Below are 42,648 nucleotides of genomic sequence, written 5' to 3'. Positions count from 1 at the left end.
TATATTGGGAGTTTTGACACGCCCTCCACGCAGCCTTAGTTTCAGCAGTCTCTGCTGCACCTTTTTATATACCCACGCTGCCTTGATACATCCATTTTTGTTATTCGCACCGACCGACGCAGACATCCGCACCGACCGACGCAGATGTCCGCATCGACCGGCGCAGATGTCCGTATCGACCGACGCAGATGTCCGCATCGACCGACGCGGATGCTCGTATCGACCGACGCGGATGATAAAAATAGAGATTTAAAACAAAAGAGGTAACTGTTTGATACATCAAACAATTACCTCTTTGTGGAGCTGGTGGGATTCGAACCCACGTCCAAACAGGGAAACCATACGCTTTCTACATGCTTATTCTGGCCTTCGGTTTTCGTGACGCGACAAGACCCAGACCACCAATCGCGCCCTTATCCTCTAAAACTTCACCCGTGCGGCGAGGCACACACTGGCTATTTCCGATTTACCTGCACCGCTTGACCCTCAGATTCGGAACAACATCCTTGGAGCGATGTCTCGTTCCGCCAAACCTTGTGGCGGAATAAAGCTAATCTACTATACTTCGATTAAGCAGCGAGAGCGTAGTTGTTTTCGCCAATTAAATTTTTGATCACTCTGATTAAGGAGGTAGCCATCGAGACTCCGCATGCTTACGTACCATTTCATCCCGCTGTCAAATCCAGTCAACCCCGAGATGTTATACTTAACTTTGCAAAGTTAGTACAAATGCACGAAACTGCAAAATAAAACTGTAATATTTTGCATGTGTGTGGACAATGTGTGGACAACTTTTTATCGCGGTTCTATTTATATACTGTAGACTGCAGAATGTAAGTTTTATACTGCAGAATGTAAATCTTGCTCGTCTTTTTACATCTTCATTACCCTTCTCTTATTACCACTGTCACGCCGCGTGCAGCCTGCGCTCCCATTACCAGCGCCTGCTCTATGTCGGCAGTCTTTGATGGTCCAGAGATGAATGTGCCGAGTCCGGTTTCTGGCATGCAGATGCGGTCGTATGCCTCGTGCATGTTGTTCACGATGCCGCTCTTAGGGAGGACGATGACCAGATATTCGCTGATGAAGCATACTGCTTTCTCCTTCATGTCCTGCGGAATCCAGACGCAACCATTCTCCGCCACTCCAATCTGTCCGTACACCACTCCTACGTCGGTGCCGTTAAGGTCTTGCGCCTCTGCCACGGTGTCGGGATTGATGGTGGCGATGGTGAGTTCTGCTATGTTAGAGGCGATGGTCTTTGCCTCTGGATAGGCGTTTCTTACGATGTCGTCGAGCTTTTCGTTCGGCTTAGCCATCACCACTTTGCTGCCCACCGACATGCTCATATCCACAAACTGCTTTATCGTGTCGTCGTACGATATGCCGTCTATCGGTGTGTCGGGCATCGGATACTGTTCGTGTGTGTTGCGTCGCAACTTCTCCAATAGTTCGTCTTTGTATGTCATTGTTCTTTCTGTTCGTTTTGGTTCAGTTTTCCTTTCTTCCACATTGTCTGGAACGACTCATTCGCAAATTTCGGCATTGCGTGTCCCACGCCCCACGGATTGAGTGAGCGTATGTGCGTAAGGCTGTCAGGTATGAGGTTGGCAAGAGGAGCCAGACGCAAGGCTGAAGAATAGAGTAGGGGATGATTGAAGAGCTCTTCCATTCCCTTTGACATGCACTTCTTCATCGTGTTCGCCTTGTGCAGCGAGTCGAGCTTCTGTCTCCACATATAGACCTGCGAACCGGGGTTCACCTTAGCCGGGCATACGTTGTCGCATGAGAGGCAGAGCGTGCAAGCACTGACGTTGTCGCTGTAGCGTGACGCATCGTGCAGCATACCAAGGTTGATGCCGATAGGTCCGGGGATGAAGTAGGTGTATGAGTAGCCACCAGAGCGGCGGTATACGGGGCAGGTGTTCATGCAGGCTCCGCAGCGAATGCACTTCAGCGTTTCCCAATGCTCGTCGTTGGCAAGGATGTCGCTTCGTCCGTTGTCCACGAGGATGACGTGCATCTCCGCTCCCGGTCTTGCCTGACGGAAGTGTGAGGTGTATGCCGTTGTGGGCTGTCCGGTAGCAGAGCGGCAGAGCAGTCGCTGGAATACGGCGAGCGACTTGTAGTCGGGCACAATCTTCTCTATTCCCATTGCCACGAGATGTAGCTTGGGCATTGATGTCGACATGTCGGCGTTGCCCTCGTTGGTGCAAACCACGATATCGCCGGTCTTTGCCACACCGAAATTGCATCCTGTCATTCCTGCTCCTGCTTCCATAAACTGGTTGCGCAGATGCTTGCGTGCGCATTGCGTAAGGTATGTCGGGTCGTAATTGCCTTTCTCCGTGCTGATGCCTTTCTCCTCGAACATCTGTCCCACTTCTTCTCGCTTTAGGTGTATGGCAGGCATTACGATGTGGCTCGGTTTCTGATGTAGCAGTTGCAGGATGCGTTCGCCAAGATCGGTCTCCACGACGTCGATGCCGTGATTCTCAAGGAATGGGTTCATGGCACACTCCTCGGTAAGCATCGACTTGCTTTTCACCATCTTCTTTACGCCATGACTTTGCAGTATGTCGAGCACGATGTTGTTAAAGTCGTTGGCATCTTTAGCCCAATGCACAATGACGCCACGGCTCTCCAGTTGCGTGCTGAACTCCTCCAGATAGTCAGCCAAGTGCGTTACGGTGTGCTGCTTTATCTGGCTGGCATGTTCGCGCAGCTCCTCCCATTCTGACAACCCTGACGCCATGTTGTCGCGTTTTTGTCTTAGCGACCAGAAGGTGGCGTCGTGCCATGTGGTCTTTGCTCTGTTGTCGTTGAAGCGTCGTGCCGCTTCTGAATGTATTGTGCTCATAGTCCTGCTGCTAATATTTCTACCACGTGTATGAACTTTATAGGCTTGTTCTCCTTCTTTGCAATGCCCTGCATATGCATAAGGCATGACGAGTCGGGACCGGTGATGTATTCCGCTCCCGTAGCCATGTGACGTTCTATCTTGTCCTCTCCCATGCGTTTCGACACGTCCGGCTCTTCTACGGAGAACATACCTCCGAATCCGCAGCACTCGTCTTTTCTCTCCGGCTCACGGATGGTGATGCCGTCCACGAGTTTAAGCAAGTCGATAATCTTGTTGAACTGCGGCACTTGTCTTTCTGAGGGCGACGACAGTCCCAGTTCGCGTACGCCGTGACACGAGTTATGTACGCTGACTATGTGCGGGAAGTGAGCCTTGAGGCTTGTTGGTTTTACGACGTCGTGTAGAAACTCTACCACGTCCATTGTCTTCTTTGACGTGAGACATTCGTGATTGCCCTTGGCAAGTCGTGGATGATAAAACTTGACAAAAGCCGCGCACGATGCCGATGGTGCAACCACGTAGTCGAACTCCTTGAAGAGGTCGTCGAAGTGTCGTGAGATGTCCGTAGCCATCTTCTCAAAGCCGGCGTTTGCCATAGGTTGTCCGCAGCAAGTCTGCTTGAGAGGGTAGGTGACGTCGAGTCCGAGGCTTGTCAGGAGCTTGTACGTGGCCACTCCCACTTCCGGATACAATGCATCGACGTAACATGGAATAAACAATCCTATCTTCATAATGTCTTTAAAACCCTATTAGCGTGTAAAAAGTGTTCTTCTTTTTTGTTGTTTTTATTCGTTGGCAAAAGTAATAATAAAAAATGAAAATGTTTATCCGTTATTATTTATTAAAAGTTAATTTTACGGTGTAACGACAGATCGGCTATTTAAAGTGAATTAGAAGAATTGGAATCATAATATCATCATCCCGTCCTGTAACACCCCGGTACGTGAAAAACATATCTCTCAATAATGAAGAATATCACAACGATAGAATTTATCTATAAAAGTATAGTTAGTGTCTTTGATGTATCTATAATAAAAGCATTATCTTTGTACGCGAAATCGAAACACCAATTTAAAGAACAAGTAAGACAATATGGAAACGAGAAAAGAAATAGCGGCAGAAAAGAAACGTTGCGGTTCACATAATTGCACACAGGCTGTGCTTTGCACCTACCACGACTTCACCGGAATGGAAGAAGAAACCATTAAGAATGCGGGCAATGCCTTTGCGGCTGGTATGGGTAATATGGATGGAACTTGTGGCGCCCTCGTTGGAGCTGGCATCGTACTCGGACTTGCCACTAAGGACAAGGCAAAGTCAATCAAGGGCATGAGGCAAATTATGGATAAATTTAAGCAGCGCAATGGTGCCACACAATGCAAGCTGCTAAAAGGTGTGGGCACAGGAAAGGTGCTTCGCGAATGTCCACTTTGCGTGGCTGACGCATCTGAATTTCTGGAAGAAATACTGGAAAAGGAAGGCTGCTGGAAGTAAGCTGTAGAATCTATACGACATTCTTATATATCAAACCATTATACCCAACAACGACATGGCTAAGTATAAAGCAATTAACGAGCAGGACCGCTGCGTGGCATGTGGTCAATGGGAATACCGCTACTAAGCAATACGGTTGCATTGGAATGGCGTGCAGTTGGCACTACGTTGCAAACGTTATACAATTTCGTGGAATGAAAAAGCATTCTTGTTGATTTTTTTTCGTTTACACGGATATTATTCGTATATTTGCAACCTATTTTTAAAATCAAGATAACCTATTAAATGTCAAAAAGATTTCTAACACTCGCTGCAATGTTCATGCTTGCAGCCTCTGCTTTCGCCGTGCCGGCGAAGCGTGTGAAGCGTCAGGTGCAGCAGCCTGATGGCTCCGTGCTCACAGTGATGTTGCGCGGCGACGAGAATTTCCATTACACAAGTACAGAAGATGGTCAGCCGTTGGTGCAGCGTGCTGACGGTGCATATTGCTATGCTACGCTCGATAGCAACGGTAAGTTGACTGCGTCTGCGCAGGTGGCTCACGACGTTGAGAGTCGTGGTGCTGCAGAGTTGTCGTTCTTGAACTACTACACTGCCGAATCGCAGAAGGTGCGTTCGCTCGGTCTGGAGCGTGCTAAGCAGCGCAACGCTCGCCGCATGGCTCGCCTCGCTAATCGTGGCGTGGTTGATGCTTCGGGCAAGCCGGTGCGCAGAGTTATGGCTGGTGCTACTGGTGGCGAAGGTATCGGCGTCACGGGTAAGCGCAAGGGTCTTGTAATCCTCGTGAACTTTAAGGACAAGAAGATGCAGTCGAAGCACACTCAGGCTGAGTGGAACGACTATTTCAACAAGGTTGGCTATAATAAATACGGTAACAATGGCTCTGTTCACGACTATTTCTATGCGCAGAGCTATGGCAAGTTAGACCTTGAGTTCGACGTAATAGGTCCGGTTACAGTGTCGAAGAACATGGCATCATACGGTGCTAATGATGCTCAGGGCAACGATATTGACCCTGCAGGTATGATTAAGGAGGCTTGCGAATTGGCTTATGCTAAGGAGAAGATGGATATGTCGCAGTACGACTGGGATGGCGATGGTGCTGTCGACCAGGTGTACGTGATTTATGCTGGCTATGGTGAGGCTGCAGGTGGTGAAGCAAATACCATTTGGCCTCACGAGTGGGACATACAAGGTGGAGGTTACAGCCTTGTGCTTGGCGGTCAGCGCATCCGTACATACGCTTGCTCGTCGGAGCTGAATGGCGGCTATGGCACAGATATCAGCGGTATTGGCACCGCTTGTCACGAGTTCAGCCATTGTATGGGCATCCCCGACTTCTACGACACAGCAGGTGGCGGCTGCTTCGGTATGGATGCGTGGGACTTGATGGACTACGGTTCGTATGGCGGTGATGGTTATGAGCCTACTGGATATAACACTTACGAGAAGTGGGTGAGTGGTTGGATAGAGCCTACTATCCTCACCGAGCCTTGCTACATAAAGAATATGAAGCCGCTGAGCGATGCTCCTGAGGCGTGCGTTGTGTTCAACGAAGCGAACAAGAACGAATACTATATCTTCGAGAACCGCCAGCTGAAGGGCACCGACGTTGCTCTGCCTAACCACGGTATGCTTGTCATACACGTCGACTACGACCAGAAGGTGTGGTTTGACAATGAGGTGAACAACACGTCTAACCATCAACGCTTCACTGTTGTGCCTGCCGACAATAAACTTACATCGGAGACAGTAACCGGCGACACATACCCTGGCACGACAAAGTCGACTGAGCTGACCGACACCTCGAAGCCGGCTGCCACATTGTTCAACGCCAATAGCGACGGACGCAAGTTCCTCGGCAAGCCGGTGACAGAAATCACGGAGAAGGATGGTCTTATCTCGTTCACATTTATGGGCGGTGTTAATCTCGATGCACCACAGCCGAAGGTGATGAACATGACCGAGACATCGTTCACCGGCGGTTGGAACGCTGTAGATGGAGCCGAAAGCTACACTGTAGAACTGCGCGAGAAGAGCAATCTGCCTTCTGTAGATGAGGCTGTTAAACTGAGCGAAGACCTCAGCAAATGGGGCGAGAAACTTGCAGTAGAGGGCACAATCGATATTTCTGCCGACCTTGATAGCAAGATGCAGAATAAGGGTTGGACAGGAGATAAGGTGTTCGAGTGTCCGGGTTGTGCAAAGATTGGTACTGCGAAGAAGCAGGGCAACCTCACTTCACCTCTCATTACCGACAACTCTTCGGCAAGTGTAACCGTTCGTCTCTCTGCAAGCGCATACGGCAAGGATGCTACTGATGTTACAGTGTCGCTCCTCGATAACGATGATGCAACAATCGCTGAGCAGACAATAAAAATGGACGGCACAATGGCTACAATCGTACTCGATAATGCCGACATGAAAGACTACAAGGTAATGGTGCAGCCGAAGAAGCGTGGCTATATCTACTTTGTAGGTATCTATGACGGCAACTACTCGGCTGAGGACTTCCTGAGCATGAACGTCGCTCCGAAGACAGCAATGAAGGCGGCTGCACAGCGTTTCACGGGTATAAAGACTACTTCGTATAAGTTCGATAAGCTCACAGCCGGCATTACATATCAGTGGCGTGTGTGCGCCGTAGCCGGCGACGCAATGTCGAAATGGAGTGCTTGGCAGACTGCCGACCTCAGCACTTGGAGTGGCATCAACGGCGTGACGGAGAGTGCAGCACAGCTCGCTGCCGGCGACCTCGTAAAGGTTTACTCTTCTGTGGGCACAGCTCTCGGCACTATGACTTACGGCGACTTCTGCCGCATGGCGCTGCCTGCTGGTGTTTATGTAGTGAAGAGTGCAAAGACTACACTTAAGGTGACAAAGTAAGAAGCTTTATAGGGGGGCGTAATCGCCCCATAAAGTGGAATGTATAGTGATACAAAAAAGCCTGTTGGAGCAATGCTTCAACAGGCTTTTTTGTATCTTATTTGTATCTTATAAGGTTGTGTTACTAAAGAGACTATAATCTTTAGAACTCGCTATGCGATTTACTTAACGATGATTTCGTCGGTGAAGAGCCAACCGCCATCCTCTGTTGTGCTACCCTGCACACGGATGTAGCGTGTCTTTGCATTGCCCTTCCACGCAAGGTTGCGGAAGCCGAGCTGAATGTCGCGGTCTACTTCCGACTTCTTATTATACACCTCGGTGAAGTTCTGACCGTCCTCGCTGAACGAAATCTTGTACTCCGACGGGAAGAACACCCATGCACCGTAAGCCTGCATGAAGTCGGCAGCTACGGTAGAGATCTTCTGTACCTTGCCGAGGTCGATAGTAAGGTCGAGGCAGTAGCCCTTGTTGCCGAGGAAACCCTGCCACTTCTGGTCGCCGTATGTCCATCCACCGTGCTGTCCGTCGACGAGAGTCTTGTCGCCCTGCGCCTTGTACTTGTCCTCGTAGCGGTGGTTGAAGGTGATGTTGCAACCTATCGCCTTGTGCTTTGTGGTCTTGAACGACTCTGGACGTTCGCCGCGTTCCTTCTTCAAGTCGAAGGTGTTCACACCTTGCTTGTGCAGACGCTCGCACTCTACGATTGCACGCTTGCGGAACTCAGGATAATCCTTTTTCTTTGTACCGTTCCATCCAATCTCGGCGATGGCGAGCGCACGCGGATAGAGCATATACTCTACGTGCTCTGCTGTAGGCACGTATTCGGTCCAGAGGTTAGCCTGCACGCCAGTAATCTTGTTGCGTACTTCCTCGGGCAGTGTGCCACCAGGAACGTAGCTGTACACCTTTTCGAGTGGGAGAAAACCACCGATAGCCTCGGGCTGAGTGTCGGGAGCATCCTGATAGTAGTCGAGATACCAGTAGCCGCTGGGCGAGAGCACCACGTCGTAGCCATGGTCGATAGCCTCCTGCGCCTTTTCAAGACCGCGCCACACCATCACGGTGGTGTTCTTGGCGAGGTTGCCGGCTATCACCTCGTCCCAACCCACGAGCTGTCGACCGTGGTCGGTGAGGAACTTGCCAAAGTGAGCGATGAGGTGCGCCTGCAGACCATCCTTGTCTGTGCCGAGCTCCTTCATCTTCTGCTGGCAGAGCGGACAAGAAGGCCATGAAGCCTTGTCTGCCTCGTCGCCACCGACGTGGATGTATTTCGATGGGAAGATGTCCATCACCTCTTTCAGTACGTTCTCGAGGAAGTCGTATGTAGCCACGCTGCCCGGGCAGAAGTCCATCTGCTTGTAGGGTTCGTGCGTGCAAGAGAGCTCCGGGTAAGCGGTGAGTACCTCTGCCGAGTGGCCCGGCATCTCAATCTCGGGCACGATGGTGATGCCACGCTCCGCAGCGTACTTCACGAGGTCGCGCAGCTCGTCCTGAGTATAGTAGCCACCATATGCGCCCTCTTCGCCTTCATTCTTGTACTTGCATCCGAGTTTGCTCCACTCCTTCCATGTCTTTCCTTCGCGCCATGCAGCAATACTGGTAAGGCGAGGGTAGCGTTTTATCTCGATGCGCCAGCCTGCAGCGTCAGTGAGGTGGAGGTGGAGGCGGTTGAACTTATACTGTGCCATCACGTCAATCTGCTTCTTGAGGAAGGAGATTGGCTGGAAGTGGCGTGACACGTCGAGCATCAGCGAGCGCCACTTGAATGCGGGAGCATCATGAACGTCGCACGCCATGATGCCAGTCTTCTGCTTCAGCTGCTCTATGGTCTGCCAGGCGAAGCGGAAGCCGTCGGCAGAAGCGGCACTGATGAGCAGTGTGTCCTTAGTGATGTGGAGGTTGTAAGCCTCGGGCGACGTAGCGTTGGCGAGGCGTGTGAAGCGTACCACCTGCTGAGCGTTGTTGTCAGCCTTTGCTGACCACTGCTTCGAGTAGATGTTCTCTGCATCCGCGCCAACCTCGTTGATGAGTTTCACCTTTGTTGTTGCGGTGCTGAACGCGCCCTTGCCTGCATTGAACGACTGCGGCTTTGGTAGCAACGACTGTGCCGATGCAGCTTGAGCGGTAATCATGCAGCCGAAGAGTAGGGCTGCTAATGGTTTGTTTGTCATTTTATAGTTATCAGTTTTTAAATTAGTATCTTTAAGTGTTCTCCTGCGTGTTTCTTGCAAGAAACACGCAGGCTTATCTGTCTATGAAGTAGGCAGCGAACGCCAATGCTATCATTATAATAGCAATGGTGAACACCACGATGTATGCAACTTTTGCGTACAGCTTCTTTCTTTGTATAGCCTTTAGGCTTTGTTCACGAAAAGTGTCAATGCCATCTTTCTTATGGCTATGTCTATGCTTATACTTGTGTTCCTGCATAATGCGAGTATATGTTAACAGCTTGTGTCGTTTGATAAATCTGAATAGAGGAGAGTGATTTAGAACTTCACGTCGAGCTGAAGGTCGAACATGTTATAGTTCGACTTATTCAGGCTACGGTCGTTGACGCGAGCATATTCTGCTGCAATCATTACGTGCTTGCCAATCCAGTAGTTGGCACCAATCTCGTACTGAGTCTTCGATGTGTGCCAGTTGGCTTGCGGACGATAGAGATCGTAGCGCGCCTTTGCATAGAGTTTCTTGCTGATAACCGGCGCAATCATAAGTGCGTAGAAGCCGTCAGCCTTGTCGCCTGCAGCGTAGTTGATAGTGCAGTCGGTCTCCTTGCCAGAAGCGTTAGATGTCTTGAAGCCGTAGCCCTGACTGTGGATATACTCCGAACGCACGGTCCAATCGTGGGCTGCATATTCGGCGCTGATGGCATAGCGGTTCTTCTCAAGCGAGCGCACACCGTTCTTAGCTACAGCGTTTCCGTTAGCGTCTACCTCAGTCCATGTGCCCTTGCGAGCATACGAACCGGTCCATCCGAAGGCACCGATGCGCAGACCCTTCACTGGAGCCACCCATACGCCGCCGATGATGTCCTTGCGCTGGTCGACATCCTTCATGTTAGTGCCCTGACCATTGAACACGCCCACCTGATAGTGGAGGTAGTGGTGTCCGTCGTTAGCCTTGAGCAGGTCGCCCTGCAGCTGCACGCCGATGTCGCGTCCGTTGCTTGAGTGTTCGCCGTTGCGGTCGCTGAAGCCAGCGAGCTTAAGCACGTTCTGCGAGTAGCTCATAAAGCCCTGCGTAATGGGGTGCATGGGGTTCTCGAAGGTGAACGGGCGCTTGAACTGACCCGCCTTCACCTTGAACGCATCGTACTTTTGCCACTCGGCGAAGGCATCGACCATACGTGGTGCCACGGTGAGGTTAGAGGTGTTGCCGTTCACCTGCAGCTGCGCCTTCCAGTAGAAGTCCTTTGCTACGCGTCCTTCGAGTGCCATACGCACCATACGGATGTTGAACGAGTTGATGTCCTTTTCGCCTTTGTTGCTTTCCTTGTCGCTGTACTGATACTGCGACATGATGTAGCCGCTGAACTTGATGTCGCTAAGCACCTTCAGCTTCGCTTCTTTCTCTTGTGCTGACACACTGCCGAAAGCGAGAGCGGCGAGTGCGAGAGTTGCTAATGTTTTCATTATGAGTCTTGAATTTTGAGTTTTGAATTGTTCTTTTGGAAGAAAAACCTACAGCTTTTCTTCCAAAAGAACTACGTTCTCCACGTGCGGCGTATGCGGGAACATGTCCACCGGCTGCACCGCCATCACTTTGTACGCCACATCGAGCGCCTGGAGGTCGCGTGCCTGCGTAGACGGGTTGCAGCTTACGTAGACGATACGCTTCGGGTGGGCGCGCAGGATAGTGTCTATCACGTCCTGGTGCATACCGGCGCGTGGCGGGTCGGTGATGATAACGTCGGGGCGACCATGCTTCTGGATGAACTCGTCGTTGAGGATGTCCTTCATGTCGCCGGCGTAGAACTTGGTGTTGCTGATGTTGTTCACCTCAGAGTTCACCTTTGCGTCCTCGATAGCCTCAGGAACGTACTCGATGCCGATCACCTGGCGTGCCTGACGCGCCACGAAGTTGGCGATGGTGCCCGTACCGGTATAGAGGTCGTACACCAGTTCGTCGCCGGTGAGCTTGGCGAAGTTGCGTGCCACGGAGTAGAGGTGATAAGCCTGCTCCGTATTGGTCTGGTAGAAACTCTTCGGACCAACCTTGAAGCGCAGGTCCTCCATCGTTTCGAAGATGTGGTCGTTGCCCTTGAACACAGAGAGGTCGAGGTCGCCGAACGTGTCGTTGCACTTCTGGTTGTCGACGTACATGAGCGATGTTATCTCGGGGAACTTGTCGGCGATGTGCTGCAGCAACGCCTTGGCGCGCTGCTCGTCGCCCTCCTCGTCGTAGTGGAACTGTATGAGCACCATCCACTCGCCCGTGTTCGAGTTGCGTATCATGATGTCGCGCAGCAGTCCGTGCTGTTGTCTGAGGTCGAAGAAGGTCATGCCGGTAGAGAAGGCGTAGTCGCGAATGGCGTTGCGAATCTTGTTGTGCAGGTCGTCCATGAGCCAGCACTTCTCGATGGGGAGAATCTTGTCGAAGGCTCCGGTGATGTGGAAACCGATGCCGTTCATGTTGTCGAATTGCGTGCCTTCCGCAATCTGCTCGCGTGTGAGCCAGCGCTTGTTGCAGCATCCGAACTCCAGCTTGTTGCGGTATTCCTTGATGTGTACCGAGCCCATGATAGGCATGAACTCCGGCAGCTCTATCTTTCCGATGCGTGTGAGTTGGTCGAACACCTGCTGCTGCTTAGCCTTCAGCTGTTCCTCGTAGGGCAGGTTCTGCCATTTGCATCCGCCGCAGATGCCGAAATGCTCGCACATCGGCTCCGTGCGTACGTCGCTCTTCTTGATGAAGCGTATTACTTCCGCCTCGCAGTAGCTGTGTTTCTTCTTGCGTACCTGCAGGTCAACCACGTCGCCGGGCACGGCGAACGGCACGAAAACAACCATGTCGTTGACGTGTGCCAGTGATTTTCCTTCGGCAGCAACCGCCTCAATAGTTACGTTCTCGAGTATTGGTAGTGGTTTCTTCTTTCTTGACATTATTATATATGTATTATTTTAAAATGCAAAATTAGAAAAATAATTTGAAAGTTTCAAATTATATACAAAAATAAGAAACAAGAAGAGGGCGTCAAAACTAAAGAATTGACCCCCTCTCTTCAACTTTCAATTTAAAACAAAGTATTACTTAACGCCCAACTCTGCAAATCCCATTGCCTCGCCAGCTACGACCATGCGTTCAGCGCGCAGCTTCACGTAGCGTGTCTTTGTGGCGTTGAAGGTTACGGTCTGTAGTATCGGGTTGTTCTGAAGGTTAGAGAACTCGCCACTCTTCAGCACATGCTCGTTGCCGCCCTTGGCGTCGCAAGCCGCGATGGTGTAGGTGTGGATGAGTCCGCGTCTGCCCTCGCTCTGGTCGGGCAGATACTGCAATGCGGAAATCTCCTGCTCGCTACCGAGGTCGATGAGCACCTCGTTGCCGTTGCAGAACCAAACCGACTGCGGGTTGCGGTCTGTAGCCTTCTCCCATTCAGCCTTGTCGGCACCGAGGATAGCGAACGGCAGAGACTTGATAGCCTCGGCTGTGGGGTTCCATGTGAGCTGTGCGTCCTTGCCGCCGTAGTAGATGCCCACATTGTTGAGGCAGATAGGTCCGCGCGAGTCGATGATGCGCACGCGCACGCTCTTCGCCTCCACGGTGCGGAAGCGCAGCAGACGCTTGTATCCGATAGTTGTCGTCTCCTCGCCCTGCTCAACGCTGCGCCATGTCTTGCCGTCAAGATACTCCACGGCGAACTTCTTCACGCGCTGTCCAAGCGGTATGTACTCCTGCAGCATGATGCGGTTCATCAGCTGTGGCTTCTTGAAGTCGAACGTTATGGTAGCCGATGTAACGCCGTCGTTGGTAGCCCAATATGTATCCCACGAGTTGTCGGTCATAGCTTTGGCTGTGAACTCGCCACCGCGCTCGTTGCTCACCTTCGGAGTCATGCCAGCCACGAGGTTGTGTTGCAACTCGCGCTGAATCATCTTGTGGAAGTTGACGGCATTAGCCGAGTCGGTGGGGTGGATGAGTCCTTCGCGGTCGACGGGGAAGTTGAGCAGCAACGTAGCGTTGTGGCCCACCGAGCGATAGTAGAGGTCGGCAAGCTGTTCGGGCGATTTCACACGATCGTCCTCTTCAGGGTGATAGAACCAACCCGGACGAATAGACACGTCGCACTCGGCAGCCGTCCACTGGTCGCCGTCGGCGTGTCCGTACTGCAGTTCGGGGTAGTTGGGGTAGCCCGGGTAAACCGTATTCTTGCGCAGGAACGCCCAGTTGGTCTCGCCGGCAAATCCTTTCTCGTTGCCCACCCAGCGGCAGCCCGGACCACCGTCGCCGAACACCACGGCGTTCGGTTGGATGCTGTCGAGCATAGCGAAGATGTGCGGATAGTTATAGTAGTTCTTGCGGTCGATTGTGCGCGAGTCCTTCGCGCCGCCATAGTAGCCGTCGCCGCCGTTGGCTCCGTCGAACCACACCTCGAACACGTCGCCGTAGTTGGTGAGCAGGTCGTGGAGCTGAGCGTAGAAATAGGGCAGGTAGCTCGGTGTAGCATAGTCGGCACGCGAGCGATCCCACGGCGAAAGGTACACCGCGAACTTCAAGTCGTATTTCTTGCACGCCTCCGACAGTTCGCGCACGATGTTGCCCTTGCCGTTCTTGTACGGCGAGCGACTCACGTTGTAGTCGTTGCCCTCAAAGGGCCACAGGCAGAAGCCGTCGTGATGCTTCGCGGTGAGTATCACGCCCTTCATGCCGGCAGCCACGAGTGTCTTTGCCCACTGCTCGCAGTCGAGGCGTGTGGGGTTGAACGTAGCAGGGTCGGAGTCGCCGTAGCCCCATTCGCGGTCGTTGAATGTGTTCAGACCGAAGTGGATGAAAGCGTAGGTCTCCATGCGCTGCCAATCGATTTGCTTCTGCTCTGGGAGCGGAAGGATAGGAGCCGGAGCCTTCACTGTGCTCTGTGCCGACGCGGTGAGGCTGGCAAGAGCCATTACTGATGATATGATTAGCTTGTTCATTTTGCTGTTATGATGTTTTGAGGGGCTTATTGTTTATTACAAGGTGTATTTGCCTGCTGTTATTTTCTTTACACAGAGTTTCTTGAATACGATGTTATAGTAGTCGTCCGGCTCTGTCTCCGGGTGGCGGAATGCATCCTCCTCGTAGAGGAACAGAATCTTGCCGTCCTGCGCCTGCACCATTGTAGAGTAAGCCGAAGTGGTGGTGCTCACCTGGTATGCGCCCTCCCAATCCTTAGCTATCGCCTCAGGCGACGCATAGTCGGCTTTCGTGCGCAGTGCCTTGTAGAAGATAGCCACGTTGGAGCGACCCGGACCCGTGGGCACGCTCTGCAGCATCAAGTCGACCGCTTTGCCCTGCGCGTCCTTCGCCTTCACCACGAGGATTTCGCCGTTGCACGCGCTGTCGCCGTTCTTCACGCCGTTGTTGGCAGCCGACGAGAACGCCACTGTGCCCCAGGCACCAGTAGCCTTCTTCTTGTCAGCGTACTTATAGATGTTGAAGAAGCGTCCGTTCTGTGTGCGCGAGCTGATGAGCACATCGCCGTTCGGCAACTCTTCGAGCTTTGCCTCGTCGCCCTTTGGCGCAGTCTCGGCAGCGTTAGCACCAAGCAGGTGCCATGTCTTGCCGAAGTCGTCGCTGTAGAGCACGCGGTTGCCCTCGTGTGTGGTGAGTGCTGTGTACACACGATAGTGCGAGCCCACCTTGATGCGCGAGCTTTGGCAGATGCGTCCGCTTGTGAAGAATGCCGACTTCATGCCGTCCACCAGTCCGTACACGTGCTGCGTCACCTCCTCAGCCTTCCATGTCTTTCCCTCGTCCGACGATGTGTAGCGACCCATCATCTGCGGGTTTTCGCGTGTCGACTCCCAGTAGCCCACGCCGCCCGAGGCGCACATGAGCAGTATCTCGCCCGTCTCGCGGTCGCATACCACGGCAGCGTCGCCGTGAGCGCAGTCGAAACTGCTTGCAATGCGGTTGCCTCCGCGTGCCACCATCTGCTCCGTAGCGGTCCATGTCTTGCCACCGTCGGTGCTCTCCTTCATCACGATGTCGATATGGCGTCCGCCGCCGATGTCCTTGTTGTCGTAGCGGTGGTCGGTGAAGGCGATTATCTTGCCCGACTTGCACTGGATGATAGCTGGGATGCGATACTGTGCGTCGGCGTGCAGGAAGAGCTTCGTGCCGTCGGCAAGGCTCTTGCAGCATCCGTTAGCAGGCTTTCTTGCGCAGCATCCGCTGGTTGGCTGTTTGCCGCAAGTCATTTTACACTGTGCCGTAGCTGTTGTGCCGAGCGTCATGCCGGCAGCAAGAAATAGGGTAGGGAGTAAATGCTTCATTTCTTGATATTTTGGCTAATATAATTTATTTAGTAGATGTTAATTCTGCAAATTTACGGAATTTTCTTGACAAAAGACTCGTTGTCGCTACTTTTTTGATGCCCTATTATATATAATGTATATAAGTTTCGCACGTCCCATCGTCTACTCGTCTCTTGTCTACTCGTCTCCTATCAAGCCGATCGCGTCCGCCGTCCGATTAGATTGCGTCCGTCGTCCAATCGGATTGCGTCCGCTGTCCGATCAGGTTGCGTCCGCTGTCCGACGGTTATACCAGCACTGCTACATTGTACAAACGAGCTGAAAAAATGACGTAGCGTCAGCCGTTCGCTGATTGAAAGTGGCATTTTATAGTTGAAAGTGAAACTTTTTTGGTCTAATTGTTATTAGTTTCAATATTAAATCGTATATTTGTGGCAAAATTTCTAACTAAAAAAACACGTATTATGAAACACAACTACATGTTAGGCCTTGCGATGACGGGCTTGTTAAGCTTGCCGTCGTACGTACAAGTTAGTGCACATCAGTTCCCAACGTCTTTCAATGCAGCTAAAGCGTTTGCAGCTCCGGTATGGGCACCGAAGACTCCTTCGCTTGCTCCATCGGCTATTGACGACAAGTCGAAAGGCATCACGATGTATGCTGGCGAACGTATGGACCAAAGCAAGAAGCGTTCGTTCATCAAGTTTAAATCGAAGGATGTACACAACTTCCAGCAGATTCAGTACTATCAGTTTGAAGATAAAGTAGGCGAGCAGCTGTATGGTCTTACATGTGGAGCTTCAGATGGTAAGAACTACTATGGTTTCTTCGCATACGACTATACGTTCAGCCAGATGGTTAAGCACTTCTCCAAGATCGACTTGGAGACAGGCGATACAACACACATCCGCTCGTTCACTAAAGAAGAGCAGACTGCGTGGTACGGCAACGGCTATGGCGGTACGCTGCGCAACGCGCTTTACGACATGGCTTACGACCCGTCTTCTGACACATTCTTCGCTCTCGGCTACGGCTGGAACAAAGACGGCTCGGTAGGTCATTCCATTCTCTATACCGTTGATGTAGAGACCGGTCAGTATGAAAAGATACAGGATTTTGATAATGATATCCTCCACGAGTTCTGCTTCGACGCACACGGCAATATGTATGCCGTACGTCCGAAGTGGCTTGTGAAAACCGAGGATGGTAAACAGGTGGAATACAACGGCGGAACCGAGCTTGTGAAGTACGACAACAACTTTCAGGAGATTTCGGCAAAGGAGATAAAGGACGAAAGCAACAATGCTATCGTCATGGTACAGTTTGGTGCTGTGTCTATCGACAATAACACGGGTCTCGTATATTGGATTCCGGCATTGTCAAGCGGTGCTACACGCATCTACACCATTGATACGGACAAACTGACGAAGAAGGGTTGCTACACCGCAGTGCAGCACAGCAGCTTCATGCCGGGCAACTGGTTCACGGGTCTTTACGTGCCGTACCTCGAAGCCGACAAGTCGACAGCAGCCGGTCAGGTGAAGAACCTCAACGTGATGCCTGACGAGTCGGGCGCGCTCAGTGCTAAGTTTACATGGACCAACCCGTCGAAAGCATGGAACGGCTCCGCACTCAGCGAGTTTAAGGAAGTGCGCATCTATCGCAAGAAGGACGGCGTAGCCACAAGCGACCGCGTCACTTCGAAAGAACTGCTTTCGTCGAAAGTGTCAGAACTCGTAGCTACAGTGCCTGCTGACGGTAAGATGGGCGAGGCAATGGAGTACGTAGACAGCAAGGCGAAGCTCGGCTTGAACACATACTACGTTGTTCCGTCGCGCGTGGCTGGCGAACTCGGTGTGCCTGACAGCATTCGCTGCTACGTAGGTGGCGACGTGCCGGGCGCAGTAGGCGATGTGGCTATCGAGAAGACTGGCGAAGGCATCAAGCTCTCGTGGACAGCTCCGACAAGCGGATTGAACAACGGCTACTTCGTGGCTTCTGAGCTCAACTACAAGATTACGCGTATGCCGGATAAGAAGGTGGTAGCAGAGAACCTCACCGCTACTACGTTTGAGGATAAGGCATTAGGCGACTACTCTAAGTATTACTATCTCATCCAGGCGAATACAAAGATTGGCGCAGGTGCAGTGGTACAGACAGCCGGCGTTTTGGCAGGCAACGCATTGGTACCGCCACTCGATCTGAAGACTGACAGACCTGACAACGCAGCTGTTTGGCAGTCGGTTGGCGGATTCATGTTCGACTATAACGACTACAACCAGAGCCTTACAGCCTACGGTAACAGCAGCGAAACATCAGGAACACTGTTCTCACCGCCAATTCAGTTGAAGAAAGGCAAGACATACCGTATCGTAGCCGACTTCTACGAGCACGAGCAGAATAGCACATTCGACTTGAAGACCACTATGGGTACAAGCAACGAGAGCGTCAAGGACGCAACAGTGCTCACCGAAGACCTTGCAAGAGAGGGCGCAGGCTACGAGCGTGCATTGGTAGAGGATAAGTTCACCGCTCCGGCTGACGGCACATACTATTATGGCTTCTCGCTCACCACGAAGTACGGTCAGTACAACTCATTCCGATTCTATGGTCTCACACTCGAGGAAATCATGGAGAAAGACATGCAGGCGGTAGAGATGGGTGGCATTAAGGAAGCAGTAGCAGAACGCGAAAACACCTGCACCGTAACAGTGCGCAACTTAGGCACAACAGAGCAGAGCAACTATAAGATAAGAATCTACTGCGAAGACGAAGGCAAGAGTGTTCTCGTTGGTGAGACAGCTGATGTGCCAGCTATCAAGTCGGAAGCAACAAAGAAGGTAGAAGTGAAGTTCCGTCCGAAGAACGAAGGCATCTCTAAGTTCTACGCAGAGGTGGTACTCGACGGCGATCAGAACCTGAGTAATAACAGAACTCCTTCTATCGAGCTCCCAGTAATCGACAAGGAGAACGCAGTATGGAGCAAGGTGGTTACAAGCAAGAAGGACGAGAGCGTAGATACCCACGGACCAGTTGTCTACTTCTCTACATACGACCATACCGAGCACATCTACTATGCTAAGGAAATAAAGGGCGTGGCTGGAGATCAGATCATGCGTATCGGCTACTCGTACAGCGGTAATGACAACCTTAAGGACCGCACAGCCGAGAGCAAGGTACAGGTGTACATGGGCCACACCACAAAGAAGGGCTTCGAGTCGGCGACCGACGGCATGAGCAAGAACGATTTGACACTCGTCTACGACGGTACGATGGTGCTTGAGCCTGGTCAGGACAATATGCTCATATTCAATCTCGACACTCCGTTCGAGTACGACCCGACACAGAACCTCGTTATCGTTATCGACCGCGAAGGCGAAGTGCCAAGCGAGCAGATGTTCTGCGCACTCTTCGACGTGTTCAGCGCTAATCCTAACTCGGGCGTGAACCGTTCACTCTCGTTCTCTGAGTCGTTCTCATACACAGCCGGCAAGGCATCGTTGTGGGATTCGGCAGCACTGCTTTATCTCGCAGTGGAGAACCCGACTGGTATCACCTCTACTAAGGTGCTCGGCACACAGTTCAGCTACGACGGCGCAAGTGGAGTTCTCTCGGTAGACGATGCGGTTCGCAACGTCGCTGTCCACAGCGTAGACGGTATGCTCGTGAAGAGTGCTGACGTGAAGGGTGGACAACTCTACCTCGGTCTGGCTAAGGGCGTGTACGTAGTACGCATGACTACCGTGGACGGAAAGCAGAGCAATGTGAAGCTTTACGTTACGAAGTAAACTGATTATTTACAACTAAACATTCGACAATGAAATCATTCAGAAATTCTTTATTTCTGCTTGCACTGACAAGTCTACCCCTCACTGGGGCAGACTTGTTTGCGCAATCTGCAGACGATGCAATGCGACTCGGTTATTGTACAACAGAATACAGTAGCGGTCTTATTCTGCAAGACAAAGAAGGACCTGGTGTGTATCAGGCAGCAGTATATTTCACCTCCGACTTGCTCAACAAGTACGAGGGCGACAAGATTACAGCCGTTGAGTTCGCTATCAAGCCGAAACGTGGCTCCGAGGCAAAGGTGTTTGTATGCAATCACATTAATTATATGAGCACAACAACACTCGGTTCGGGCTCTACTACTGAGTACAGCGAGGGTTGGAACACCGTGAAACTCGATAAGCCGGTGACAATATATAAGGGCATGGACCTCTATGTGGGCTATCAGCTCATGCTCGAAGAGGGCGAGCCGTTCGACTGTCTGCTCTTCGACCAGAGCCCATACGCTGTGCCTAACAATAACCTCTATGGCTTCAATACAGGCGAGGACAACTGGTACGACAACACTTCGGGCATCAACAAGAACGTATGTGTACGCGCAGTTGTTGAGGGCAAGAAAGCACCCGACAACGACATCTCGTTCATAAAGATTGAACCACAGAACGGTAGCGACTACATGACGCAGAACGAACCGCGTTCGTACTACGCTTATGTGCAGAACAACGGCAAGACACCAATTACGTCGTTCACGCTGACAATGAACTCGAAGACTGCTTCGCAGACCATAAAGAGCGAGAAGACATTCGAGGGCTTGAACATCCAGAACAACGTGCCGCAGAAGCTTAAACTCGACGGCATCGCTATTCCAGCAGAGGGCAACGTAACCACCGAGTTCACTATCAGTAAGGTGAACGGCGAGAAAGACCCTTATCCTTCTGACAATACACTCAGCCGTCCAGGCTACTGCATCAAGGAAGGCTCTAAGGCTGTGGCACGCAAGGTGCTCTTTGAGGAATTTGTATCCGAGGCCTACGAAGGTATTCCGGCTGCCGACGAGATGTACGCATCGGTGTTCGACGAGCGCGATGACAAGGGCGACTTCGTATGGGTGAAGCACCACCGCAACTATAAGGGCGTGCAGGATCAGTTCGTGATTGACGAGGACGACGACTACGAGGAACTCTACGGCAAGGCAAAGAAACCATTCGTACCAGCTGTGTGCTTCGACCGTCTGCCTATCTCGGGCATGGAAGACCCAGGTCCTGCTTACTTCGTCGACTACGAGGAGCAGACAAACACCATCCTCAGTGCCGTGAAGCAGGAACCATCATTCGTTCAGCTTAACATTGACAACAAACTTGAGGGCAAGAAGCTCAACATCAAGGTGAGCGGACATGCAGGTGTTTGCGAGATGCCTATGCAGGACGAACTGCGACTCACCACATGGCTCGTTGAGGACAATATCAAGAGCACGGAGCAGGAAGGCGCCGAGGGCAGCAGCTATGTGCAGGACGGAGTGCTCCGCAAGGTGCTCAGCAGCTCGGCTTGGGGTGACGTGCTCGACATCACCAAGTACGACTTCGAGAAGACCTACTCTGTCGACCTGCAGGACGGTTGGAACGTCGACAATATGCGCGTCGTGACATTCGTAAGCAATTTCAACACCGATGCCTTGAAGCGTCGCGTGTACAACACACAGCAGCTTGCTTGCACCAAGACAACCGGCATCACCAAGACAACAGCAGAGGCTCAGCGTCCGTTCTTCGTCGTGGGTGGCGTGGTTGTTGCTAATCAGGGCTTCCGCGTGGTGGAGGTTTGCGACATCGCTGGTCGCAAGGTGTCAGCGCACAACCTCGGCGCAGGACTTTACATCGTGAAGGCTACCGACGGCGAGCGCGTGTACACACAGAAAGTTATCGTAAAACATTAATAACGCTAATTACGTATCATTATGAATAGAAAGCAATTAATAGCTATCGTTGCCCTGTTGGCAATGATGCTCTGCCTCCCGATAAAGGCAGCAAAGACCTATTGGGGATATTGCAACGGCGTTGACCCCGTAGCCTTCGGAACGAAGAATACGGGCAAGTGCGCAATCTATATTCCGGCAGATGTGGCGCAGGTGTACAAAGGCTTCACCGTTTCTGCTGTGAAGTACGGCTTGGCTGCGCAGGCTACCGATGTAGAGGTGTTCATCACGAAAGACCTTAACGCTGACCCTATCGTTACAAAGAAGGCAGCCGTGTCTAACGTTTATAAAGGTTGGAATGAAGTGGCACTGACCACTCCTTATGAGATTGACGGCGAAGGCTTCTACATCGGATATAGCTATTCTGGTGAGAATGTGTCGATGGGTGTCACCTCTACATTCTCCGAGAATGCCTGCTGGGCTGACCTCGGCGACGGCTGGAAGAACTACACCACCGAGATGGGTGAAACAGCTAAGGCACTTGCCATCCAGGCACGCATCACTGGCGACAACCTCCCGCTCGACCTTATGCTCTACACCGAACAGAAGGATATCGCAGTGCAGAAAGGTGAGCCTTGCAAGTTTGATTTCTCTGTGAAGAACCTTAGTGCTGTAGTGGTGCGCAACCTGCAGGTGGGCTATTCAATTGATGGTGGCGAGGAGACCGTTTGCGACTTCAAGACAACAATGGGTTCTAACATCGACAAGTCGTTCACAATCGAGCATGATGGTTTCAACGTTGTTGGCAATCACACTCTGAAGCTGCGTGTCGTAAGCATCAACGGTAAGGATGACGCTTACGCTCCGAATAGCGAACAGACTCTCGCTCTTAGCGTGAAGAACTCTGTGCCAGTGCAGCGTCTCGTAGTGGAAGAAGGTACCGGCACATGGTGTCAGTTTTGCCCGAAGGGCATCGTTGGCTTCCGCAAGGCTTCAGAGGCTTATCCCAACCACTTCATAGGCATCGCTATCCACAGAAGCGACAACTTGGTGACAAATACTTATGACGACTTAGTATTCGAAAGCCTCCCAAACAGCTACTTCAACCGCAATACCAAGTCTGTGATAGAACCATCCTTCGAGTCGATGGAGACAGCTGTGAAGAAGCTCATGGAGAAAACACCAGTCATGGGTGTCGACGCTAATGTTAAGTACACTGACTCCGGCAAGAAGAAAATCTCAGTTGAGGCTTTGACTACATTCCTCGGAGCACACAAAGGCATGAACTACCGTCTCTCGTTAGTACTCCTTGAGAGTGGCATCACAGGCTATACTCAGGTCAACGCTTTTGCTGGCGGTAAGCTCGGCGAGATGGGTGGCTTCGAGAAACTGCCAAATCCCGCAACCATTGACATGGATCACGTGGCACGCATGAACTACAGCTACAACGGCATAGAGGGTAGCATCCCTGCCGATGTGGAAGCCGACGAAACCACACGCTACACCACTACGCTCGACATGCCGTCAACCATCCAGAACCCTGACAACTGCGACCTCGTAGTCCTCGTTCTTGATGCCAACACCGGCAAAATAGAGAATGGTGTAAAGGTGGCTCTCGGTAAGCACACCACAGATATTTATGATGCGGAGCAGTTGCTCATCCCCGACTTCTCATTCCAGGGCGACCGCCTCAATGTCGATGGCTTCTCTGGTTCGGTGCGCATCTTCACACCCGGTGGCGTAGAAGTGGCTAACAGCAACCTCGCCCCCGGTATGTACATCGTGAAGGCTACAGCCGGCAACCAGACTGTAACACGTAAGCTTATCAAGCGATAAGTATTCTGTGTGCAACGAAATATCACAAGCTGCAAGACTGCTTGAAAAGGAAAGTCTTGAAAAGAAAGAGTAATTAGATAAGTAAGTTTATAAAGAAATAAGGCGTTTTGCAAAGCGGGTGCTGTGTCGGGGCGAGACACAACGTATGCAGTCTCGGCACAGCATCGGCTTCGCAGAACAAGTTCTTAATTTTCTCAACCAAAAACCTGAAAAATATGATGAACTTTACCAAGAAAGTATTTCTCGTTGGTGCGCTCGCAATGCTGACCGCATCAGCCGGTGCACAAATGAGAGACCGCTCTGCGGCTACTCTCCCGTCTACAACCGTAGCTTCGATGATGAAGGCACCGAAATCAGTTGAGAGAACACCACGTTTGGTGAGTGTAAAGAACGCACCAGCCGACTATGGCAAAGAGGTTGACATCCTTAAGGAGGACTTCTCCAAGATGACAACCGGCACACAGGACGAACCCGACTTCGATGCCACACTGAACGATTATGAAATGCACGACAACGCATGGCTCAATATGCTGCCCGACTTTACGCATACACCCGACTGGGGCTCGCACAACGCCTACCCGGCAGGCGGTGCCATCTACCTCGATGCTTATGTGAATGAAGCTGGAAATGACAGCTATAACGGACAGCTCAACACTCCGCTACTCAACGTCTCTGCCAACACCGGCATCTGCTTCCTGCAGTTCGACGCACGTGTGCCCAAGAGCAATGAAATCGTAGAATACGTCACTGTTGAGGCTGCCGAGACAAACAATATGTCGCCATCATGGCGCTTCCTTAGCAGCTGCAACCTGCCACAGCTCACCACCGAATGGAAGACATACACCATTCAGTTCTACGGTGGCGGCAAGACAACCATGTTCAACATCGTCAACTACTCCGCACCAGTGCTCATCGACAATGTTCGTGTCTTCCAGATTGAGCAGTACGTAGCTACACCGACACCTAACCCACACAAGAACTACGCTCGTGTTGATGACAATACAGCTAAGTTCGATCTCAGCTGGAGTGCCGTAGACGGAGCTGAAAGTTACGTACTGAACGTTTACGACAAGGACTCTAATGGCAAACCTCAGAACTATATCCAGAAGGATACAGAGGTTAAAGACAACAAATGCACCGTAGACAACGCTGTCACCGGTACCATCTACTACTACACAGTCAGCGCAAAGAAGGGTGACAAGGTATCTATGCCGTCTGACGAAATCGAAGTGAAGGGCATCGTAGAGCCAGTTGTCTCTGTTTCTACTCCTATCAACGAGGATAAGTATTCTGCTCAGTGGAAGAACGTAGGCGGAGCCGAACGCTACAACTACATCGCCTACTACAAGAACCAGGCTAAGGAGGACGGCGCAATGGTCATCTCTCACCTTAACCTCGTTGGCATGAAGTATAGCGACGATAAAGAGGTAGAAAACTCTGTTGACAACCCAACATCATACACTCTCGATCGTGGTGCCCTTGCCGATGAAGTAGGACAGGCAGGATGGACTGTTTCTCACTATGCTATCTATAAAGATGCCCTCACCATCGATGGCTTCTGGACTGTCGAGGCGAAGAGCGATGCCGGACTCATCTCCCCAGAACTCGACCTCTCTAAGGACGGAGGCAAATTCCGAGTTAACCTTAAGGCGTGTGGCGAATACCTTGAAGCCTACGAAGCACATCCAAAAGCAGCCGTAGCCCTCTTCAACTACGATGCAGAGAAGGCTGACTACGTGCAGAGCGAACTGATATACGCCGGAGGAGGCGAGATGACTGACAAGTGGCAACGCTACGACTGCAACTTCACCACAGGTACAGCACGCTCTATCGTTGGCATCTACGCCACATGGGCACCAGGCAACCTCTACCTCAGCGACCTGGCAATATATCAGGAATACAAGCAAGGCGAATATTTCCTCGACCCATTCCACTACCGCAACTGGCTCGTTCCTGGCACTGGCGAGACAACCACTATTGATGTCACCATTCCAGCGAAAGCCTACGAGCGCGATATTTACCATCAGGCACAATCTGTACGCGTGAAGGATGGTGGAGACCAGTACACGAGTGCTTCCTTCCTCCAGAGTCGTTGGTCAGACCTGCAGCACGTAGGCTTCTGCCCACTCACTAACGATGTGAACGCTGCTACGCTCGGCTCCTCAAGCGCAACAGTACACCTCCAGGGCGACAACATCGTGGTTAGCAACCCTGAGCGTGCAGCAGTGGCTCTTTACACAGTGGATGGTATGCTCGTAGCATCTGATGGTAGTTGCGCCGAAACCGTTACCTTCAGCGCAGCCGCACACGGCAAGTATATCGTGAAGGTGGGCAAGCAGACCATCAAGCTCGCATTCTAAGTGAGGGTATGGCATCTTTGCTGTGTCAAAGCTGCCTTAATATACAAACATCAAGAGGGTATGGTATTTTGCCATACCCTCTTATCAATTCTGTGTGTAAACAATAAACTATTATGAACCCACAACACCATTACGCAGGTCTTACCCCACAACAAGTAGCCCACAGCCGAGCCAAGCACGGCGTGAATGTGCTCACTCCTCCGCCCGCTACGCCGCTTTGGAAGCAGTTTTTGGAGAAATTCCGCGACCCACTCATCATTATTCTTCTTATCGCTGGCGTACTCTCAGTTGCCATTTCCATCTACGAGTACAATGGACTGCACCAAGGCGCAGAGGTGTTCTTCGAGCCGGTAGGCATTTTTGTGGCTATCTTCCTTGCCACAGGGCTCTCCTTCTATTTCGAGACACAAGCCGACAAGGAGTTTAGCGTGCTCAATCAGGTGAGCGACGATGAACCAGTGGAGGTAATTCGCTCTGGTAATCACACGCAGATTGCAAAGCGCGATGTGGTTGTGGGCGACGTGGTGCGTATCGGCATTGGTTGCGAGATACCTGCCGACGGCGACCTTTTACTGTGTACGCAACTCTCTGTAGATGAGTCGACGCTTACTGGCGAACCGCTCTGCCATAAAACCACCAATCCTGCACAGTTCGACTCCAAGGCTACATATCCAAGCAACCGCGTGCTGCGCGGCACTAAGGTGATGGAAGGCCATGCTCTGATGCAGGTTACGGCAGTCGGCGATGCCACCGAGAATGGTAAGGTGTACAAGGCTGCGCAGATAGACAATAGCGTGAAGACACCGCTCAACGAGCAGCTCGACTGGCTCGGCAAGTGGGTGAGCCGTCTTTCATGCAGCATAGGCATAGCTGTCGTCGTGGCGCGCATCGTGATGTATTTAGCGCAGTACGGCTTCTCCTTCGCCGATGTCGACCCACTCGCTTTCATAGCCTACATCCTGCAGACACTGATGATAGCCATGACACTCGTCGTCGTCTCTGTACCAGAAGGTCTGCCTATGGCAGTCACGCTGAGCCTCGCCTACAGTATGCGCCGAATGTTGAAGACCAACAACCTGGTCCGCCGTATGCACGCCTGCGAGACAATGGGTGCCACCACCGTTATCTGTACCGATAAAACAGGCACACTGACACAGAATCGCATGAGTGTAGAGAAGGCGTGCTTCTATCGTGGTGGCGAAGCTGACAAACCGATTATTGACGCTGACGAGATATTGCTTAATTCTTCCGACTTATCAAACGAAATTAAGGAAAATATAGCCCTCAACACCACAGCATCGCTCGACTTCTCCAATCCTACTTCTCCATCCGTATTAGGCAACCCCACCGAAGGCGCACTTCTCCTGTGGCTGCACAACAAAGGCATCGACTACGAAGCCCTGCGGGAGCAGGCGAGGGTGGTTGAGGAACTGCCGTTTACTACTGAGCGTAAGTTCATGGCTACCATCGTTGAGTCAGTCCTCATGCCCGGCAAACGGATGCTTTACGTCAAGGGTGCGCCCGAAATAGTCTATGCCCTCTGCGCATCCACAGCAGGCACACCGCCACAAGCAGAAGTCTACGCACAGCTCATGCAGTATCAGCAGCGTGCCATGCGCACCCTCGCCTTCGCCTGCAAAGACGTAACCGACACTCCTTCACTATCTCAACATCTCACCACGTCACCATCACAACATCTCACCACCTCTGCATCACAGCTCCGCTTCCTTGGTATAGCAGCAATCGCTGACCCCGTGCGCAAGGAAGTACCAGAGTCGATAAAGGAGTGTCTGAAGGCAGGAATAAACGTGAAGATAGTCACCGGCGACACAGCCGAGACGGCTAAGGAAATAGGTCGTCAGGTTGGGTTGTGGACAGACAAGGATACGGGTAAAAACATAATTAACGGACCTGAGTTTGCTGCGCTTACTGATGCGCAACTCGATGCTGTGGTAATGGACATAAAAATAATATCTCGTGCTCGCCCGATGGACAAAAGGCGGCTCGTCGAAGCCTTGCAGCGCAAGAACCAAGTGGTAGCAGTCACCGGCGACGGCACCAACGATGCACCTGCCCTCAAAGCAGCACACGTCGGACTCTCGATGGGCGACGGCACCTCTGTAGCAAAAGAAGCATCGGACATCACCATCATTGACAATTCCTTCCGAAGCATCTGCAAAGCTGTGATGTGGGGACGCTCGCTTTACCAAAATATACAACGCTTCCTACTCTTCCAACTCACGGTAAACGTCACAGCGTGTATGCTTGTGCTCTGCGGTGCGCTGATGGGCACGGAGACACCACTCACCGTCACCCAGATGCTTTGGATAAATCTCATAATGGACACATTCGCAGCAATGGCACTCGCATCGCTACCACCATCAGAGGCAGTGATGAGCGACCCACCACGCAACCGCAATGCATTTATCATAAACCGACCGATGCTTGCAGAAATAGTTGGGGTAGGGGGCTTCTTCTTTGCGCTGCTCATCACGTTGCTGTACATCTTCGAACACGCAGACATACAACAACTCACCGACCTCCTGCATCTACAGTTAGGAGCGCACACCCCCGTCACACCCTATGAGCTGACCCTGCTCTTCACCATCTTCGTGATGACCCACTTCTTCTACCTCTTCAATGCGCGCGCCTTCCAAACGCAGCGAAGCGCACTGCATCTGAAGGGTTGCAATGGCCTCGTCTTCATCAGCACGCTCATCTTCGTCACTCAAGTGTGTATGGTGGAGTTGCCAGGCGTTCAGCGTTTCTTCAATGTGGTTAGTCTGAAGCTCATTGACTGGGTAATAATTGTTATCGGCTCCTCGTTCGTGCTGTGGATTAGAGAGCTTTGGAGCTTGTTGCGAAGAACAAAATAAGGTGTCTTTTATGGGGCGCAGCGGTCGCCACTGCACCAACCTAAAAGTACTTGATCTTTGCCGTAGCGTTACAACAATGTTGCCGTAGCACTAAAACAATGTTGCCGTAGCGTGGTAATAATACGGGAGTAAAAAAAGAACTGACAATTCAAATTGCTTGTGCAATAGAATTGTCAGTTCTTCATTTTGAATGAATTCTCTATACTTGAAATCTCGCTTGAGAACTTCTTGTCAATCTTTATTCGTTGCTCTACCTGGTTGCAGCTATAGATGACCGTGGCGTGGTCGCGTCCACCCACCATTCTTCCGATGCGACTTGCAGAGAGCTTCGTGTACTTCTGTGCGAGGTAGATGGACACCTGGCGTGCCATCACGTATTCCTTCTTACGACTGCGACTGTTGACGTTTGCCGTCGTTACGTTGTAGTGCTGGCATACGCTCTCGATAATCTCGTCGATGGTGAGCGGTTCTTCGTTCACCTTCACCGAACGTTTGATGATGCGTTGCGCAAGCTGCATGTCGATGTCGCAATTGTAGACAACGCTATATGCCATAAGCGAGTTAATCACACCCTGCAGTTCGCGTACGGAGCCGTTAGCCGTAGAAGCAATAAACTCGATGACATCCTCCGGAATGTTCAGACCGTCGTGCTTTATCTGTCGGCGCAGAATGTCAGCGCAGAGCTGCACGTTTGGCTTCTCCATCTCTGCAATCAGTCCGCTTGAGAAGCGTGTGATGAGACGTTCGTTCATGCCTTTCAGTTCAACTGGTGGGCGGTCGCAGGCGAGGATAATTCGCTTTCCGTTGCGGAACAGGTGGTTGAAGATGTGGAAGAACGTGTTCTGTGTACCGGTCTTGCCTTCCCACTCCTGCACGTCGTCTACGATGAGTACATCTATCGTCTGGTAGAAGTTGATGAAGTCGTTGATAGTATTGCGGAGCACAGCATTAGTGTACTGCACCTCAAACAGACGTGCGCTGATGTAAAGCACTCGCTTTTCGGGATACATGCGCTTTGTCTCTACGCCCATAGCGTTGATAAGGTGAGTCTTTCCGCAACCAGAAGGTCCAAAAACAAAGAACGGATTGAAGCTGGTCATCTGCGGATGCTCCGAAATAGAGAGACCGATAGAGCGTGTCAGCTTGTTGCTGTTGCCCTCTATATAATTATTAAAGGTGAGGTGCGGGTTCAGCTGCGAGTCAATTTGCTGCACGGGTGAGGCATCAAGCATAGTAGGAGCCTGATTTACGCCTTCGCGCTGACGTGGCTTCAATGCTTCGTCGGTCGGCTCGTCGCTCTCGATGGTCTGTGTCTTTTTATTCTCGTTGTCTGTAACAATACGGTACGAAAGATTAATGCCTTGTCCAAAGTTGCGTGTAAGGACCTTGCGCAACAAGTCGACATAGTTCTCTTCAAGGTACTCGTACACGAAAGGACTCGGTACGCGTAGCAGCACCGTCTTTGTCTCCTCGTTGAAGGATTCAAAGACGATTCCCTTGAACCATGCGTTGAATTGTTGCTCTGATAAATTCTCGCGTATGAGCGCAAGACATTTGTCCCAAAGCACATTAGGACTTACATTCATTGGCTATGTAATATTGTTTTTAAAGCAGTCTTTCGACCATGTTGTTATAATTCCGTTTGCAAAGTTAGTTATAATTTTTGATGTGCGCAAATAAGTTTTTCTTAAATGCTTGTTCAATATATCATAACGTGTTAGTAATCTGCGAGTTAGCTTTTTCCCTTATTTAGAACCCTTTGAGTGTTGCTTGAAAGGGTTAATGTGTTGATATTCTGTGTGTTAAGTGTTTGTTGGCGGGGTGTATTATGTTTCGGTGAAACATTTTGCCAACAATTACTAAATACATCTGAAAAACAACGTTGTACGTGATGTTTGTGCGTGAAACACTTGACGTTGTTAATTTATATCAAATCTAAATACCACGCATCTCGCTTACTTGTTGTTTTTGTCTTTTCTTCCGAAGACAGAGAAGTGTACGTAGCGTTTCGGATGCTGCTTGAGATCGATCATCAGCGAGTCGGCGTGTGTCACAGTTGCATTAAGACGATTGTACAGTCCCGGGTCGTTAAGGAGCAAGCCTACAGTGCCGTCCTTGCTGTTGAGTTTTGCTGTCACGTCGTTCACGTTGCTCAGGGTCTGGTCAATCTGCTGCTTTGTAGAAGCGAGGTCGAGCGCAGCGAGGTTGTTGGTGAGCGTTGTGGTGTTATCAAGAACGATGTTTGCCTTGGCCATCATTGTTGGCACGTTCTTGTTGAGGGTGCGCATCAGTGTGTTCAGCTCGACTGTAGAGGTGGTGAGGTTTGACGTTATGGTCTGTACGTTGTGCAGCGATTGTGCCAAAGCAGGGTCGGCGAGCAGTGTGTTTAGGCTTCCGAGGATGCTGTCGAGCTTCGGCAGCATCTTTTCGATGGTCGGAACCATTGCTGCAACTTTGCCCATAGCACCATTTTGCATAACACCGCTGATGGTTTCTCCTGGCATAACGCGCTCACGAGGGTTTGTGGCGAGCAGAAGGTTCACCTTGACGTTGCCCATGAGGTCGCTTTCAATCTCTGCCGAGCTTCCCTTCGGTATGCGTATCTGGTTGTCAAGACCTACGACAACGCGTATCGGGTGCTCGTTAGAATAGTCGTAGATTACCGACTTTACAGTGCCTACCTTGTAGCCGTCGGCGTAGATGGGACTTGATGTTGAGAGCCCGCTAATATCGTCGAACTCTATGTAGTAGTCGTTAGTTGACGAGAACAGATTTAATCCCTTGAGGAAGTTCATACCGAAGAACAGTATTACTACTCCGGCTATTGCTACTAACGCAATTTTTACTTCTTTTGTGAGTGCTTTCATATTGTGGGTTGTTTTGTTTCTAATTATTGATATAATCGTGCAAGCGTAATTCCTGCAGCTACTAAATTAATCTATTTTGTGCTTCTGTTGTTCTTGAACTCGCGTATTCCGGCGTTTACATCTATCTTTTCGCCATTCTTGAAGGCTATGATGAATGCGCCGGGAAAGTCTGCTACCACTTCTTTGCGTCTTTGGTACACATTGTTGTAGTTGTTTGACGCACCGCAAGTATATTTGTACATGCCGTTTTCTTCATAGAAGTCGACATCTGTAATGCCTTTGAATACCTTGTTATTAGCTTTGAATTTGTTCCTGCTAACCAATATCTGTATCTTGAAGACAGGTTTATTGTCGTCTACGACCACGTTTTGTTGTGGTGTATTTTGGCGTTGAGGTGTTGTTTTGTTTTCGGGCTGTTTAGCCTCTGTCGTTGCGCTTTCTTGTGTTGGCGTTTCGACAGGCTTTGTTGTCTTAGGCTTCTCTGTGTTCTCTGTAGAAGTCTCTTGCAGCGGTTGCGACATCGTCTTGTATGGCACGGTGATGCCTCTGTCGTATTTGTTTTTGTATTCGGCAAAGGCGTTGTATATTGCACGCCCCATGATGTCGATGCTCTGTTTGTTATTGAGGAAACGTTCCTCGTCGGGTGTAGAGATGTATCCCAACTCAATGAGACATGCTGGCATAGAGGTGAGTCGCAGCACGGCAAGGTTCTGCTGATGTACGCCTTTATTCTGACGATTTGCACCACGGCAAACGTGCTTTTGCAGCATCTTTGCGAAGTCGATACTCTTCGATAGGTTTTTCTCTTGTATCAGCTCGAACACGATGTTGCTTTCCGGCGAGTTCGGGTCGAAGCCAACGTAGTGCTGCTTGTAGTCTTTCTCAAGAAATATTACAGAGTTCTCGCGTTTTGCCACTTCGAGGTTTGTTTCTTTGGCGTGCGAGCGTCCGTCGCCGAGCGTGTATGTCTCGAAGCCACGTGCTGTATGTACACCCTTCAGGGCGTTGGTGTGTACGGATATAAATAGGTCGGCTTTACAGTTGTTTGCTATATTGGCACGTTCGTAGAGCGGTATAAAGACATCTGTCTTACGTGTATAGACTACTCGTACATCTGGACAGTTCTGCTCTACGTAGCGTCCAAAAGCCAATGCTACGTTGAGGTTGATGTTCTTCTCAACAGAGAAAGCACCTGGTGCTCCGCTATCTCTGCCGCCGTGTCCAGGGTCGATTACGAGTGTGAATTTCTTATTTGCGCCTGCTATGCCAGTCACAAATGATATGATGAGTATTAATATTAGAAGTATCTTTTTTGCCATATATAAGCGCCTCTTTATCCGTCATTAAGCCTATTTGTGGCTTACTAAGTCTTTGCAAAGTTAGGAAATAAATTGAAAAACCACGCAGAAAGGAAAAGTTTTTTAACGCTTTACATGTATTTCTACGCCAGCACCTTGACAATCAGCACCCATTGGTGGGTTACATTTAGTAATGTGGAGCACTATTGAGGTGATTTTGGCGTATTCTTCCATCAGTCGGTTGGCGATGCGTCCAGCCACATGCTCAATGAGTTTTGAGGATATGAGCATTTCTTCTTTCACAATGTTATATACCTCGGCGTAGTTGAGCGTATCTGCTACGTCGTCGCTTGCGAATGCTTTCGCTATGTCGTAACCGATGCGAATGTTAACGATGTAGTCGTTGCCTGTAAGCTGCTCTTGTGGCAGTACGCCATGGAGGGCGTGCAGACGTATGTCGTTGATGTAGATGTAGGAGTCGGAGAGAAGCATGTTAAAAGTAAAAAAGTAAAAGGGTAAAAAAGTAAAAAAGTAGGAGGTACGGGCATCCTGCCCGTACCACGCTGACTTATTGTTTGAAGATTGCGTTGTATGACTACTCTATCTGCTGATAGTGGGGCTGCGTGGGTATGGCAGAGATGCCATACCCTCCTATGAAAACTATCCGCAGCGCGATGCTCCGCAGTTTTTGCAGATGAGACATCCTTCTTGATAGACAAGTGTTTCGTGGCCACATACCGGACACACTTGACCCTTTGCTTCGGTACCATCCGTAACATACTTCTTCAGAGCGCGTTCCACACCGTTCTTCCATGTGTTGATGCTCTCGTCCTTCAGTTGTAGCGAGCTAACGAGCTTTATGACGTGGTCGATAGGCATACGATAGCGCAGCACGCCAGAGATGAGTTTAGCATAGTTCCAATACTCGGGATTGAACTTCTCAGAGAGTCCTTCGACGGTGGTCTTGTATCCGCGCTTGTTCTCGAATTGGAAGTCGTAGCGGCGTTTTCCGTCCGGCTCAATCTGCTTGATAATCTTACCCTTGGTGACGGTTTTAGGTAGAGCGATGCCCTCTTCGTCGTCTTGCAGACCAGTGAATATCTCATAAGGATAGCCGTCGAGCAATCCGACGAATGCCACCCATTTCTCCTTGTTGTTCTGGAAACGCACTACGTCGCACTCCAATTCTTTCGGGCGCACCTCAACGACGTTTTGCATAGGGTTTACAGGCTTCTCTGGTGTTGGCTCTTTATCTTTCTTTGCCTCCTTCTTGTCAGCCTTCGACACGGCAATCATCACACCCGAGCGACTTCCGTCGCGATAGATGGTGCAGCCTTTGCATCCCGAACGCCATGCTTCTACGTACAGTTTGTTCACAAGTGCCTCGTCTACGTCGTTCGGCAGATTCACGGTTACGCTGATGGAGTGGTCCACCCACTTCTGTATTGCGCCCTGCATACGCACCTTCATGAGCCAGTCGACATCGTTGGCTGTTGCTTTGTAATAAGGTGAGCGTGCCACGAGAGCGTCAATCTCCTCCTGCGAGTAGCGCTTTTCGGTGTCAATGTTGTTTACGCGCATCCACTCGAGGAACTTTTTGTGATAAACGATGTACTCCTCGAACGAATCGCCCACTTCGTCAACGAAGTCGACATGTACTCCCGTGTCGTTAGGGTTCACCTTGCGGCGGCGTTTGTAGACAGGCATGAACACAGGCTCTATGCCGCTCGTTGTCTGCGTCATCAGCGATGTGGTGCCCGTAGGTGCTATGGTGAGGCAGGCGATGTTGCGTCTGCCATACTTCTTCATGTCTTCGTACAGTTGTGGATCGGCATCCTTTATGCGCAGTATGAACGGGTTGTTAGCCTCGCGTTCAGCACTGAATATCTCGAACGCACCGCGCTCCTTTGCCATCTCTACTGATGAGCGGTAAGCAGCGAGAGCGAGTGTGCGGTGAACGTCCACGCTGAAGTCGGTGGCTTCTTGCGTGCCGTAGCGTAGGTTCATGGCTGCAATCATGTCGCCTTCGGCAGTGATGCCTACGCCGGTGCGTCGTCCGAGCGAACTCTTGTTCTTTATCTTCTCCCAGAGATGATACTCAGCGTGCTTAATGTCGTCGTCCTGCGGGTCGTTAGCAATCTTCGACATGATGAGATCAACCTTCTCCAGTTCGAGGTCGACAATGTCGTCCATGATGCGTTGCGCCTTAGCAACGTGCGAACGGAAGAGTTCGAAGTTGAATTTTGCTTCCTTCGTGAATGGGTTCTCCACGTACGAGTAGAGGTTCACCGAGAGCAGTCGGCACGAGTCGTAAGGGCAGAGTGGAATCTCGCCACATGGGTTTGTAGAAACGGTGCGGAAACCGAGGTCGGCATAGCAGTCGGGTATGCTCTCGCGTATGATGGTGTCCCAGAAGAGTACGCCTGGTTCGGCACTCTTCCATGCGTTGTGTACTATTTTGCTCCACAGTTTCTTTGCCGAGATTTTCTTCTCCACCAAAGGGTTGGAGCTATCGATAGGGAAACGTTGTGTGTATGGTTTATCTGCCACTGCAGCCTCCATGAACTCGTCATCGATCTTCACGCTGACGTTGGCACCAGTCACTTTCCCTTCTGTCATCTTTGCGTCGATGAACGCCTCGCTGTCTGGATGCTTTATGCTTACGGAGAGCATGAGCGCACCGCGTCTGCCGTCCTGCGCCACCTCGCGAGTAGAGTTGCTATAGCGCTCCATGAAGGGCACGAGGCCCGTTGATGTGAGAGCCGAGTTGTTCACCGGCGTTCCCTTTGGGCGTATTTGCGAGAGGTCGTGACCCACGCCGCCGCGTCTTTTCATCAGCTGCACCTGCTCCTCGTCGAGTCGCATGATTGCTCCATACGAGTCGCCATCGCCATCGATGCCAATCACGAAGCAGTTGCTGAGCGAAGCCACCTGGAAGTTGTTGCCGATACCGGTCATGGGGCTTCCTGCTGGAATGATATAGCGGAAGTGGTCGAGCAGTTGGAATATTTCCTCTGCCGACATCGGGTTAGGATATTTCTTCTCTATTCGAGCTATCTCGTTAGCCAGACGATGGTGCATATCCTCGGGCGATTGCTCGTAGATATTGCCATAGCTATCTTTCATAGCATATTTGTTCACCCAAACACGCGCAGCGAGTTCGTCGCCTGCGAAGTAGTTAAGCGAAGCTTTGCTTGCTTCGTCGTAAGAGTATGTTTTTACGTTTTCCATTTGTTTTTAGTCTCGGTAGTGTGTATTTAGTCTTTCCGTTTGCAAAGATAGTGTAAATTGGAGAGACTACAAAACATGTGTGCTTGTTTTTCGCTCACTTGATCGGCGCGCCTATTTTTATCTTGAAGAGGCTTTGCCATTTCAATAAAAAAGTGTAACTTCGCAATCGATAATATATTATCAATAAATCATCGATTATGGCAGAAACGAATAAGATATTGGCAATATTGGACAACTATCTACACGACAATCCAGACGAGATTGCCAAGGAGATAGCTGCCGAATTCCGCCGTCGTAGAATAGAGAAAAATCTAACCCGCGAACAAGTGGCAGAAAAGTCGGGGGTTGCTGTGAGCAATATTGTGAGATTTGAACAGAAAGGACTCATATCACTCAAAAACCTAATAGGCATTGCTATGGCTTTAGAGTATACTTCCGAAATCCGCCATATCTTCTCTCAACAGAAGTATGACACAATGGAAGAACTGCAAGAGATAAAGCGAAACATGAACAAGAAAAAAGCCTATAAGAGATAAAACGAGCTTACGTTGATTATGAAAAAGATAGAATCATTACAAGTTAAGTTTCACAACAAAAAGGTCGGCACATTAACATTAACTGCCGACGAGAAATGTTGTGTCTTCGAATACGATACACTATGGCTGACAGAAGGGTTCAGCATTTCTCCCTTGGAATTACCATTGAAACCAGGACTTTTTATTGCTCAACCAAATCCTTTCAATGGCAACTTTGGCATCTTCGAAGACAGTTTGCCTGACGGTTATGGCCGCTATCTTCTACACAAGACATTACTGAAAATAGGCATTAATGACTTCGAACTCTCTGCACTCGACCGCTTAAGCTTAGTAGGAAAAGGTGGTATGGGAGCTTTAACTTATGAGCCTGAGACCTTTGTAGAAAGAGAAATGGAACTGCAAGATTTCGACCTTTTACAGGAAAAAGCCCTTGAAGTATTGAGAGAACAGCAAGACACAGACGCAGGACTACTTCTATACAATAGTGGCAATAGTGGAGGTTGCAGACCAAAGGCCATATTCTCTGACAAAGAAGGACATTGGCTTATCAAATTCCGCCATACTTATGATCCACAAGATATGGGCAGACAGGAGTTTGCCTATAACGAAAAAGCACGACGATGCGGCATTATCGTACCCGACTTCAAACTGATTGATGACAAATATTTCACAACCCGTCGCTTTGACATAACAGCTGACGGTGAACGCATACACACAGCGACTGCAGGAGGCTTGCTATCTATATCTCTTAGCAACCCTGTGCTTGACTATGTTAATCTTTTGGCACTGACGGGCTATCTCACACAGAATTATAAGGATGTGGAACAAATGTATCGTAGAATGGTGTTCAATTATATTGCCGAAAACAAAGACGATCATTGCAAGAATTTCAGCTTTATAGTTACCAAAGACAAGGAAAACAAATGGCACTGGCATTTGGCTCCCGCATACGACCTTACTCATTGCACAGAGGGATATAATGGCGAACACGCTACATCGGTAAACAATTCGGCTCATCCATCCATAGAAGATATGATTGCTGTCGGTGTAAAGAATAAAATGCAAGAGCAAAGGTGTAGAGAACTGTACTATGAGATTGAGAATATTATAAAACAATAAAGGAAAAGGAAGGCTAGTAGATAGCTGTTTTATCTACCAGCCATCTACCAGTCTGCGCAGTCCATCCTTATTGTTATTATCTATCTATTAACAAGAAGTTTTGATTAACAGGACAATAATCAACCATTGAAATCGGAACCATATAGTTTCCTTCTCCACATTCGTCAGCTGATGGTCCTACAGATGAGAAACAGTTACAATTTAAGCAAATGTAAAGCTATAATATTATTTTTTAATTAATACCTTATTCGCTTTTCCGTTCTTCTTCACGATGAACACGCTCTCTGCCTTTGTGCCGTCGGCGATGTGCTTCGGCTCGCTCCAGGAGATCTTCACGCCGCATTCTGCCTTCTGCTCGTAAGCTGCGTCGATATACGGTTTGCCCGGCAGCACGGTCACAACAAGTTAGCCCATCGCTGGTGTGGTCAGCGCGAGTATTCCGAGAGTTGCGTAAAGGTATTTTGATTTCATGATTATAGAATTATAATAAATAAAAAAGGGCACGGCGTGATACCGTACCCCTATTTGTTACTTCACAAGAACCTTATATGTAACGCCTGCAACCTTCACGATATACATACCGCGTGAGAGGCTGATGCGCTCTGTGTCGGTGGCTGTGCGCTGTGCTACGAGTGCACCATCGGTGGTGTAGACATCGATGGTCTTACCAGCTGCACCAGTGATGACGATTGAGCGATACTCAACGTTCACGTTCACGTCTGTTGCATCGATATCGTTGATGCCTACTGTAACCTCTACTTCTGCAAGGTTAGAAGCGAGCGATTCGCCCTTGTCGTAGACTGCTGTTACTACGTAGCCGTACTTAGCCGACTCTCTGAGCGATTTGTCGGTGAAGCTCTCGCCACTGATGAGCGACTTGTTCACCTTCTTGCCGTCGCGGTAGACGTTGTAGCCGTTGAGTTGCAATTCCTCAGGTTTAGAGTCTGCCTCAACGAACTTGATGTCGTCGATGAGCAGAGCGAACTTATTGTTTGAGACGCAACGTATAGCGAAGTACTTTGTGCCAGCCGGTAAGCGGTACTGGTACTCCTCCCATTTCTGAACATTGTTCACATCCTCCGTGTCACTGAGCTTCTCGAAGTTGGCTATTGCCTTACTTGTCTTTGAGTAGAGCACCTCGAACTGCTCTGGAATAGCAGCTCCGCCCATGCCAGCCTTAGCGAAGAAGCTGATAGTCTGTGCTTCGCCATTGAGCTGCGGCGAGATGAGCCAGTCGTCGTTCTGTGCCTTGGTAGCACCGCCGTCGGTAGATGCGCAGCTGAAGCTTACGAGCATCTGGTCGCCTGTGTGTGCTTCCCATGTCTGGAACGGGATGCCAGCCTTCTCTGCGTTGAACACCTGGAAAGCCATCGGCTCGCCAGCATGGTCGTACTTGAGCGGTCCGAACATTGTGTTGAGTGTGATTTGGATAGTCTTCTGCTTGTCTCCGTCGTACATTGTCCAACCACCAACGCCGTCAATGCTGAATGTCTTGTAGTCCTCGAACGATTCCTCTGTCACTTTCGGTTTGCGGTTGAGGAGGTCGGGTGCTGTCCATGCAAGGTTTACATAATTGCCTGCTGCTGTAGCCTTCAGAGCTGTTGGTACAGGATAGTCGGGCAAGAGAATCTTCACTTCGTTCTTCGCCGAGGCGTTGTTCTCCGGCAATTCATCCTTAGCGTAGTTGACTGTTGCGTGATATGTAGACTCCTCTGGATCGAGAACTGATGTTACGTCCTTCATAATCACAGTCTTGACCATATCGCACGGGATGTCAACACCATCGATGCGGTTCACCTCCTTGTCGTTCTTGTAGAGCACGATGTCGTAGTCGGTGCCCTTAACGTCTGTGTTGGTGTTGTTGCGGAATGAGAATTCTACAACCGACTCGCTGCCAGCCTTCACTCTCTCCTCTGTCTCGATGCTCATAGCCATGAGGTCGGCAGCGGCTTTCTCAACGATAGCTACGTTGTCGTAAGCCACGAAGTTGTCGAGGTTCTTCACCGCTTTACCCTCGAATCCGATGCGCAGGAATTTGCAATCCTTGTACGGTGTGAGGTCTATGCTGAAGCGGTTCCAACCCTTTGTGCCTTCTGCTGTAGAGATGCGGCGCACGTCTACAAACTCGCCATAGTCTTTCTGTACGCTGATGTTCAGTTCGTCGCCGTCGCCATTAAGGTATGCCCAGAAGTTGAGCACGGGGCTCTTCATGTTCTTGATGTCCACCTTTGGCGACTCGCTACGTACCGACTTGCCAACAGCTGTAGCCGAGAATGTCTGCAGACCGCCGTCGTTGTCCTGTGCTAAGGTGACGGTCGATTCGGTTGCTGCGTAGCAGTAAGCATCGCCAATCTCGCCGTTGGTCATGTTCGTGATCCATGGTCCGCTCTTCATTGTGCAGTTCTTGAACGACTCAATCATCGGAGCCTTCAATGCCGGTCCGGCGATTGCGGTTACGGTCTGCCATTGCTCGCGTCCGCCACCGCTGCTGTTCACAGCGTAGACACTGTAGCCAGTGTATTCCTGCTTGCTCTTGATATTGAGCTGCTCGTCGTAGTAGTTCTTGTTGCCGAGCGATACGTCTTCGGAAGAGCTACCTATAGATATGTAGTATGTAAGTCCGGCAGGGTCGATATATCCGCCGTGCAGTCCGAGTGGTGCATCCCATGTGACGTGGATGAGTCCCTCCTTGTTGAGGTCTTCTACAGCCTTGAGGTTGCGTACTGCGCCCGGCTTGTCGAGACCTACATAGACGGTGGTTGTTGCTTCCAAGCCTTCCTCGCCAGCAGCGTTCACTGCTACTACAGAATACTTATGGTTTGCCGACTCTACACCCTCGTCCTTGAATGTGCGCTCTGCACCAGGAGCGACGTTTGTAAATGTGGTGATGTTTGTGCCGTCGCGGAAGAGTTTCAATTGCACATTGCCCGAAAGCGCAGCACCAGTGATGGTTGTGGTTGGTGCCTGCACGCTGATGTTGGCGTAAGAAGCACCCTTATCACCTGGCACAACCTTGAAGTTAGCTGGCACCTCTGGTGCTGTTGCCGGCACCTCCGTAATCTTCATGTTGTCTACGTAGAGTGTGCTTTGGTTTGCCTCGCTCACGCAGTGGATACCGAAGTAGTGCAGTCCGTCCTCCTTAGCGCGGTATGTGCCAGTAAGGGTGTGACGACGCGGGTCGGCTGTGATGTCTGTCGGTGCGACAATCTCCTCGGTGAGAGCCTCTGCTGTAGGAGCCAAACCAACAGCCGCAGCCACACGTTCAATAGGATAGGTGTTAACGGCATCGAACGAGAACTTGTAGGCTGCGTTCTTCTTCATGTTCACTGCTGGCGATACGAGCCAGTCGTCGCCCGCGTTTTCTGCGTTGTACTTATAAGTGGCTGCTTCATAGCCGCTATCGAAAGTCCAAGTCGATTTGTCGTTGTTTGCGTCGATAACTGTCAGCTGGTCGAAGAGTTCTTCGCTGTGTATAGAGTTCTCGTACGGCAACTTCACGCTTACACCGATGGTTACGTTAGCCGACTCTGCAAACTCGCTCTGCATATCGCCGTTGTTGGCTGCCACCTTATAATAATAGGTGGTGAGGTCTGGCGAAGCAATCTTGTCGGTGTATGTGTTCTCGGTCAGACCCTCTGCAAGAGTCGTTACATCCGTCGCGTCGTTGCTGTTTACACGCACTACGGTGTAGGTCAGTTTGTCGGCATCGAAGAAGCCGCCGTTGACACCTGCGGTCGGTGCCTTCCACGTTAGGGTGACGTTCTGTCCCTTCGCCGAAGCCTTGAGAGCCGTTGGCTTCTTCGGTTGGTCGTAGCCCAGGCGCACGCTCTGCGATACTGGTGCGCTCACTGCAGCTGGTGTGGTGCCGCTTGCGGCAATCTCTGCTGTGACAGAAACGCTTGTCATACCACTGATTGTGGTGGTGAAGTCGGTTGTGACAGCTGCACCTGCGGCTGCAGTACCCGTCTTTGCTACAACACCATTCAAGCGCACGGTGTACTTCAGCGAGCCGCTGAGTGCCTGGTCCTTCACGTCCTTTGTAGGCATGGTGAACTTCACTGTGCCGCTTGTGAGTCCGGTGAGGTCGACAGAGAGGTTGCTCACTGTCTGCGGAACCGCCTTCAGCGTGAGGTCCTGCTTGATGTAAAGACCCGTAATCTGGTCGTAAGCATAGTTGTCGATGAAGTTACACACCTCTGTTCCCTTGCCGTTAGCAGGGTCAATCTCGATGATGCGTGTCGCCCAATCGTCCTTATCGAGCATAGCCCAATAAATCTTGCCCGTAGAGTAGTCGCATGTTGCGCTCTGGAAGAGCTTGAACGGTTTGTAGCCCGTATCGCCAACCACTGTTGCTGCGCCACTATACTTATTCACAGCGTAGAGTTTACCGCTTCTGCCGATGGTGTAGAGGTCGCCGCTCTTGTTGCTGGTGATAGCCACCATCGACTCGGGCAGTTCGCCGATAGTCTCGCTATTAGATGTATAGTCGTTCTCGCCCCAATAGGTTGTGATGAGTTTGCCCAATGTCTTGTACGTGCCCGTGTAGTCGTCGTCGGAGAACAGACCGTACACCTGCTGTGTTTCGGGGTCGAAGGTGAGGTCCATAGAAATGGCTGTGTAAGCCAGCTCTGGGCTTGGCTTGTCAATCTTCATCTGCCATGTGTTGGTGCCGTACTCGTAGAAGTGGATAGGGAACTTAACCTGTGTATCGTTCTCCTCAAACCATGAAGACAGATAAGTGCCCTGCACGTATGTCGCAGCGTTGTAGCAGTGTACGTTGTCGCTGACAAGGCTGATGCTTGCGGCATTGTTGCTTGTAAACTTGTACAGACCCGGGTCGCGCTCGTCGCTCTGCAATACGTAGCCGTAGAGCTGTACGCCCGCTGCCTTTGCCTTTTTTGCAGCAGCTGTTGGGTTCTGCTGCTTTGCTTTCTTGTTGGCAAGACGTCGTGCCACAACCTCCGCCGGCACCTTATTGGTTTGGGCGATTGTCTCCCCGATAGGGGCAGCAATGACGGTCAGAGCCATAAGAGTCTTTGCATAAGACTTTAAACTGATAGTTTTGCTCATAAACGTTTATGTTTGGATAATTTTTACTGAACTTTCGCAAGTTCAGAGAATTCAG

The 42,648-nt window shown here is 50.7% G+C and carries 26 protein-coding genes and 1 other RNA gene; 10 read left to right on the top strand and 17 right to left on the bottom strand.

What is annotated here, in order from left to right:
- A partial coding sequence (locus HMPREF0673_RS14105) for a hypothetical protein (protein ID WP_216589871.1) occupies nt 1-253 on the top strand: 253 nt, incomplete at its 5' end.
- Between the two features lie 42 nt (nt 254-295).
- Here HMPREF0673_RS14105 and ssrA read toward each other — a convergent pair.
- The 4 genes from ssrA to HMPREF0673_RS03645 form a co-directional block, all read right to left on the bottom strand.
- Nucleotides 296-694: a transfer-messenger RNA gene (gene ssrA / locus HMPREF0673_RS13740) on the bottom strand.
- 190 nt (nt 695-884) lie between these two features.
- Nucleotides 885-1,469 carry a LutC/YkgG family protein gene (locus HMPREF0673_RS03655; protein WP_007898173.1) on the bottom strand — a complete coding sequence of 195 codons (585 nt, stop codon included), beginning with the start codon at nt 1,467-1,469 and terminating at the stop codon, nt 885-887.
- Nucleotides 1,466-2,860, bottom strand: coding sequence for a lactate utilization protein B (locus tag HMPREF0673_RS03650; protein WP_007898170.1), 1,395 nt, complete (start codon nt 2,858-2,860; stop codon nt 1,466-1,468). Before HMPREF0673_RS03650 ends, HMPREF0673_RS03655 begins: the two co-directional genes overlap by 4 nt.
- Nucleotides 2,857-3,594 carry a (Fe-S)-binding protein gene (locus HMPREF0673_RS03645; RefSeq protein ID WP_007898169.1) on the bottom strand — a complete coding sequence of 246 codons (738 nt, stop codon included), beginning with the start codon at nt 3,592-3,594 and terminating at the stop codon, nt 2,857-2,859. Before HMPREF0673_RS03645 ends, HMPREF0673_RS03650 begins: the two co-directional genes overlap by 4 nt.
- Nucleotides 3,595-3,955: 361 nt before the next feature.
- Between HMPREF0673_RS03645 and HMPREF0673_RS03640 the strand changes: the two genes are divergently transcribed.
- Together HMPREF0673_RS03640 and HMPREF0673_RS13310 are read left to right on the top strand one after the other, a co-directional pair.
- On the top strand, nt 3,956-4,357 hold the full coding sequence (locus tag HMPREF0673_RS03640; protein ID WP_007898164.1) for a C-GCAxxG-C-C family protein: 402 nt from the start codon (nt 3,956-3,958) through the stop codon (nt 4,355-4,357).
- Nucleotides 4,358-4,642: 285 nt separating this feature from the next.
- Nucleotides 4,643-7,243 carry a M6 family metalloprotease domain-containing protein gene (locus HMPREF0673_RS13310; protein ID WP_007898157.1) on the top strand — a complete coding sequence of 867 codons (2,601 nt, stop codon included), beginning with the start codon at nt 4,643-4,645 and terminating at the stop codon, nt 7,241-7,243.
- Between the two features lie 161 nt (nt 7,244-7,404).
- On the opposite strand, the gene HMPREF0673_RS03630 is transcribed toward HMPREF0673_RS13310, so the two are convergent.
- The 6 genes from HMPREF0673_RS03630 to HMPREF0673_RS03605 all read right to left on the bottom strand — a co-directional run bounded on the left by HMPREF0673_RS03630 (nt 7,405) and on the right by HMPREF0673_RS03605 (nt 15,720).
- Nucleotides 7,405-9,417, bottom strand: coding sequence for a glycoside hydrolase family 20 protein (locus HMPREF0673_RS03630; RefSeq protein WP_007898154.1), 2,013 nt, complete (start codon nt 9,415-9,417; stop codon nt 7,405-7,407).
- A 73-nt stretch (nt 9,418-9,490) separates the two neighbouring features.
- Nucleotides 9,491-9,676, bottom strand: a complete 186-nt coding sequence (locus HMPREF0673_RS14660; RefSeq protein ID WP_007898150.1) for a hypothetical protein — start codon at nt 9,674-9,676, stop codon at nt 9,491-9,493.
- Nucleotides 9,677-9,735: 59 nt separating this feature from the next.
- The gene (locus HMPREF0673_RS03620; RefSeq protein ID WP_007898147.1) at nt 9,736-10,881 is read right to left on the bottom strand and encodes a porin; all 1,146 of its coding nucleotides are present in this window, start codon (nt 10,879-10,881) and stop codon (nt 9,736-9,738) included.
- Between the two features lie 48 nt (nt 10,882-10,929).
- Nucleotides 10,930-12,351, bottom strand: coding sequence for a 23S rRNA (uracil(1939)-C(5))-methyltransferase RlmD (gene rlmD / locus HMPREF0673_RS03615; protein ID WP_007898136.1), 1,422 nt, complete (start codon nt 12,349-12,351; stop codon nt 10,930-10,932).
- 144 nt (nt 12,352-12,495) lie between these two features.
- On the bottom strand, nt 12,496-14,379 hold the full coding sequence (locus HMPREF0673_RS03610; RefSeq protein WP_007898133.1) for an alpha-L-fucosidase: 1,884 nt from the start codon (nt 14,377-14,379) through the stop codon (nt 12,496-12,498).
- 36 nt (nt 14,380-14,415) lie between these two features.
- Complete coding sequence (locus HMPREF0673_RS03605; RefSeq protein ID WP_007898130.1) at nt 14,416-15,720, bottom strand: sialidase family protein; 1,305 nt, start codon at nt 15,718-15,720, stop codon at nt 14,416-14,418.
- A 446-nt stretch (nt 15,721-16,166) separates the two neighbouring features.
- On the opposite strand from HMPREF0673_RS03605, the gene HMPREF0673_RS03600 reads away from it, so the two are divergent.
- The 5 genes from HMPREF0673_RS03600 to HMPREF0673_RS03580 all read left to right on the top strand — a co-directional run bounded on the left by HMPREF0673_RS03600 (nt 16,167) and on the right by HMPREF0673_RS03580 (nt 28,472).
- Complete coding sequence (locus HMPREF0673_RS03600; protein ID WP_007898124.1) at nt 16,167-19,490, top strand: CARDB domain-containing protein; 3,324 nt, start codon at nt 16,167-16,169, stop codon at nt 19,488-19,490.
- 29 nt (nt 19,491-19,519) lie between these two features.
- Nucleotides 19,520-21,421: an Omp28-related outer membrane protein gene (locus HMPREF0673_RS03595; RefSeq protein WP_007898122.1), complete on the top strand. Its 1,902-nt coding sequence runs from the start codon at nt 19,520-19,522 to the stop codon at nt 21,419-21,421.
- A 21-nt stretch (nt 21,422-21,442) separates the two neighbouring features.
- Nucleotides 21,443-23,236, top strand: a complete 1,794-nt coding sequence (locus tag HMPREF0673_RS03590) for an Omp28-related outer membrane protein (RefSeq protein ID WP_007898119.1) — start codon at nt 21,443-21,445, stop codon at nt 23,234-23,236.
- Nucleotides 23,237-23,451: 215 nt separating this feature from the next.
- On the top strand, nt 23,452-25,596 hold the full coding sequence (locus tag HMPREF0673_RS03585; protein WP_007898116.1) for a fibronectin type III domain-containing protein: 2,145 nt from the start codon (nt 23,452-23,454) through the stop codon (nt 25,594-25,596).
- 113 nt (nt 25,597-25,709) lie between these two features.
- A complete protein-coding gene (locus HMPREF0673_RS03580) occupies nt 25,710-28,472 on the top strand; it encodes a calcium-translocating P-type ATPase, PMCA-type (protein WP_007898113.1) in 2,763 nt (920 codons plus the stop codon).
- A gap of 173 nt (nt 28,473-28,645) precedes the next feature.
- Here HMPREF0673_RS03580 and dnaA read toward each other — a convergent pair whose 3' ends face one another.
- The 5 genes from dnaA to HMPREF0673_RS03555 all read right to left on the bottom strand — a co-directional run bounded on the left by dnaA (nt 28,646) and on the right by HMPREF0673_RS03555 (nt 35,868).
- The gene (gene dnaA, locus HMPREF0673_RS03575; protein ID WP_007898110.1) at nt 28,646-30,058 is read right to left on the bottom strand and encodes a chromosomal replication initiator protein DnaA; all 1,413 of its coding nucleotides are present in this window, start codon (nt 30,056-30,058) and stop codon (nt 28,646-28,648) included.
- Between the two features lie 369 nt (nt 30,059-30,427).
- Nucleotides 30,428-31,339, bottom strand: coding sequence for an MlaD family protein (locus tag HMPREF0673_RS03570; protein ID WP_007898106.1), 912 nt, complete (start codon nt 31,337-31,339; stop codon nt 30,428-30,430).
- A gap of 71 nt (nt 31,340-31,410) precedes the next feature.
- A complete protein-coding gene (locus HMPREF0673_RS03565; RefSeq protein WP_007898104.1) occupies nt 31,411-32,658 on the bottom strand; it encodes an N-acetylmuramoyl-L-alanine amidase family protein in 1,248 nt (415 codons plus the stop codon).
- A gap of 102 nt (nt 32,659-32,760) precedes the next feature.
- Nucleotides 32,761-33,129 (bottom strand): dihydroneopterin aldolase, encoded by a 369-nt coding sequence (gene folB / locus HMPREF0673_RS03560; RefSeq protein ID WP_007898101.1) that lies wholly within the window; start codon nt 33,127-33,129, stop codon nt 32,761-32,763.
- Between the two features lie 168 nt (nt 33,130-33,297).
- Entirely contained in the window at nt 33,298-35,868 is a 2,571-nt protein-coding gene (locus HMPREF0673_RS03555; RefSeq protein ID WP_007898098.1) for an adenosylcobalamin-dependent ribonucleoside-diphosphate reductase, read from the bottom strand.
- 197 nt (nt 35,869-36,065) lie between these two features.
- Between HMPREF0673_RS03555 and HMPREF0673_RS03550 the strand changes: the two genes are divergently transcribed.
- Together HMPREF0673_RS03550 and HMPREF0673_RS03545 are read left to right on the top strand one after the other, a co-directional pair.
- A complete protein-coding gene (locus HMPREF0673_RS03550) occupies nt 36,066-36,404 on the top strand; it encodes a helix-turn-helix domain-containing protein (RefSeq protein WP_007898096.1) in 339 nt (112 codons plus the stop codon).
- An 18-nt stretch (nt 36,405-36,422) separates the two neighbouring features.
- Nucleotides 36,423-37,523, top strand: a complete 1,101-nt coding sequence (locus HMPREF0673_RS03545; RefSeq protein ID WP_007898093.1) for a type II toxin-antitoxin system HipA family toxin — start codon at nt 36,423-36,425, stop codon at nt 37,521-37,523.
- Between the two features lie 225 nt (nt 37,524-37,748).
- Here the strand turns inward: HMPREF0673_RS03545 and HMPREF0673_RS14100 are convergent, their stop codons facing one another.
- Nucleotides 37,749-37,922 (bottom strand): hypothetical protein, encoded by a 174-nt coding sequence (locus tag HMPREF0673_RS14100; protein ID WP_007898089.1) that lies wholly within the window; start codon nt 37,920-37,922, stop codon nt 37,749-37,751.
- 129 nt (nt 37,923-38,051) lie between these two features.
- Complete coding sequence (locus HMPREF0673_RS03540; protein WP_007898086.1) at nt 38,052-42,593, bottom strand: choice-of-anchor J domain-containing protein; 4,542 nt, start codon at nt 42,591-42,593, stop codon at nt 38,052-38,054.
- Nucleotides 42,594-42,648 lie beyond the last annotated feature (55 nt).

This window comes from Leyella stercorea DSM 18206, from assembly GCF_000235885.1.
GTDB lineage: Bacteria > Bacteroidota > Bacteroidia > Bacteroidales > Bacteroidaceae > Prevotella > Prevotella stercorea.
Note: the sequence above shows the minus strand (reverse complement) of the source record. Positions and strands in the feature narration are given on the sequence as shown.

Coding starts and splice junctions, on each gene's coding strand:
- HMPREF0673_RS03655 (WP_007898173.1), bottom strand. CDS start 1,469: ATGACATACAAAGACGAACTATTGGAGAAGTTGCGACGCAACACACAC.
- HMPREF0673_RS03650 (WP_007898170.1), bottom strand. CDS start 2,860: ATGAGCACAATACATTCAGAAGCGGCACGACGCTTCAACGACAACAGA.
- HMPREF0673_RS03645 (WP_007898169.1), bottom strand. CDS start 3,594: ATGAAGATAGGATTGTTTATTCCATGTTACGTCGATGCATTGTATCCG.
- HMPREF0673_RS03640 (WP_007898164.1), top strand. CDS start 3,956: ATGGAAACGAGAAAAGAAATAGCGGCAGAAAAGAAACGTTGCGGTTCA.
- HMPREF0673_RS13310 (WP_007898157.1), top strand. CDS start 4,643: ATGTCAAAAAGATTTCTAACACTCGCTGCAATGTTCATGCTTGCAGCC.
- HMPREF0673_RS03630 (WP_007898154.1), bottom strand. CDS start 9,417: ATGACAAACAAACCATTAGCAGCCCTACTCTTCGGCTGCATGATTACC.
- HMPREF0673_RS14660 (WP_007898150.1), bottom strand. CDS start 9,676: ATGCAGGAACACAAGTATAAGCATAGACATAGCCATAAGAAAGATGGC.
- HMPREF0673_RS03620 (WP_007898147.1), bottom strand. CDS start 10,881: ATGAAAACATTAGCAACTCTCGCACTCGCCGCTCTCGCTTTCGGCAGT.
- rlmD (WP_007898136.1), bottom strand. CDS start 12,351: ATGTCAAGAAAGAAGAAACCACTACCAATACTCGAGAACGTAACTATT.
- HMPREF0673_RS03610 (WP_007898133.1), bottom strand. CDS start 14,379: ATGAACAAGCTAATCATATCATCAGTAATGGCTCTTGCCAGCCTCACC.
- HMPREF0673_RS03605 (WP_007898130.1), bottom strand. CDS start 15,720: ATGAAGCATTTACTCCCTACCCTATTTCTTGCTGCCGGCATGACGCTC.
- HMPREF0673_RS03600 (WP_007898124.1), top strand. CDS start 16,167: ATGAAACACAACTACATGTTAGGCCTTGCGATGACGGGCTTGTTAAGC.
- HMPREF0673_RS03595 (WP_007898122.1), top strand. CDS start 19,520: ATGAAATCATTCAGAAATTCTTTATTTCTGCTTGCACTGACAAGTCTA.
- HMPREF0673_RS03590 (WP_007898119.1), top strand. CDS start 21,443: ATGAATAGAAAGCAATTAATAGCTATCGTTGCCCTGTTGGCAATGATG.
- HMPREF0673_RS03585 (WP_007898116.1), top strand. CDS start 23,452: ATGATGAACTTTACCAAGAAAGTATTTCTCGTTGGTGCGCTCGCAATG.
- HMPREF0673_RS03580 (WP_007898113.1), top strand. CDS start 25,710: ATGAACCCACAACACCATTACGCAGGTCTTACCCCACAACAAGTAGCC.
- dnaA (WP_007898110.1), bottom strand. CDS start 30,058: ATGAATGTAAGTCCTAATGTGCTTTGGGACAAATGTCTTGCGCTCATA.
- HMPREF0673_RS03570 (WP_007898106.1), bottom strand. CDS start 31,339: ATGAAAGCACTCACAAAAGAAGTAAAAATTGCGTTAGTAGCAATAGCC.
- HMPREF0673_RS03565 (WP_007898104.1), bottom strand. CDS start 32,658: ATGGCAAAAAAGATACTTCTAATATTAATACTCATCATATCATTTGTG.
- folB (WP_007898101.1), bottom strand. CDS start 33,129: ATGCTTCTCTCCGACTCCTACATCTACATCAACGACATACGTCTGCAC.
- HMPREF0673_RS03555 (WP_007898098.1), bottom strand. CDS start 35,868: ATGGAAAACGTAAAAACATACTCTTACGACGAAGCAAGCAAAGCTTCG.
- HMPREF0673_RS03550 (WP_007898096.1), top strand. CDS start 36,066: ATGGCAGAAACGAATAAGATATTGGCAATATTGGACAACTATCTACAC.
- HMPREF0673_RS03545 (WP_007898093.1), top strand. CDS start 36,423: ATGAAAAAGATAGAATCATTACAAGTTAAGTTTCACAACAAAAAGGTC.
- HMPREF0673_RS03540 (WP_007898086.1), bottom strand. CDS start 42,593: ATGAGCAAAACTATCAGTTTAAAGTCTTATGCAAAGACTCTTATGGCT.